This window comes from Glycomyces tenuis DSM 44171 (assembly GCF_000427885.1).
GTDB classification, from domain to species: Bacteria; Actinomycetota; Actinomycetes; order Mycobacteriales; family Micromonosporaceae; genus Glycomyces; species Glycomyces tenuis.
In genome coordinates, this window is the sequence record NZ_KE386602.1 from 1 (window position 1) to 56399 (window position 56399).

Consider the following 56399-nt stretch of genomic DNA (forward strand, 5'->3'; position numbering starts at 1 on the left):
TGAGGGGCCTTGGAGAATCCGGACACTGCTTCGTTGAATCTGTCTTACGTGTCCTGGGTTATGAGCCGGAGAGCTCGAACGCTTCCCGGACTTCGATCGGCGGGCGGTACCCGTTAGCCGAATGAAGGCGTCTTCGGTTGTACCACAACTCGATCCAAGCCATGATATCTCGCTTGAGCTCGGCTCTTGTAGCGTATGAGACCCGCGACACCAGCTCGTTCTTCAACACCCCGAAGAAGCTCTCGGCCATCGCGTTATCCCAGCAGACGCCTGTCCTGCCAACGGATCTGGCGATGTCGTGGCGGCGGCAGTAGGCGGCGAAGGCCCCGGAGAGGTAGTTCGAGCCCCGGTCGGAATGGAAGATCGCGCCGGGTGCGAAGCGCCGGTCGCGGCGGGCCATCTCCATCGCCTCGACCAGCAGCTCGGTGCGGAAGTGCTCACCGAGGGCGTACCCGACCACTTCCTTGGTGCAGCAGTCCAGCACGGTCGCCAGGTAGGACCAGCCCTGGTCGGTCCAGAGGTAGGTGACGTCGCCGACGAATTTGATCCCCGGTGCTTCGGCGGTGAAGTCGCGGCCGACCAGGTCCGGCAGATCGCTGTCGATGCCGTCGGTGAGGTTGCGGCGCTTCGCCTTCGGCTGGCATGGGACCAGGCCGGCCTGGCGCATCAGGAACCGGACCAGCTCCAGGCTCGCTTCGACGCCGTTGCGCTCCAGCTGGGCCCGGATGCGCCGGTACCCGTAGGTGGCGTCCGACAGCTCGAAGACGTCGATGATCTGGGCGGTCAGTTCCTTGCGTCGACGCGCCGCAGCCGACTCAGGCCGGGTACGCCACTCGTAGAAACCGCTGGTAGAGACCCCCAGTTGGCGGCACATGAAGGTCACCGGGAACGCGTACTCCGGTGCAGGATCGGATCGCATGAGCTCGATGAACTCATACTTGGAGGCTACTGTGGATCCTTCGCGAAGTACGCTGCTGCTTTTTTTAGGAAGGCGACTTCCCGCTCCAGCTCCGCGATGCGTTTCTCCTGCTCACGCACCTTCTTCCGAGCGTCGTCATCGGCTGGTGCAAGCGCTGGCGGCTCGATGCCGCGCTCAGCGCGGGCCTTCTTGACCCAGTTGTGCAGGGTGTACGCCGATATTTCGAGTTCCCGCGCGGTCGAGGCGACGGTCTTGCCCTGGTCGAGGACCATCGCGACGGCCATCTGCTTGAACTCGGGCTTGTAGGTCCGCGGAGTGGGCCTGGTCATGGAAACGGATCATCCTTCCTACCAGCCATTCTAGGCTGTCAGTCCGGCATCCCCAGGGCACCTCAGCCCCGCAGCAGCGAGGCCGCCGCCTGAACCTGGCGGTCAGACCAGACCCCGAATCGGACGGGGACCGTCCCTGGGATGAACGACAGCACATCGGCCCCGCCGTCTTGTCCCAGGTACCTGGGCGCACCGGTGAAACCTCGGCGTTCGAGCAGCTCGAGCAGCGCAGCCATGAAATCGGAGGAGGCGCACACGGGCCTGCGCACCGTATCGCCGAGGCGGACGACGCCGGTCGCGATCCGCCCTCCGGTCAGCGGCACCGCATCAGCGGGGGTGTCGGTCACGAAGGCGCCTCCTACTGACTGAGTACATGGACGAGCCGGCGCCAGCATAGTAGCGAGGAGACGGGGGTGACAAGGCTTCATGCAGATGGGGCCGACGCTTCCGGCAAATGGCGACTTTCCCCTCATTCTGCTGCGGTATCAGTTTCGATGCTCTCGAGTGCCTCCTGACGATCTCTCCTTCGAGCGGTCTGGCGTATCTCATAGGCAAGCACGGCGACTACTGCGGCGGCCATGCCGAGCGTCACCATCGGAGCAGGGCGACAGGCGCGGCGAGGAACAGGGCGGAGGTGGCGATGGGGATAGCACGCCATCCCCAAGGGCGACCGTCGGTCAGCGACAATGGCAGCGAGACGAAGAACCAGTAGAGGAAGAGAGAGCAGCTGCAGCCGTAGACGGCAAGTGGTCCTGGTGCTCCTTCGAACCCGGTTGCCTCGGCACCGATGACGTAAGCCAGGAAGGTGGCGGCGTCGAAGACGCCGGGCCAGAGCAGGAGGCTTCGGGCCCAGGCTGCATTGCTGGCCCGATAGGGCGAGTGGTTGGTCAACGGACGTACTTGCTGTAGAAGAGGTCGTCCTCGACACCGGTGTCGATGTTGTACGCGTAGAGCTTGAGCTCCTCGTCGCCGGTGAAGATCAGCCTCCAGGGGAAGTCGATGGTGCGGGTCTCAGGATGATGGAACTGGATCCACTCGCCGGCCTCAGCCTCAACGCAGTCGATCACAATGATTCCTTCCTCTCCGAACTCCTCGTACGGGTAGTCCTCGCAGAGGGTCCAGGTGCCTTCGTCTCGTAGCGGGGCGAACTCGCTGGCATCGCTGGTCAAGGCGAAGGTGCCGTCCTCGTGGAACTCGATCGTGTAGCTACCGCCTTGCCAGGTGCCGACTACCGACTCGAATGGGACCTTCTCCGTCGGTGGAGCTTCATGTGCGGCTGAGTATCCGCAGGCGAGGGTGATGGTAGCGGCAACCCCGGCCGCCACGAACAGATGAGCGCGGCGGGGTTTGGAGTGAGGAGCCATGTGAATTCCAAGGGGGACGAGATCATGATTTGAACAGGTTCACTTGTGGCAAGTATAGATCAAATCTGAACATGTTCAATTCTGTGTGTCGATCCTGCTGTCAGCATCACATCGACGTCAGGGCACCTCGGTACCCGTCTTGGGCCGGCAGGGGGAGTGTCTGATTCCTGGCTCTGTCGCACTGTCGGGGGTTGCTGAGCGTGATCTGGGATGATGGGTTTGGTGTAGTTGCAACGAGGTCAGGAGAGTTGTCTTTTCTGGACTGTCATCGCTGGATATTGAAGAAGTTCGTGTCCTGGGAGATCGTGTTCGAGTTCTCGCGAAGACGGCCGATGAGGCAGTGGCGTGTCCTGACTGCGGTATCGCCTCGCGTCGGGTCCACGAGTGCTGCGAGCGGACGGTCGCCGATGTACCCGTGGACGCCCGCGAGGTGACCCTGACGGTGCGGGTTCGACGCCTGCGCTGCGAGAACCGCGCGTGTCCGCGCCGGACATGCCGCGAGCAGATCCACGAAGTGCTGGAACGCTATCAGCGGCGAACCGGCCGGTTGGCCCTCCAGGTCGGCGCGGTCGTCCGCGAGCTGGCCGGACGCGCGAGCCAGCGGACGCTTCGAGCGCTGTCGATGGCGGTCTCGCGACATACCGCGATCCGGATGCTTCTGCGCCTGCCCTTGCCACCGCAGCGGACACCGGCGGTGCTGGGCGTCGATGACTTTGCCGTACTGCTCCGTCCCGAGCCGGGCAACGCCGAACGACTCGAAGCGTGGATCACCGCGGTCCGCGCCGAAGACTTGCCCCACCTGCACTCCTTCATCCGCGGCCTCGATCAGGACCGGGCCGCCGTCATCGCCGGTCTCACCCTCCCGTTCCACAACGGCCGAACCGAAGGCGTGAACACGAAAACGAAGCTGACCAAAAGACAAATGTATGGCCGAGCCGGCTTCGAGCTCCTCCGCCACCGCGCCCTGCTCGGATCCAGTCACTGACCGCTATCCCCGAAAGTGCGACAGAGCCAAGGAACTGACACTCCCGGACCCGGCTTTCGTGAAGTCATTGGTTGCTGAGGCCAATGACTCGGTGTCTGAGCTGACGGGTAAATGGGGCTGGGGTGCCGGTCATGGTGCCGGGGTCATGGTCTGTCCACATAGACAGGGGTTGGTTTTCCACCTGGGTGTGTCCACGGAATCTGGCAACCAGGGGCATTCGGTGGCACCCAGTCGCACAGGTGTCGGGCAAATAAAACGCCCCCGGTTCGATCGGGTGATCGGAACCGAGGGCGTTTTTGCTGGTCATGGGCTTGAGCGGGCGACGAGAATCGAACTCGCGTCATTGGTTTGGAAGACCAAGGCTTTACCATTAAGCTACGCCCGCGCTGGTCGCCTGCGGCGAACCGGGAACGAGTGTAGCGTGCGGTCGTTTCCCGCTGCAAGCAGACCTGGGTCAGCCGGTGTGGTCCAGGACGCTGCCCAGGGCGTCGACGCCGGCGAAGGTGTGGACCTGCCAGCCCCGTTCGGCCGCCGCGGCGGTGTTCGCGCGGTTGTCGTCGATGAACAGGAGCTGGTGCGGGGCCGCGGCCAAGGTCGCACGCAGGTGCTCCTCCACCCGTTCGTAGGCCGCCGGGTCCGGTTTGCGGGCCCGCAGGCGGCAGGCGAAGTAGCGGTGGCGGAACCATTCGGCGGCCTCGGGGAAGCGCTCGTCGAAGTACTCGGCGAACAGCGGCCCGTTGTTGGAGAAGATCGCCAGCGGCAGCCCGGCGGAGGTCATCGTGTCCAGGACCTCGTGGTCGAGGGTGAAGGCCGAGGTCCACAGCCGGCTCAGGTCCTCGGTGGTCCCGTCGAAGCCGGTCATGTCCGCCACCTGCTCGCGGATCTGCTCGGGCGTGAACTCGCCGGCCTCGCATCTCGTCTCGAAGCCCGAGTCGAACAGGCGCTGCTCCAGCTCGCCGCGCAGCAGACCGGTCCGCTTGGCCAGGAGCGTGAAGCGGTGCTCGGGGTCGAACTCGAACAGGACGGAGCCGATGTCCGTCACGATGACGCGGATGCCGTCGGCCAAGAGAACCACCTCGTCGCAGCTCGGATTGGCCACACAGCATAACCCGGATCGTCTCACTGTTTGGGAAGGACACTTTCCAGTCCGCCCCTGAGATGGCCGAGGAAGAGGGGGTCGGCGTAGGCCGCCTCGTCGTGGCCCAGCGCCGTGTAGAAGCACCGGCCGGCCTCGAGCCTGCGGTGCCACGCCAGGGGGTGCGGGCGGCCCATCGCGAGCTCGGCGGTGTCGTAGGAGTCCTCGTCGACCTCGAGGAGGACCTCGACGTCGGCGGGTCGTTCGTCGAAGCTGTACCACTCGTCCGTCCAGTTCCACGTCTCGGGGAGATGAGCCGTGGAGGGGTGGGAACCGTCGACGACCTCGATCCTGCCGGGGGAGCGGCCCGGCGGGTGGCCGATGAAGCGGGCGCCGACCAGCTCGCGGTAATAAGGCCACGAGGCCTCCGCGTTGGAGGCGTTGTGGACGCCCATCCAGCCGCCCCCGCCGGTCACGTAGTCGGCCAGCGCGGCCCGTCCCAGCTCGTCGAGCACGTCGCCCGAGGTCGACAGCCACACGACCGCGTCGAACTCGGCGAGCCGGGTCGGGTCGTGGACGGCGGCGTCCTCGGTGTGCTCGGCCCGGTAGCCCAGCTCGTCGGCGAGGGCCTCGAACGCCTCGACCCCCGCGGGGATGGAGTCGTGTCGGAAACCGGTGGTCTTGGTGAACAGCAGGATCGCGGGGGGTGACATCGTCGTCTCCGAGTCTTGACAGCGGTTGCTCAGCGTAGTCTAGGCGGTCTCGGCCTGCCTCGTCGTTCCCAGTGTGCACGGTGGCCTCCGGCGATATCTGCCACACCCGCCGGGATGCGCTGCTCACGACGACCTAGACTCGGTCCGAGCGGGGGTGGATGCCGTCTGTCCGGTCGGACCGGGAACCCTCGCCGTGACGCAATTGATCCATGAAGCGAACTTGATCTAGGAGTACGCCTGTGAAGAGCACTGTCGAGACCCTGAGCCCGACCAGGGTGCGGCTGTCGGTCGAGGTGCCGTTCGAGGAGCTGGCCCCGTACATCAACGAGGCGTACAAGACGGTCGGGCAGCAGATCCGCGTCCCCGGGTTCCGTCCCGGCAAGGCGCCCCGCCCGGTCATCGACCAGCGCGTCGGCCGCGAGTCGGTCTACGCCCAGGCGATGGACCCGGCGGTGCAGGCCAACCTGAACAAGGCCGTCACCGAGAACGACGTGAACGCGCTGGGCCGCCCCGAGCTGACCGAGGTCAAGCCGATCGAGCAGGGCAAACCCTTCGAGTTCGTCGTCGAGACCGACGTGACGCCCGACTACGAGCTTCCCGACTTCTCGACGCTGAACGTCACCGTCGAGGCCGACGACGTCTCCGAGGAGGACGTCGACGCCGACCTGGAGTCCCAGCGCCTGCGCTTCTCCTCGCTCAAGACCGTCGAGCGCGCCGCCGCCGACGGCGACTTCGTCGTCATCGACCTCAAGGCCACCCAGAACGGCGAAGAGGTCGAGGGCGGCTCGGTCAGCGGCATGAGCCACGAGGTCGGATCGGGCAACCTGCTCGACGGCCTGGACGAGGCCCTCATCGGCATGAGCGCCGGCGACGAGAAGACCATCGAGTCGACCCTGGCCGGCGAGCAGGAGGGCGAGACCGCCGAGGTGGAGATCCGCGTCCAGCAGGTCAAGGAGCGCGAGCTGCCCGAGCTCGACGACGAGTTCGCCGAGATGTCGAGCCCGTACGACACGCTCGAGGAGCTGCGCGAGGCCACCCGCGAGCGCCTGGAGCAGCAGGCCGTCACCGGCAAGGCCACCGAGGCGCGCTCCAAGACCCTCGACGCGCTCATCGAGGCCGTCGAGCTGCCGCTGCCGGAGAAGACCGTCGACGACGAGATCGAGCACACCCGCGGCCACCTCGAAGAGCAGGTCACGCAGATGGCCGGCAGCTTCGAGGAGTACCTGGCGGCGATCGAGAAGACCGCCGAGGAGTTCGAGGCGGACCTCCGGGGCGACGTCGAGTCGAACCTGCGCCAGTCGATCATCCTGGGCCGCATCGCCCGCGAGAGGGAGGTCGAGGTCTCCGGCGAGCTCATGACCGCCGAGGTTGTGCGCCAGGCGCAGCAGCGCGGCGTCCCGCAGGAGCAGTTCCAGGACTTCATCGAGCAGCTTCGCGGCAACGGCGGCCTCCAGCAGATCGCCACGCAGCTGCGCCAGCAGCTGGCGCTCGAGGAGGTCGTCAAGGAGGCGACGATCGTCGACGCCAAGGGCAAGGAGCTGACCGAGGACGAGCTGTTCCCCGGCCGAGACCAGGCCGACGCGTCCGAGGAGCCGACCGAGGAGTAGACCCCCGAACGGATGCTTCTGGGGCCCACCGCTTCGCGGTGGGCCCCATTTCGTTGCGCCCGTTTCGGGGACATTCGGCGGAAATTTTCACTACTGGCGGGTAGAGATGCAATTCACCATCATCTAAGGTAAGCATCTAAGTCTTTCAATGAAGCAGACGACCGCACACGGGAGTGCCCCCATGATCCCCCGTTTCCGTCCCACGGGTTCGCAGTCCGGTCCATCGAAGGCGCAATCGGCGGCCGGTTACCTTTTCGCCGCGGTGCTCGCGTTGTCGGTCCTGTCATGGCCGAGCGCCTCGGCCGCCCAAGAGGACGCGGCGGGAGAGGAAATACAGTTCGAATACGGCATCGACGGCGTCTCCTGGTATTGGAGCCGCCAGATCGACGAGACCCTCGAACTGGGCCAGGTCGTGCAGCCGATCGAACTGCCCAACCCGCAGTCCGCGACGACCATGCCGGTCGCCGTCGAGTTCGGCGAGGCCTCGAAAGTCGCTGCGCTGCAGTTCAACCTGATGGAGCGCGGCGTCCCCGAGGGCGCCGGCATCACCGACTTCACCCTGACCGTCGCCGAAGGCGACGACGCGGGCGATGCGCCCACCTTCAACCCCGCGCAGCACCTCATCCAGGCCTGCCCGATCACCGAGGCGTGGAGTCCCGGAGAGGCCGAGATGTGGGACGTCCAACCCCCTGTCGGCGACAATTGCGTCAAGGGGGAGAGGGCCGAACCGGACCCCGAGGAGGTGGCCGAGGCGGAAGGCCTCGAAGACTTCCAGGTGCCGCTTCCGACATGGACGTTCGACCTCTCCGAATTGGCCGAGGACTGGGCCGTCGACCATTTCGCCAATTACGGCGTCATGTTCATGCCCGTCCTGGACGATGCCACGCCGATCGACCTGTGGCAGGTCAATCTGAAGCTGCCGCTGCGCGACGACGCCGAAACCGAGACCGATGAGTACGAGGCCACCGTCGACCGGCTCGGCGCCACCCTCGCCTACGAGCCGCCCGCCGAGACCGTGCCCACCGAAGACTCCGGCGGCGCCACCTCCGGCGGCGTGACCGGCGGCGGAGGCGGCGGCAGCGGTGGCGGCGGTTCGGCGGGCGGATCCGACGCCGAGGCCCCCGCCGAGGAGGCCGCGGCCACCGAGGAGATCGCCCCGGCCGCCTACGAACCGATCGAGCCCCGGATGCCCTGGTACGTCTGGACGCTGATCCCCGCCGGCCTCGTCGGCGCCTACATCCTCCACACCCTCATGGGCGGCACCGCGGCGCCCGTCGCCGCCAGAGGCGCGATCGACCGCATCAGATCCCACAACCTCGCGCGGCGCGGCTGGTCCCTGCCCGTCCCGGCCGGGCTCTTCGAGCGCCTGACCGGACGCGGCGGCAGGGAGGCGGGATGATGCGCGCCTTCGCCCGGCGGCACCGCGGCCGCATGATCGTCGCCCTGCTGGCCGCGACCGCTCTCATCGCCACCGCCTGCGGCCAGTACGAAGGCGTCCACGACCGGTTCGTCGCCGAAGGCGGCTCCAATCCCGGCGTCGACTCCGGCGGCGACGGCTCGGACGGCGGCACCGGTGGGGACACCGGCGGCACCGACGGCGGCGGCACCGACGGCTCGGGCGGCGGGGGAGGAGGCGGCACCGACGGCTCGGGCGCCGACACCGGCGGCGACGGCACCGTCGGCAACGGCGACACCACCGGCGTCACCGACGACTCCATCACCATCGGCATCCACGCGCCCCTGACCGGCGCGGCCCCGCTCCGGCAGGACTCCTTCGAGACCGGCAAGGACCTGTACTGGCAGTACGGGAACGACGGCGGCCCCGTCGAGATCTTCGGACGAGGCGTCGAGACCGTCTTCGCCGACGACCAGTACCGGCCCTCCACGGCCCGCCAGGTCTGCCAGACCATGGCCGAGGAGCAGGAGGCCTTCGCCATCCTCGGCGCCGGCGGCACCGACCAGATCCAGGCCTGCGCCCAGTACGCCGCCAGCGAAGGCGTCCCGTACCTGTCCACCGGCGTCACCGAGACCGGCATGGGCTCCCTCGACACCTACTTCGCCGCCTCGATGACCTACCGGCAGCAGGCGCCCATGCTGGCCGACTACATCAGGAACGACCTGGGCGTCACCGACGCCTCCAACGTCGCCGCCGTGGTCACCAACACTCCGAACTTCGACGACGCCGTCTCCGGCTTCACCGACGCCTTCCCCGGCGTCGAGGTCTTCCGCCCCGACAAGAACGAGCGCGGCTCGTCCTCGGCGGGGAACCTGTGCACCGGCACCGCCAAGAACTACGACGTGGTGTTCGTGCTGACCTCTCCGACCTTCTACCTGGAGATGGCCGCCGCCGCGGCCTGCCGGCCCACCTATGTGGGCGTCGGCGTCAGCATGGGCCTGGACCAGGTGGCCTCCACCGGGTGCAGCACCGGCGGCACCGAGGACGCCCGGTTCTTCAACCCCACGCCCGCCTTCACCGACGCCGGGGAGTACGACCCGGAGTTCCTGGCGGCGGCGAGCGCGGCCGGGATCGAAGTGGACGACGTGGTCTGGATGATGTGGGGCCAGTCCAAGGTGCTCCATCAGATGCTCGAACAGGCGGGGGAGAACCTCGATCGCGGCGCGTTCATGAACGCCGTCTCCGGCTCGACGTTCAGCACCGGCGTCTTCCCCGACCTCGACTACGGGGACAGCCGATTCGGCGCCACCCAGGTCAGCGTCCTGCGCAACGTCTGCGACGGCGGCGGCCACTACGTGACCGACCACGCCTTCGTGAGCGGCTTCTGAAAGGGCACAGTTGAGATGGGCGCCTTCTTCGCACTGGGCCTGTTCCAAGGCGCGGTCTACGGCCTCCTGGCCGTCGGCATCGTCCTGGTCTACAAGGCCAAACGCGTGTTCAACTTCGCCCAGGGCGAGTTCGGCGGCGTCGCCGCGTTCTGCGCCTTCGGCCTCACCGTCGCCCTCGGCCTGCCCTACTGGGTCGGCGTCGTGGGCGGCCTGGCCGCCGCCGTCGCCATGGGCCTGGTGGTCGAACGGGTCGTCGTGCGGCCCCTGGAGTCCTCCTCGCGGACCATCATGCTCGTCGCGCTCGTCGGCGTCGCCCTGTTCGCCGTCGCGGTCACCGTCCTCGCGGCCGAGCCGGTCCCGCGCGTCATGCCGCCGATCGTCGAAGGCGGGACGGTCGACATCCTCGGCGCCGGCATCCTGCCCCAGCAGCTGATCCTCCTCGCCGTCCTCGCGGTCCTGGCCGCGGCCATGGCCTGGTTCTTCAAGACCGACCTCGGCCTCGCCGTCCTCGCCTCCTCACAGGACCTCCGCGCGGCGCAGGTGGTGGGCATCAGCCCGACCGCGGTCTCGCGCCTCGTGTGGGGCCTGGCGGCGCTGCTCGGCGGCATCGCCGGACTCCTGTACGCGCCCGTCGGGATCTTCACCCCCGGCTTCATGACCTTCACGATGCTCGTGCCCGCCTTCGCCGCGGCCGTCCTCGGCGGCATGACGAGCCTGCCCGGCGCGTTCATCGGCGGGCTGGCCATCGGCGTGGTCCAGAACCTCGGCATCTACCTGCTCGGGCAGCAGCTGGCGGTGCCGGGCGCGGCCGAGCTCGGCGTCTTCGCCCTGCTCATGCTCGTCCTCCTCATCCGCCCGCAAGGCCTGTTCGGGAAGGCTGTCTAGCATGACCACGGCGACCCTCGTCCTCACCCGAGTCCGCATCCGCGGCCGCCTCGGCCTGGTCCTGCGCGTCGTGCTCGTCCTCGCCGCGCTCGCCCTGGTGGCCTATCCGCTGTTCTACGGCGGCGACGTCTGGGCCCAGCGCATCAGCCGCGCGGCCATCTACGCCGTCATCGGCCTGTCGATCAACACCCTCACCGGCCACGCCGGCCAGATCTCCCTGGGCCACCAGGCCTTCGTCGGCATCGGCGCGTTCTCGGCGGCCTTCATGGCCTCACAGCTCGCCGCGCCCCTCGGCTTCGGCCTGGCCGCCGCCGCGCTCGCCGGAACCGTGACGGCCCTGCTGGTCGGCATGGTCGCCCTCCGCGTCACCGGCCTGTACCTCACACTCGTGACCCTCGCGTTCGGTCTGACCGCCGAGACCACGATCTTCAACTGGCGCGAGTTCACCGGCGGCGGCGCCGGGGCCTTCGCCCCCAGACCCGCCCTGGTCGAGACCGACTTCGCCTACGCCGTGCTGTGCCTGGGCGTGCTCGCGCTCGTCCTCTACGTCGACTGGCGCCTGGTCTCGACCAAGACCGGCCGCGCACTGGCCGCGGTCCGCAACAACGAGGACATCGCCGCCACCCTCGGCGTCAACGTCACCGGCTACAAGCTCGGCGCGTTCTGCTTCTCGGGGCTGGTCGCCGGGCTCGCGGGCGGCCTGTTCGCGTACTGGAACCAGGTCGTCCAGGCCCTCGACTTCGAGTTCCAGGTGGCGCTCGTGTGGGTCCTCATGACCGTCGTCGGCGGCCTGCGCTCGCGCCTGGGCGTCATCATCGCCTCCTCGTTCTTCGCGCTGCTGCCGCTGACGCTGCCGAACTTCCTCTCCGGCCTGCCCTGGCAGCCGCCGTTCCTCAACGAGGCGGTCTACCACGTCCTGCCGCCGTTCATCGTCGTCGTCATGCTCCTGCTCGTCCTCCGCTTCTTCCCCGGCGGCATCGGGCAGCTCCTGGCGCCGGTGACCAGACGGGGCGGCCCCAAAGGAGCCAAGCGATGAAGCGCACCGGACGCCACCTGCTCAAGGCCGACGGCCTGGGACTCCGCTTCGGCGGTCTCCAAGTCCTCGACGAGCTGTCGCTGACCGTCCCCGAAGGCCGGATCGTCGGCCTCATCGGCCCCAACGGCGCCGGCAAGACCTCCTGCTTCAACTGCCTGACCGGCATCTACCGGCCCCAGCGCGGCCGCGTCTCCTTCGACGGCCGCGACGTCTCCCGACTGCCCACCCACCGCCGCGCGCGCCTCGGCATGACCCGCACCTGGCAGAACCTCGGCGTCATCGACTCCCTGACCGTCACCGAGAACGTCATGCTCGCCCAGCACCAGCGCGCCGGCTACGGCGCGCTCGCCGGGATCCTCGGCATGGCCGGCACCTGGCACCGCGAACGCGAACTGCGCCGCGACGCCGCCGAGATCCTCGACTACTTCGGCCTCGCCGACGTCGCCGGCGAACGGGTCGCCGAGCTGCCCTACGGCACCCGCAAGACCTGCGACATGGCCATGGCCCTGGCCTCGGACCCGAAGCTGCTCCTGCTCGACGAGCCCGCCTCCGGCCTGAGCCCCGAGGAGGCGCTCGGCCTGGCCGACACGCTGCGCGAGCTGCGCGACCGGCTGCGGCTGACCATCCTCATGATCGAGCACCACGTGCCGCTGGTGGCCGAGGTGTGCGACTACGTCTACGTCCTCAACTTCGGGCGGCTGCTCACCGAGGGCGGCCCAGAGGAGATCCAGCGGCATCCCGATGTGATCGCCGCCTACCTGGGAGACGGCCATGCCACTGCTTGAAGTCTCGAACCTGCGCGCCGGCTACGGCTCGGTCCCGGTGCTCCACGGCGTCGACATGAGCGTCGAGGAGGGCTCGAACGCGGTCCTGCTCGGCCTCAACGGCGCCGGGAAGTCGACCACGCTCATGACGCTCGCCGGGCTGCTGCCGGCCACCGGCGGCGAGATCCTCTACCGCGGCCGGCCCCTGACCGGCCCGCCGTCCGCCCGCGTGCGGGCCGGGATCGTGCTGGTCCCCGAAGGGCGCCACGTCTTCCCGGCGCTGACGGTGAGGCAGAACCTGCGCCTGGGCGCGTGGACGGTCCGCCGCGACGCGCGGCGGGTGCGCCAGAACCTCAACGACGTCCACTCGATCTTCCCGCGCCTCGCCGAGCGCGCCGACCAGCAGGCCGGGACGCTCTCCGGAGGCGAGCAGCAGATGCTGGCGATCGGCCGCGGCCTCATGTCCAGCCCGCGCCTGCTGCTCATCGACGAGGCCTCGCTCGGACTCTCGCCCAAGCTCACCGAGCAGGTCTTCGCCGCCGTGCAGCTGATCAACCAGCGGGGCGTGACGGTCCTGATGGTCGAGCAGAACGCCGGGGTGCTCGCGCAGGCCGACACCGCGTTCGTGATGCAGCAGGGCCGCATCACGGCCACCGGCTCGGGCTCCCGGACACTCGAGGACGAGGCGGTCCGGGCGGCCTACTTCGGCTCCTGAGCGGCCTCGGCCGGCTCCCGCGCCTCCTCCTGCGCGCGCACCTCGTCCTCGGACTCCTCGGCGACGGCCTTGAGCAGCTCGGCGGCGCGCCGGGCGGTGCGCTCGGCGGCGTCGAGGACGACCGAGGCCAGCACGAGGGTCGAGCCGACGACGATCAGGCCGAGGCCGGCGGCGCCGCCGGAGACGAGATAGGGCATCTGGCAGTCGACGCAGCCGACCTCGGCCATGCCCATCCAGCCGAAGGTGATGACCGCTCCTCCGGCGAGCCAGAAGAGGATGCCGACGAGGCGCAGGCGCGCCGTGGGGGAACCGGACACAATTCACTCCATTGTGATGCATACGAGGGTGCTTCGGCTCGCGTTGCCGCGAGGCAATTAAACCTATCAATATCCTGGCGAAAGCGGCAGGCCCCATGGCGACATACCGCCCGCCACGGTCCTCGGCGGGCCGCCGGAACCGCGCCGTCGCACACCGAGTGCGAGGCTCCCGCCCGGGTACACCCGAGGATGGACCCGGCCCGCCGGCGGGGCTCCGCTGGAAGCGAACACGGAGCCCAGCCGCGTCCGATCGTCGCCCCGACGGGCTAAGGTCTGGGAGGTAACCGCAAAGCCGAGTGCATATCGCCGAGACAGAATGAAGGTGCAAGACATGGAGCATTCGATTCCATTCTCCTCGGAGCTGGAGAGGAACGTCTTCCTCCCCGCCGCCCGTCGTGGTGGCAACGGCGCGAGTTCGCCGGGGCTGGACGACATGGTGTTCGACCGCCTGCTGAAGGAACGGGTGATCTTCCTCGGCTCCGAGGTGAACTCCGAGATCGCCAACCGGCTGTGCGCGCAGCTCATCCTGCTCGAAGCCGAGGACGACGAGCGCGACATCAAGCTCTACATCAACTCGCCCGGCGGCTCGGTGTACGACGGCATGGCCATCTACGACACCATGCAGTACATCAAGAACGACGTCGCCACCGTCGCGATGGGCATGGCCGCCTCCATGGGCCAGCTGCTCCTGTGCGCCGGCACCTCCGGGAAGCGCTATGCCCTGCCCCACGCCCGCATCATGATGCACCAGCCCTCGGGCGGCATCGGCGGCACCGCCTCCGACGTGGCGATCCTGGCCGAGCAGATGCTCTACACCAAGCAGATGTTCCAAGAGCGCGTCGCCCACCACACCGGGCGCTCGGTCGAGGAGATCGAGACCGACTCCGACCGCGACCGCTGGTTCACCGCCGCCGAGGCGAAGGACTACGGCTTCATCGACCACGTGGTCCAGCGGGTGACCGAGCTCCCCGCCGAGGCCCAGTAGAGAACGAGGGGAAGCATCAGAACCATGGACTACCACATGCCGTCCGGCCAGGCCCCGCACCAGCCGCAGGCCCGCTACATCGTCCCGTCGTTCACCGAGAAGACCTCGTACGGGGTCAAGGAGATGAACCCGTACAACAAGATGTTCGAAGACCGGATCATCTTCCTCGGGTCCCCGGTCGACGACACCTCGGCCAACGACATCATGAGCCAGCTGATCGTCCTCGAGGGCAACGACCCCGAGCGCGACATCATCATGTACATCAACTCGCCCGGCGGCTCGCTGACGGCCCTCATGGCCATCTACGACACGATGCAGTACGTGCGTCCCGACATCCAGACCGTGTGCATGGGCCAGGCCGCCTCGGCCGCCGCCGTGCTCCTGGCCGCCGGGACGCCCGGGAAGCGCACCGCGCTGCCGAACTCGCGCGTGATCATCCACCAGCCCGCCACCGAGGGCACCTTCGGGCAGGCGTCCGACATGGAGATCCAGGCCCGCGAGATCATGCGCATGCGCGATCAGCTGGAGAAGGTCCTCGCCCGGCACACCGGCCAGGACCTGACCCAGGTCCGCAAGGACATCGAGCGCGACAAGATCTTCACCGCCGAGGAGGCCGTGGCCTACGGCCTGGTCGACAACGTGCTGAACTACCGCAAGAAGAACGCGCTGCCCGCCGAGGCGGCGGCCTGAATCGGGCTCCGCGGTGACGAGAGCGCGACGGGCCGACGGACCGCCCGCGGAGCCGTCGGCCCGCCGCCCCTCGCGCCACGGGAAGCGCTCGCGCCGCGTTCGCGGGCTCGTCGCCGGGCACCTGGAACGGCCCGTGAGCTCGCCACTGAGCGCATGCCACGGCTCGTGGGCTCGCCGCGACGGAGCCTCGCCTCCAGGCGATCGCTTCACTTTGTCGCCCGCTCGCGGTACCGTGGCGCTGGCGCCAAGCGGACCGCTCGCCGCGTCCGCCCAGGTGCCGCCCGCCCGCTCGGGATCCTCGCCGCGGGTGGCGTACAGACCACAAATGCGAAATAATCGATTGAGACACCGGTTCGTCCAGAATCAACCGAGCGCACAAGACAACTCATCGCTCGCGAGCGGCGTCTGACCGCCTTGCGGGCCGTACATGGGACTCGCCAACGAAGGGAGCTACTGCGATGGCGCCACGCCTCGGAGACAGCGAGATCTTGAAGTGCTCGTTCTGCTCGAAGTCGCAGCGGCAGGTCGTGAAACTGATCGCTGGACCGAACAACGTCTACATCTGCAACGAGTGCATCGACCTCTGCAACGAGATCATCGAAGAGGAGTTCGCCGAGGCGGCCGAGGTGGCCTGGGAGGACCTTCCCAAGCCCAAGGAGATCGTCGAGTTCCTCGACCAGTGGGTCATCGGACAGGACGACGCCAAGCGCTCCCTGGCGGTCGCGGTCTACAACCACTACAAGCGCGTCCAGCTCGATGAGCTGGGCTCCACGAAGGCCGGCGTCGAGCACGTCGAGCTCCAGAAGTCGAACATCCTCCTCGTCGGCCCCACCGGCTCGGGCAAGACCCACCTGGCCCAGACCCTCGCCAGAATGCTCGACGTGCCGTTCGCGATCGCCGACGCCACCGCCCTGACCGAGGCCGGCTATGTCGGCGAGGACGTCGAGAACATCCTCCTCAAACTCATCCAGGCGGCCGACTTCGACGTCAAACGCGCCGAGACCGGCATCATCTACATCGACGAGATCGACAAGGCCGGCAGGAAGGCCGACAACCCCTCGATCACGCGCGACGTCTCCGGCGAGGGCGTGCAGCAGGCGCTGCTGAAGATCCTGGAGGGCACCGTCGCATCGGTGCCGCCGCAGGGCGGGCGCAAGCACCCCCACCAGGAGCACATCCAGATCGACACCACGAACATCCTGTTCATCTGCGGCGGGGCCTTCGCCGGGATCGAGGAGATCATCAAGAACCGGATCGGCAAGCGCACGGTGGGCTTCACCGCGCCGCTGCGGTCGGTCGAGGACGAGGCCGCGGACGCGCTCGTCTCCCAGGTCATGCCCGACGACCTGCTGAAATACGGGCTCATCCCGGAGATGGTCGGGCGCCTGCCGGTGCTGACCACTGTGAACCACCTCGACAAGGCGGCGCTGCTGCGGATCCTGACCGAGCCGAAGAACGCGCTGGTGAAGCAGTACCAGCGGCTGCTGGAGCTGGACGGCGTGGAACTGGAGTTCGCCGAGGACGCGCTGGAGCCGATCGTGGAGTCGGCGATGCTGCGAGGCACCGGCGCGCGCGGGCTGCGCGCGATCCTCGAAGAGGTGCTGCAACCGGTGATGTTCGAGATCCCGTCGCGCGCCGACGAGGTGGCGAAGGTCCGGATCACCGCCGACGTGGTGCGCCGCAACGTGAACCCCACCCTGGTGCCGAGAACGAAGTCCACCCCGCGCCGCCCCTCCCGCACCCGCCGAGAGAAGTCGGCCTGACGGCGCCCGGGCGGAGGACGGCACGCACGCCGCACCGCTCACCGCCGACCCGGCGAAGCGCCGCCCGACGAGCCGACCACCGCGAGGGCCCGGACCATCCGACCGTGCCTTCCGTGGTCCCCACGCACGGCGGGCGCACCGCGCGCCGCCGCGAAGCGGGCCGCTTCGGGAGGCCCGGCCGTCTGGTCCGTGTCCGACGTGCTCACCGCCGACCCGGCAGCACGGGGCCTGTCCGAGGAACGGGGAGCGCCGCCGCGAAGCGGGCCGCTTCGGGAGGTCGGGGCGTCTGGTCCGCCTCCCGCGTGCTCACCGCCGACCCGGCGGCCCGGCCTGTCCGAAAACCGGGGGAGCGGCGCCTTCACGGCGCGGTTCGAGCCTCGGGCGCGCACGGGAAAAGGGCCGGGCTCCGCCCGGCCCTCTCCGTCGGTCGCTCAGTCTTCCTTCCGCTCGTCGTCGCGCAGCTGGCGGTCGAGGTCGCGCAGGAAGTCCGGGTCGTCGTCCGGCGCGACCGGGCCGCGGGGCCGGCGCGGGCCGCCGCCGGCGCCTCCGCCGGGCCGCCCCGGCCCCCGTTGCCCGCCTTCGGGTCTGGCCCGCCCCATCAGGAACCACAGCACCGCGCCCGCGACCGGCAGGAGCACGATGATCAGCACCCACCAGCCCCGCGAGAGCCGCCGGGGGGCTCGCTCGCCGCCCAGGCAGTCGGCCACCGCGGCGATCAGCAGCGCCAGGTGGATGAGGAACAGGAAGACCGCAACCCGGATCATGTCCCAATCATGCCTTGTCCGACTCGGCCGGGACAACAACGGCTCGGGGTGTTACTCAGCAGTAACTTCATAGGATATAGTTCAGGTCAGTACGCACCTACCCTGCGGAGGTTGTCGATGAACATCGTGGTTCTGGTCAAGCAAGTCCCCGACTCGGGGCTCGCGAGACAGCTGGACGCCCAGTTGCGGGTCGACCGCAACGGCCCCAACAACGTCATGGGGGAGCTCGACGAATACGCCGTCGAGGCCGCCCTCCAGCTCAAGGAGGCCCACGGCGGCGAGGTCACCGTCCTCACGCTCGGCCCCGACCAGGCGACCGAAACCGTCCGCAAGACGCTCGCCATGGGCGCCGACAAGGCCGTGCACATCAGCGACGAGGCCGCGGCGGGTTCCGACGCCCTCGCCACCTCCAAGCTCCTGGCCGCCGCTCTCGGCCGCCTCGAATGGGACCTCGTCATCGCCGGCGCCGAGTCCACCGACTCCGGCATGGGCGTCATGCCGCACCTGCTCGCCGCCCGCACCGGCGCCGCGGCGGCCACCGGCGCCCGCAAGATCGACGTCGACGGCGACACGATCACCGTCGAGCACCAGCGGGACAACGGCTACGACGTCCTCACCGCGTCCCTGCCGGCGATCGTCTCCGTATGGGACACGATCAACACGCCGCGCTACCCCTCGCTCAAGGGCATCATGGCCGCCAAGCGCAAGAGCGTCGAGACGCTCACCGCTGCCGACCTCGGCGTCGACCCGAGCGAGATCGGCGGCGACGCCGCCGCCACCGAGGTGCTCAGCGCCACCGACCGGCCCGAGCGCACCGCCGGCCAGATCGTCACCGATGAGGGCGACGGCGGACGACAGCTCGCCGCCTTCCTCGCCGCCGAGAAGTTCATCTAGGAGACCGCCATGGCCGACATCCTCGTCTACGTACCCGAATCCGGCAAGCACGCCGCCGAGGTCCTCACGCTCGCGCGGTCCCTCGGCGACGTCACCGCGATCGCCTTCGACGACCAGTCCACCGCCCTGGCGAGCGAATACGGCGCCGCCAAGGTCTACCGCGTCACCGCCGACGGCGTCGACGACTACTTCGTCGAGCCCAAGGCGACGATCCTGACCGATCTGGCCCGCCAGGCCGGACCGGACGCGTTCCTGCTGCCGAGCACCGACGAGGGCAAGGCGCTGGCCGCCCGGCTCGCCGTCGCCCTCGACAACGGGCTCCTGACCGACGTCACCGGTCTGGACGCCGAAGGCGCCAGGCAGGACATCTTCGCGGGCGCCACCGTCACGGCCTCGAAGATCACCAAGGGCTTCACGCTCGCCACGGTCAAGGCCGGCGCCACCGCCGCCGAGCCCGCTCCCGGCGAGCCGGCCGTGGAGGCCGTCGAGGTCCGAGTCGCCGACGCCGACAAGCGCGTCCGCATCGCCGAGCGGGTCGACGAGCCCGCGGGCGACCGCCCCGGCCTGTCCGAGGCCGACGTGGTCGTCTCCGGCGGCCGCGGCGTCGGCTCGGCGGAGGACTTCGCGCTCATCGAGCGCGTCGCCGACGCCCTCGGCGGCGCGGTCGGCGCCTCCAGGGCCGCCACCGACGCCGGGTACTACCCGCACAAGTTCCAGGTCGGGCAGACCGGCACCACGGTCAGCCCGCAGCTGTACGTCGCCGCGGGCATCTCCGGGGCGATCCAGCACCGGGCCGGGATGCAGACCTCCAAGGTCATCGTCGCGGTCAACAAGGACGCCGACGCCCCGATCTTCGGCATGGCCGACTTCGGCGTCGTCGGCGACCTGTTCGAGGTGCTCCCGCAGGTCCTCGAAGAGGCCGAGAAGCGCAAGTAGGGCGGGCTCCCGAGCCCGCCCACGGCCCGCGGCCGCCGTCGAGGCGTCCGCGGGCCGACGCCGTCCGCGGGGGCGTAACCGATGCGAAACAACTGTGAGTTAGGCTTCGACACAGCCTCTCGTTATGAGAAACCTACAGATGATGTTGGAGGAATCCGCAATGGCAGCCCCAGCAGCCGCGCTCGACGCGCCAAGGGTCCTTGCAGACCTGCTCCCCGCCGCCTCGCGCGCCCGCGCGATCACCCGCGACGCCGTGCTCGTCCTCGGCGGTGCCGCCCTCGTCGGTGCCTCGGCCCAGGTCGCGTTCACGATCCCCCAGATCAGCCCGGTCCCGTTCGTCCTGACGACCTTCACCGTGCTGCTCCTGGGCGCCGCCTACGGCCCGCTGCGAGCCGGGCTCACACTGGCCGTCTACCTCGCCGCGGGCGTGGCGGGCATGCCGTGGTTCACCGACGGGACCTCCGGCTGGACGCACGCCAGCTTCGGCTACATCCCGGGCTTCCTCGTGGCCGCCGTCGCGGTCGGCTGGCTCGCCGGGCGCGGCGCCGACCGCACCGTCCTCAAGACCGTCGGCCTCATGGTCGTCGGCAACGTCATCATGTACGCCTTCGGCGTCCCCTACCTGGCCTTCGCGGCGAACCTCGACGCCGCGACCGCCGTCGAGCAGGGCGTCCTGCCGTACCTGGCCGGCGACTTCGTCAAGCTGCTCGCCGCCGCGGCGCTCCTGCCGGGCGCCTGGTGGGCCGTCAACCGCTTCCGCTCGGACGAGCGGTAGCAGCGCACGCGACAGGGGCGTCTCCGGTCCTCCGGAGGCGCCCCCTGTTCCAGGTTCAAGCGTCCCAGCCGATGCCGAGCGCCCCCGGCCTCGGCACCGGCTCGGCCAGCGCCACCGTCCGGCCCGGCCCCAGCTGGAGATCGCCGGTCTCGCGCTTGTCGCGCTGGAGCGAGGACTGCGCGAAGCGGTACACGCGCCGCGGGACCGCGTCGGGGGCGAAGCGGATCTGGAGCGAATAGTGGTCCACCGGGTAGCGGAAGGCGTTGCCGTGCCCGGTCGAGACCCCGCCGTTGCCCTGCACGACGATCTCGAACAGGTGCGTCGCGCCCTGCGGCAGCGGGTGGTCGAAGACGATCTCGGCCAGCGCCACCGGCGCCTCGGCGTGGCGCAGCACGTTGGGAACCGTGCAGTCGCGCACCGGCTTGAACTCGATGTCCTCGATGTCGCAGCCCTTGTCGCCCCGGTAGAGCAGGATGTAGCGGTCGACGTCGTCCCGCCTGGCCCGCACCAGCATCGACATCTCGAACACCGACTCCTGGTACTGGGAGTCGACGTGGACGACCACCTGCTGGCTCATGATGTCGAGCGTGTGCTCGCGGGAGGCCGGCACCAGGTCGCACAGTTCGCGCACCGCGTCGCCGCCGAGGACCGCGTCGGGGCGGGGGAGCTGGCCGCGGATCGACCGCGGCCCCCTGGCACGCTTGGGGCCGAGCAGGGCCCGCAGTGAGCCGGCCGGCAGCTCGAGGAGGTCCTCCAGGGCGGTGACGGCCGCGAGCGACTCGGCGCGCTCGGGGCGGGAGCGGCCCGACTGCCAGTAGCTGAGGCTGGTCGTGGACACGGTGATGCCGCGCGTCGAGAGCCGGTGGCGGATCCGGTCGAGGCCCAGACCGCTGGACTGGATGGCGACGCGCAGGGCAGTGTGGAACGGCCCTGCGCGAAGTGCTTCGGCGAGTTCGGGCGACATCTGCACACTTCCTTCAAATGGTCCGGCCTTTGAGAGGACCGGCCTTCAGACGGTCCAGCCTTCAAGGGGGCCGGCCTTCGAGAGGCCCGGTCGGCGCGAAGGCCGGTCCTTGGAAAAGCCCGGTCTTGCACGGACCCGGCCTTCGGGGTATCCGAGCCTTCACGACCGAAAAGGTCACGAAGATTTGTCAGATTCTAGCTCGCGCGCGCTATTCCGATGTACGCCTCTACGAGCGGCGGCGCACGATCGCACGGGCCCGCGCCCGGCTCCGCCGTGGGATCCGTCACTCATCCGCGGTCTCGGCCCGGTCGAGGCGCCCGATCCGCGCCGTAGACTGGAGACGCCATGGCCTATCTCGATCACGCCGCGACCACGCCGATGCTCCCCCAGGCGCTCGACGCCTACGTGCGGACCGCACGCGAACTCGGCAACGCCTCCTCGCTCCACGCCTCGGGGCGCGCCGCCCGCCGGACCGTCGAAGAGTCCCGAGAACGCATAGGCGAGGCTCTGGGCGCCAAACCCAGCGAGGTGGTCTTCACCGGCTCCGGCACCGAGGCCGACAACCTCGCCGTCAAGGGCCTCCACTGGGCCCGCCGCGCCTCCGGCCGGAACCGCCTCGTCACCACCGCCATCGAGCACCACGCCGTCGCCGACGCCGTCGCCTGGCTCGGCGACCACGAGAAGGCCGACGTCACCGAGCTGCCCGTCGACAAGCTCGGCCGCGTCGACGTCGAGGTCCTCGCCGAGCTGCTCGACGAGCACGCCGACGCGATCACCGTCATCACCTGCATGTGGGCGAACAACGAGGTCGGCACCATCCAGCCCGTCTGCGAGATCGCCGCCCTCGCCGCGCCGCACGGCATCCCCGTCCACACCGACGCCGTCCAGGCCGTCGGCCACACCCCCGTCGACTTCGCCGCCTGCGAGGCCGACGCCCTGACCCTCTCGGGCCACAAGCTCGGCGGCCCCACCGGCACCGGCGCGCTCCTGCTGCGACGTGACACCAAGCTCACACCGCTGCTCCACGGCGGCGGCCAGGAACGCGAGATCCGCTCAGGGACCCTCGACGTCCCGGGCATCGCCGCACTCGCCGAGGCCGTCGCCCACGCCGTCCGCACCCAGGAGGCCGAGTCGCAGCGCCTGGCCGTCCTGCGCGACGAACTGGTCGCCCGCGTCCGCGAGGCCGTGCCCGAGGCCGTCTACAACGGCGATCCCGAGCACCGCCTGCCCGGCAACGCCCACTTCTCGTTCCCCGGCTGCGAAGGCGACGCCCTGCTCATGCTCCTCGACGCCGCCGGAGTCGAATGCGCCACAGGCTCGGCCTGCTCGGCCGGGATCGCCCAGCCCTCCCACGTGCTCCTCGCGATGGGCGCCGGCGAAGACGACGCCCGCTCCTCCCTGCGGTTCACCCTCGGCTGGTCCACCACCAAGGCCGACGTCGACGCCCTCGCCGCCGCCCTTCCCGAAGCAGTGGAACGCGCTCGCTCCGCCGGACTGTCCTAGCTAAGGTGGAGCACGTGAGCCTACGAGTACTGGCCGCCATGAGCGGCGGAGTCGATTCGGCGGTCGCCGCCGCGCGAGCCGTCGAGGCCGGACACGACGTCACCGGCGTCCATCTGGCGCTGTCCAAGAACCCCCAGACCTACCGGACCGGGGCGAGGGGCTGCTGCACCGTCGAGGACTCCCGCGACGCCCGCCGCGCCGCCGACGTCATCGGCATCCCCTTCTACGTGTGGGACATGGCCGAACGCTTCCACGAGGACGTCGTCGAGGATTTCTACGCCGAGTACGCCGCCGGGCGCACCCCCAACCCGTGCCTGCGCTGCAACGAGAAGATCAAGTTCGCCGCCGTCCTCGACCGGGCCGTCGCGCTCGGCTTCGACGCCGTCGTCACCGGCCACTACGCCCGCAAGGGCGAGGACGGCCTGCTGCGCCGCGCGGTCGATCCCGGCAAGGACCAGTCCTACGTCCTGGCCGTCCTCACGCCGGCCCAGCTCGCCCACTCGATGTTCCCGCTCGGCGACACCCCCAAGGACGAGGTCCGCATCGAGGCCGAGGAGCGCGGCCTGGCCGTGGCCCGCAAGCCCGACAGCCACGACATCTGCTTCATCGCCGATGGCGACACCTCCGGCTTCCTCAAGAACAGGCTCGGCTCCCGGACCGGCGACATCGTCGACGCCGCCACCGGAGAGGTCCTCGGCAGCCACGACGGCGCCCACCAGTTCACCGTCGGCCAGCGCCACGGCCTGGGACTCAAGCGGCCCGCCGCCGACGGCAGGCCCCGCTACGTCCTGTCGATCACCCCGGTCGACAACCGCGTCGAGGTCGGGCCCCGCGAATCGCTGCGCATCGACCGCATCCGCACCGCCGCGCCCGTCTGGCTCGGCCCCGAACGCGCCGGCCGCTTCGAATGCGAGGTGCAGCTGCGCGCCCACGGCGAGGTCTACCCGGCCACCGTCACCGCCGAGGACGGCGGTCTGACCGCGCGGCTCCACAAGCCCGCCTACGGCGTCGCCGCCGGACAGGCCCTCGTCGTCTACGACCCCGACCGCGAGCGCGGTGATTCGGTCCTCTGCTCCGGCACCATCGACGCCACGACCCCGGCCGAGCACAGTTACGCTTCCGCAAGCGTCATCGAGGGTGCCGCCGGTGTCTGACCAGGCCCTGCCGACCGGGGTCGCCACCGGCGTCGGCTCACTGCCCGGCATCGACATCGGCGAAGCGGTCCGCACCGTCTTCGGCGAGCTGCCCGACTGGCCCTACCTGCCCGAGCTGCCCGCGCGCGGCCTCGGCTCCGACATGATCGGGCGCGGCGCGGCCCTCCTCGAAGGACTCCCGGTGCAGTGGTGGGCCTCCGGCTGGCAGATCGCCGACCTGCCCGGGCGCGACGCCCGCCGCGCCGCCGACTTCCTCGAACGCGATCTCGACGCGCTCCACGAGGTCGCCGACACCACCGACGGGCCCGTCCGGCTCACCGCCGTCGGCCCGTGGACGCTCGCGGCGAACCTGTGGCGGCGCACCGGCGGGGCGATGATCGCCGACCACGGCGCCGCCGCCGACATCGCCGCATCCCTCACCGAAGGGCTCCGCAACCTCGCCACCGCCGCGCAGGCCAGGCTGCCGGGGGCGCGGCTGTCGATCCAGCTCGACGAGCCGACGCTGCCGGCCGCACTGGCCGGGCGCGTCAACACCGAGTCGGGCCTGGACTTCTACCGCCGCGCCCCGGTCGAGGTCGCCCGCGACCGGCTGCGACAGGTCGTCGACGGCGTCGGCGTCCCGGTCGTCGTCCACTGCTGCGCCCCGGACGTCCCGCTGCGGCTCCTCGCCGAGTCCGGCGTGCGGGCGGTCTCGCTGGACCTGACGCTGCTCGACCTCGACGACGTGCCCGCGGTGGACGCCGTCGGCGAGTACCTCGACGGTGCTTACTCCGACGGCGCCTCTTCCAACAGCGGCGGCGAGCTGATCGCCGGCGTCGTCCCGGCGACCGGTGCGCCCGGCCCCGACCTCGCCGAACCGGCCGCGGACCTGCTCACCGGCCTGTGGAACCGGCTCGGGCTCGACCCCGAGCGGCTCCCAGAGCAGGTGAGCGTCTCCACGACCTGCGGCATGGCGGGCGCGAGCCCGGACTACGCGCGGGCCGCGATGGAGGCGAGCCGCGAGGCCGCGAGGCGGCTCCACGGCTGAGGTCCGCCGCTACGAGTCGCCGAGGATCTGGGTGATCCGCGCGTTGTACTCGCTGCTGGTGTTCAGGTGCGGGAAGGGCTCGTCGGGGACCGGCAGGTCGAGCGCCTCGCACAGCGGCTCCCAGCCCGAGCCGGTGGGGAAGTCGACGAGCCGCTCGGCCGGGACGGTCGCGCGGACCCGCTCGTGGTACCGCTCGTACGCCTCCTCGACGGCCGCCTCGTCGTCCATCGGCGCGCCTTCGAAGGCGCGGGCCCACAGGCCCTGGAGCATCGCCTTCCGCTGCTCGTGGCCGGGCAGGCGGTAGTCGTCGAGCTGCTTGAGGATCGTGTTGTTCATGCTGGTCCACCAGGTGCCGAAGCCGTCGCGCCTGGACAGCACGACGACGGCGTCCGGGTAGCGCTCGGCCAGTTCGGGATAGAAGGCCGAGGCCGGCCAGTCGACGGCGGCGGCGTAGCCGTCGAAATGCGCGTCCCAGTCGGGGAAGTCACCTCCGGCGGCGGCGGTGAAGACCGGGACGTCGACCTCGGCTCGCGCGAGGACCTCCGACATGTGGTGGCAGGGCTCCTCGAGCAGGGTTTCGAGGGCGCTCTTGAGGGTGGTGGTTCCTGTGCGCGGGAGTCCCGCGCCGATGATGTGCAGCATGCGGAGAAGGTATTCGGCCGCAACGGCATCGACAAATCGATCATGGACTGTCGCCCATGATCCACCGGTCGGGAACGTTGCGGCGCGAGCCGTCACTCCAGGTTATTACGGGTGTCATATTTTTTGTATGACGTTGGACATTCGATCAGGCAAGCTCTTGATACAGGGCGCTCAACTGAGCGGTCAGGTCCTCGCAGACCTGCCGCGCCCGCTCGTCGACGGGCCCCGAGATCACGTTCGCCTCGAAGACGAGGGCGCCGTCCGCGAACGAGTACTTGAACTCCTGGTACGACGAGCTCTCGAACACGGCGGTGAAGCCGTTCCCGCCTTCGAGCCCGGCGACCTCGTAGTCGCTGCTCTCGTGGTAGGCGCGGTCCTCGCCGAGCGCGGCCTCGGCCTGCTGCGCGTCGTCCCACTGCTCCACCACCATGATCAGGTACCGCGAGCCGGGTCCGAAGTAGCCGCATTCGAGGTGGCCGTACGGCTCCTCCGCATCGGCGTCGGCGCCGAAGGTCCACGCGTTGTGCCGCGATTCGTCCGCTTGGACGCCGTAGTCGCCCCCGGCCGAGGTCCCGAACATCTCCTCGGCGCCGGTGAGCTCGAGCATGTCGCAGGTGTCCCAATGGAAATAGGCGCTTTCCGGAACCGGCGCCGGAGCGGCGGCCGAGCTCTCGTCGAGCGGCTCCAGGTCCGGCGGCTCCTCGGCCGACTCACCGGGCCGGTCCCCGCTGTACGAGTCGTAGGCGTCGCATTGGTACTCCTCGGACGCCGGACGCTCCTCGAGCAGCGCTCGGCCGTGCGCCCAGCCGTAGTTCCACGCCAGCGCCGGGCGGTCGCCGCCGTACCGCCGGTCGGTGTTGCCGATGACGCAGTCGTACTCGTCGTCCGGCAGCTCGGCCAGCGCGTCGGCGGCGTCGGCCGACAGCCCCGCCGCGTAGGACCAGTCGAACTTCCCCGTCTCCTCGAAGCGGTCCACGTTGTACTGCGCGATGACCCCGTCCGGGTTGACCGCCGCCAGACCCAGCAGCACCGCCGCCCCCGAGCCCAGGACCGCCCGCGGCAGCCACGTCGCGCGCAGCTTCCAGCAGCACACCAGGACCAGCGCGAACAGGATCGCCAGCCAGATCTCCACGGTGAACACCCACAGCCGCAGCCGCGTCAGCCCGAACGACTCGAAGTACCGGCTCATGCGGAGCATCGCCGAGGCCACGATCGCCAAGGACATCACGCACAGCCCGCCCAGGAGGATCCTGGTGACCCAGCGATCGGCCCTGGTCCGCCGCGGCGCCTTCCACGCCGCCACCCCGATGACCGCCAGCGCCAGCACCGCGACGACGCTCAACTGCCAGAATCCGCTCCTGGCGTACTCGGCCATCGTCAGGCCGGCGGTCTCCATGACGTATTCGTCGCCGCCGTACAGCACCCTCGCCTGCAAGGCGATGAATGCCGCGAACAGCAGGTTCAGCGCCCCCAGCGGCACCGCGAGCTCGAAGCGCGAGGCGGGCCTCGGCTCGGTCGGGTACTCGGGATCGAAGCGCGGCCTCGCGACCGCCGTGTACGTCCACAGCAGGACCAGCCCGAACAGCAGGCACGTCAGCACCGTGCGCCAGAACAGCGAGGGCAGGTTGGTCTCGGGGATCAGGTTCGCCGCGATCGCGGCGAAGTTCGAGTCGGCCGCGGCGAACAGGCCGCCGAAGACCACCAGCAGGCCCACCGTGATCGTGATGACCCGCAGGTTCCGCATCGCGTTGCCCTCCTGGTCCGGATGCCGGTAGCCCCGGTTCGCCCAGCGGAACGCGCCGGCCAGCCCGCCGAGGTACCCGAAGGCCGCCAAGGCGATCCCCGAGAAGCGGGACGGCGGCGCGAGGACCAGCGGGGTCAGCAGCAGCGCGGTGATCGCGCACAGCCCCACGATCCAGCCCGCGTCGCGGACCGCCGCGACCGCCCACAGGCCCGCGACCAGGACCGCGCCGGGGACGCGGACGGCCAGCGCCTCCCGGCCGCTCGCCACCATCGGCAGCGCCACCGTCGCGACGCCGGTGAGCGCCAAGCCGATTCCGACGCCCGCGCCGTGGAACGCCGCAACGCCGCCGAACAGCGCCACCAGCGCGCACGCGAAGGTGATGTACTGCGGCGCTCCGACATCGGGGATCCGCCACCTGCTGCGCGGGGGCGGGTACTGCGGAGGGTACGGGCCGACCTGGACCGGCCCGGTGTACGGGTGGTCCGCGAACTTCGCGGGGACCGGCGCCCATTCCATCTGCGCCGGTGGGGGAGCGGTGGCCGGAGGAGCGTCCTGCTCCGGTGCGGCGTCCGCAGCCTCGGGAGCCGGTGCGGCCTCCTCGGCCTCGGGAGCCGCGCTCTGCTCGGTGCCGCCGGGTTCGTCTGCCGCAGTCGGTTCAGCGACCGGACGCCCTTCGGCGTCCTCCGGCGTCTGCGGCGTGGGGGGTTCTTCGTCGGTGCTCATGCGAAGCCTTCTCGTCGGAGGACCCGAAGAATAGCGCACCCGCGCTGCTCAGCTGCGGCCTCGCATCGTGAACGAGCACCTCACCACTGGGGATACCGCCCACAATGGTGCAATTCGAGCCGTGGATGCGATCCGGTGCGCCGGATCCGACCCTGTGGTTCACTGGAATCGTGGTGGCAGGCGACGACACGGGCCCGGGGTCCCTCGGCAATCGCCTCAACTGGCTGCGCGCCGGCGTGCTCGGCGCGAACGACGGCATCGTGTCCACCGCGGGCATCGTCCTCGGCGTCGCCGGCGCGACCACCGACCGCGCCACGATCATGGTCTCCGGGCTCGCCGGGCTCGTCGCGGGCGCCCTGTCCATGGCCGGCGGCGAGTACACCTCCGTCTCGACCCAGCGCGACACCGAGGCGACACTGGTCGACGCCACCGAGAGGGAACTGGCCGAGGATCCGGAGGCGGCCGAGGACGACCTGGCCGAGAGCCTCGAAGCCAGGGGCCTGTCGGCCTCGACGTCGCGGCTGGTCGCCCGCGAGCTGGCGGAGCTCGACCCGCTCGGGGCCCGCTCCCAGCTCGAGTTCGGGCTCGACCCCGAGGAGCTCACCAGTCCGTGGCAGGCGGCGCTCTCGTCGTTCGTCAGCTTCACCTGCGGGGCGCTGCTGCCGCTGGTGGCGATCGGCGTGCTGCCGCCGGGCGTCCGCGTCCTCGGCTGCGCGCTCGCGGTGGTCGTGGCGCTGGCGCTGACCGGCTACACCTCGGCGAGGCTCGGCGGGGCGCCGCCGGTCCGGGCGATGCTGCGGGTCATGGCCGTCGGCGCGGCCACGATGGTCATCACCTACTCGGTCGGCTCCCTGTTCGGGGTCGCCACCGCCTAGCGGGTGAGGTGCTCGACCGGCATCGTCAGGTACCGGTCGATGGTCGGTCCGATGGTCTCGGCGAGCTCCTCGACGCCCAATGAGGCGAGCGGTTCGAGCTTGAGGATGTAGCGGGCCACGACGAGCCCGAAGATCTGCGTGGCGACGAAGTTCGCGCGGACGTCGACATGGTCGACCTCGGCGCCGAGGACGTCCTCGACGGTCTTCACGATGCGGTGCTCGAACATCTGCTTGAGGACGAATGACATCGCCGGTTTGGACAGGCTGGTGCGAACGACGGCGAGGAGCTTGTCCGAGTGCGGCCCGTCCCAGATGGCCACGAACGCGCGCATGAGCCGCCCGCCCGCGCCCTCGACGCCTCCCTCTTTGAGCACGGCCGCGACCTCGGGAGCGGGGTCCAGCGGCAGTTCGACGGCGGCGAGGAACAGGTCGTCCTTGGAACCGAAGTAGTGGTGGATCAGCGAGGGGTCGACACCGGCCTGGGCGGCGATGCGCCGCATGCTGACCGACTCGTACCCCTCGTCCGCGAACATGGCGCGGGCGGCGGCCAGGATCTCGGTCCTGGTGTCGGGCTTGCCTGACCGCCGTCCGCTTCGCTTGGCTCTGACCACAGGCGGAGCCTAACCGGTCCGCCGTCTGAGCGTGGCGGCACCGAGGACGGTTGCGACGACGACCGCACCGGCGACGATGCCGAGGTCGCCCCACATCTCGGCGGTGAGGTCCGAGGAGGCCTGCACCTGCTGGAGGGCCTTGACCGCATAGGTGAGCGGCAGCGCGTCGGAGACGCCCTGGAGCCATCCGGCCATCTCCTCCCGCGGCCAGATGAGCCCGCACAGGAAGATCTGCGGGACGATGAGCACCGGCATGAACTGGACGGCCTGGAACTCGGTGGCGGCGAACGCGGAGACGAGCAGGCCGAGGACCATGCCGAACACGGAGGTGACGATCGCGATGAGGGCCACCATCCACGCTGAGCCGACGGTGTCGAGGTCGAGCCACAGGTAGGCCACGGCGGCGGCGACGCCGGTCTGCGCGGCGGCGCACACGCCGAAGGCGATGGCGTAGCCGCCGACGAGGTCCATTTTGGCCGTCGGAGTGGTCATCAGCCGCTCCAGCGTCCCGGCTGTGCGTTCGCGCTGCATCGTGATCGAGGTCAGCAGGAACATGATCACGAACGGGAAGACCGCCAGCAGGATGAGCCCCACGCGGTCGAACATCTGCGGCGAGTCCTCCATGATGGCGCTGATGAGCGCGATGATGAGCGCCGGGACGGCGAGGATGAGGACGACGGTGCGGCGGTCGTTGAGCAGCTGGCGCAGGATGCGCCCGGCGGTGATGAACGTGATGCGGAGCGACATGTCAGCTGGTCCTCTCCAGTTCGCGGATGAGGTGGAGGAACGCGGATTCGAGGTTGGCGGAGCCGGTGGAGGCGCGCAGGTCGGCGGGGGTGTCGTCGGCGATGAACCGGCCCTCGCGCACCAGCAGGAGCCGGTCGCAGCGGTCGGCCTCGTCCATGACGTGGCTGGAGACGAGGAGGGTGCGCCCGGCGGCGGCGAGATCGCGGAACTGATTCCACAGCTCTTCGCGGATGACCGGGTCGAGCCCGACGGTCGGCTCGTCGAGGACCAGGACCTCGGGGTCGCATACCAGGGCGCACGCCAGCGAGGTGCGGGTCTTCTGGCCGCCGGAGAGGTTCGCGGCCAGTTGGCCCGCGTGGTCGTGCATGCCGACGGCGTCGATGGCGGACATCGCCTCCTTCCGGCTGCGCCCGTACAGGGAGGCGAAGTAGGCCACATTGGATTTGACGCTGAGGTCGGGGTAGATCGCCGCGTCCTGGGTGACGTAGGCGACGCGGCCCCGCAGGCCCTTGGAGCCGGCGGGCTCGCCGAGGACGGTGACGGTGCCGGATTTGATCTTCTGCGTGCCGACGATGGAGCGGATGAGGGTGGTCTTGCCCGAGCCCGAGGGGCCGAGCAGGCCGGTGACGGACCCGGCGGGGATGGCGGTGGAGACGTCGAGCAGCACGGTCCGGCCGCCGCGTTCGACGACCAGGCGGTCCACGGCGATGGCGGGCGGTGCGGGGTTGTCGGGTGGCATGGGAGCCTCCAATAATTCAACGACTAATGAATTAAAGGTACCACGGAAATTCATCATGCAATGAATTATTGTAGTTCCGGCTCGGCCCGCCCTCACCCGAATCGCGATGCTCCGGCCCGGGCGAGGCCGCCGGGCGCTGCCCGGAGGCCGACACGACCGCTCAGGACCTTGCCGGCGTCTCGTACGGTCGTGACGGAACACCTGACAAAGGCGGCCGGGCGCGGCCCACGAGGGCCGTTCAGGCGAGGGCGTGACGGCGCGGCCGACCGGGCGGCGGAAGGAGGCGATCGCGATGCGGCTGCTGCGGAGTTTCAGATGGCCCGAGATCGAGCTCTACGGCGCTCGCACCCGCGGGGACGTGAAGCGGCTGTCCGTGGCGGAACTGGAACGGCTGACGGCGATCGCCACGGAGAATCCGGAGTGGAGCGCCAACGGCCGCCCCCAGTGGCTCGAGCGCCACCGGGGCGACATCGAGAGCGTGATGCTCACGGTGTTCGGGACCGAAGGCCCGGCCGTCTACCGCTGCATGGTGGCGGCCAGGCTCGCCGATGACTCGAAGCGCGGTTTCACCCTGGACGTCTCCGCATCCGACTTCGACCGCCTGCCCGATGTGCCGCTGAGCGAGGTCGTCTCGCTCGCGCACATGCACCTGCTCGGCTACCCGCCCCAGGAGCTCGACCGGGATCAAGAGGAGAGCTGGCGCGGGACCGAACGGCCCGCCGACGGCGAGGGGTGAGGAAGGGCGGTCCGCCGCGAGACCGGTCAGAGCCGCGGCTGGCCGGCGGTGAAAGCGAGAGATCCGGCCGCATGACTGGGCGGGCTCGCGTCTCGCGAGCCAGCCGCGGGGGACGTGCGTCATGCGGCCGGATCTTCTGGCCGCCGGTCTGGAGGTCCGGCGGCGGGGAGCGTGCTCTGGCTCGAGTGTGGGCTCAGCGCCTTACAGCACGCCCTTGTCCCAGGGGCCCCAGATGGCGATGGTGCGGCCGGGCTCCAGGCTCGGGTCGGTCGGGTCGCCGTTGGTGGCGCCCTGGATGTTGACGAACAGGACCTTGCCGTCGGGGGAGAAGGTCGCCCCGCACCACTCCCGGCTTCCCTCGTGGTAGACGAACGGGAAGATCTCGCCGTCGCGGGTCAGCCCGCGCACGGCCGGGAGGTCGCGGCTGGTGTCCTCGCACAGCACCAGGTTCCCGCTCGGGGAGACGGTGATGTTGTCCGGGTAGGACAGCAGTTCGGCATCAGGGGACTCGAAGACGAGCCGCAGGTGACCGCCGCTGCGGCCGTGGGGGATGTACTCCCAGATCTGCCCCTCGCCCTCGTCGCCGCCGGAGGTCGAGGCGATGTAGACCGCCCCGTTGCCCCACCAGCAGCCCTCCAGGCGCCCGAAGACGGCCGCCCCGCGGGCCCAGCCCTGGTTGAACACCGCGAGCGGCACCTCTTCGGCGTCGGCGGGGTCCGGATCGTCGATGTCGACCCACTCGACCGGGATGGACCGCTTGGCCCGCTGGCCCGTGCGAGTGTCGTAGTTCCACTCGTCCTTGACCTTCAGCATCTGGAGCTGCCCGCCGTCGGCGAGCTCGCCGGGCGTGTTCGGCAGGAAGCGGTAGAACCCGGCGGTGCCCTGGTCCTCGGTCTCGTAGACGATCCCGGTGCCCGGGTCGACCGCGACGGCCTCGTGCACGAACCGGCCCATCGCCTTCAGCGGCACCGGAGCGACCTCCTGCGGCGCGTCGGCGGACACCTCGAAGACGTAGCCGTGCTCGGCGTCCCATCCCGCGCCGGTCCCGGCCGTGGTCTCCTCGCACGACAGCCAGGTGCGCCACGGCGTCGGCCCGCCCGCGCAGTTCACGATCGTGCCCGACAGCGACTGCCAGGCCTTCTCGAACACCGGCGCGTCCTGTTCCCAGCGGATCCACATCGTGGTGGTCCCGCCACCGCCGAGCGGGTCGTACCGGTTGTCCTTGCGCCCGGAGGGGGCCGCCTCGCCCGCGTCGGATCGCTCCTCGTGGTTGCGGACTATGCGCCAGACGTTGGGGTCATCGGTGGCGAAGCAGGCCATCGCGTCGTGGCCGAGCGGCACGGTGTTGCCGTCGGGCATGAGGCTCCCGGCCGTCGAGAACACGCGGAAGTCGAACTCCTCGGGCAGCCACAGGCTCTGCTCGAAACCCGACTCGGGGTCGGTGCGGGTCAACTTGCGCAGCTCGCCGTAGCCGCCGTTGTTCTCGGCGACCTTGTCCTTGTGGCCCTCCTCGGCGGAGGCGGCCCGGATGGTCATGCCCTCCATGGCCGCGACGGCGAACAGCCCGCCGCCCGCGGCGGTCGCGCCGCGGCGCAGGAACGTGCGGCGGTTCGAGCCCTCAGTGGGGGCCACCCCGGAAGTCTGTGTGCTCAAGATCTGCTCCTTCTGCGGGTCTCATTGCGTCACTGTCAGCACAGATGTTTCCGACCGCAGGGGAGAAGCAGGGAATCGGAACATGAACAGCAGTTGACCACCTGCATAAGCCTTCACCGCCCCCGGAATGTCTGACCCGGCTGCCACAATAGGTCCCGTGAGCACTGAAGACACCGATTTCGACAAAGCCCGCACGCGCCACGAGTCCTTGGCCGCCGAGATCACCGAGCACCGACGCCGCTATTACGTGGACAACGAGCCGACGGTCTCCGACGCCCAGTTCGACGAGCTCATGCACGAGCTGGTCGACATCGAGACGCGCCACCCCGAGCTGAAGGGCTCCGACTCGCCCACCGAGCAGGTCGGCGCGTTCTCCGAGGCGTTCACCCCGGTGCGGCACCTGGAGAAGATGCTCAGCCTCCAGGACGTCTTCAGCGAGGAGGAGGTCCGGCTCTGGGCCGAGCGGGTGTCCGAGGAGGCCGCCGGCGCCCAGTACCTCTGCGAGCTCAAGATCGACGGCCTCGCCGTCGACCTCGTCTACGAGCACGGCCGCCTCGCCCGTGCCGCCACGCGAGGCGACGGCACCACCGGCGAGGACGTCTCCGCGAACGTCGCCACCATCGCCGCCGTCCCCCAGCAGCTGCGGGCCGCGGACGGCTTCGACGTGCCCGAGCTGCTCGAAGTCCGCGGCGAGGTCTACTTCCCCTCCGCCGCCTTCGAGCAGCTCAACGAGGCGCAGGTCGCCGCGGGCAAGGCCCCCTACGCCAATCCGCGCAACGCCGCCGCCGGATCCCTGCGCCAGAAGGACCCGGCCAAGACCGCCGAGCGGCCGCTCAGCTTCACCTCACACGGCCTGGGCGCCCTGCGCGGCTTCAAGCCGCTGTCCCAGTCCCACTCCTACGCCGCCCTCGCCGCCTGGGGCCTGCCCACGAGTCCGTACTGGCGCGTGGTCGACACGATGGACGAGGTCTTCGACTACATCCACGAGTTCGGCGGCAAACGCCACGAACTGGTCCACGAGATCGACGGCGTCGTCGTCAAGCTCGACGACATCGCCTCCCAGCGGCGCCTCGGCGCCACCTCCCGCACCCCCCGCTGGGCCGTGGCCTACAAGTTCGCGCCCGAGGAGGTCAACACGAAACTCCTCGACATCAAGGTCTCGATCGGCCGCACCGGCCGCGCCACGCCCTACGCGGTGCTCGATCCCGTCCGCGTGGCCGGCTCCGAGGTCGAGTTCGCCACCCTCCACAACGCCGACCAGGTCGAGGCCAAGGGCGTCAAGATCGGCGACACCGTCGTCGTGCGCAAGGCCGGCGACGTCATCCCCGAGATCGTCGCGCCCGTCGACGCCGCCCGCGACGGCTCCGAGCGCGACTTCACCATGCCCGAGGCCTGCCCCGAGTGCGGTTCGACCCTCGCCCCGGCCGCCGAAGGCGACATCGACCTGCGCTGCCCGAACGCCCGCTCCTGCCCCGCGCAGCTGCGCGAGCGCCTGTTCTACCTCGTCGGCCGCTCGTGCTTCGACGTCGACCGCATGGGCTACATCGCCTGCACCGCCCTGGTCCAGCCGCTCGAGCCGGCCGAGCCGGTCCTGAAGGACGAGGGCGGCGTCTTCGACCTGAGCATGGACGAGCTCCTGCCGATCAAGGTCGTCGTCCGCGACCCGGACTCCGGGCTCCCCAAGATCGACCCCAAGACCGAGCGGGACAAGACGGCCACGCCCTTCGCCAGGCAGCCCGACAAGAAGACCGGCGAGGTCCTCCCGCGCAAGAACGCCGAGGAGATGCTCCAGAACCTCCAGAAGGCCAAGTCGCAGCCGCTGTGGCGGGTGATCAACGCCCTGTCCATCCGCCATGTCGGCCCCGTCGCCGCCCAGGCCCTCGCCGAGCACTTCGGCGACCTCGACCGCATCGTCGAGGCCGACGAGGCCGAACTGGCCGACATCGACGGCGTCGGCCCCACCATCGCCGCGGCCCTCAAGGACTGGTTCGCCGTCGACTGGCACCGCGAGATCGTCGAGCGCTGGCGGGCCGCGGGCGTGCGCATGAGGGACGAGGCGCCTTCGGGGGCCGATGCGGTCCCCAAGACCCTCGCGGGCGCCACCGTCGTCATCACCGGCGCGATCCCCGACCACACGCGCGAGAGCGCCGCGGCCGCGGTCAAGGCCCGCGGCGGAAAGGTCACCGCCTCGGTCTCGAAGAAGACCAGCGCGGTGATCGCGGGCGACAAACCAGGCTCAAAATATGAAAAAGCAGTCAAACTCGGTGTTACCGTCGTATCCGGCGAGGATTTCGAGCAGATGCTCGCCGACGGCCTGCCGGAAGGTGACGAGTCCGACCCCGAATGATCACAATCCGATAACGATCCGTATTCCCATACGGGGGCGGCCTCGTTACAACAAGGCAGAGTCAATGCGTGGAACCGCGCCGCGCCGCCACACCGGGTCGTCTCGTCCCGCCCCAGGCGGCCGGCAGGCGTGTGCCCGCGCGGGCCGAGGCCGTCGCCGATGAGTGGACAACGGTTTCTGTCACGAGCATGTCGCACCTGGTCACATCTGTGCCGCATGCGCTGCCGGCGTTGTCTGGGAGCGAAATTCGCGATATGACAGAGGAGTCGGTCACGGTCGATCAACGGTGATTCTGGCGCGTCACCCATTGACGGCCGTGGCAGTGGGAGGAGCGATATGGCCACGACGCTCATGCGCAACACTGCGCCTCGAGAGCATCCGGGCCGGTATTACGGCTTCATCGCCGCGGTTACGACGATCGCGGTGATGGGCGCTCTCGGCGTGGCCGTCTTCGGGGACGCCACCTACGTCGGCCCCTTCGACGCGCCCTTCGCCTTCTGGCTCACCGCCGGGCTCGCACTCGTCGCCGAACTGCGCCCCACCCGCTGGGGCGGGCTGTGGATGTCGCCGATCGCCTCCATCTTCGTCGTCTACGTCCTGACCACCATGATCACCTGGGGGTTCGTGCCCGCTCTGATCGCCCAGTCCGGGGCCATCGCCCTCCTCGGCCTCCAGGTCGGCTACGCGGTCTGGCGCGCGGTCTACAACATCGCCCAGACCGCCCTGGCCCTCACCGCCGCCTGGCTGACCTGGACCGTCATCACCGGCGGCCAGATGTGGACCGGCACCCTCACCCAGCTCTTCGGCGTCTTCGCCGCCGGAGCCGCCTGGACCCTCACCAGCACCGCCATGGTCGCCCTGCTCATGCGCATGCGAACCGGCGACGCCTGGCACACCCACGCCTGGCAATGGCTCAAGAGCGAATGGCCGCTGCGCGCCACCCAGACCGCGATCGCCCCGATCCTGGCCGCGGCGGCCGTGCAGTCGTGGTGGCTGGTGGCCGCCTCGGCGATCCCCATCTTCAGCGTCTACCGCATCCTCCAGACCGCCGCCGAACGCGAGAAGCAGGCCGACCGCGACCCGCTGACGGGCCTGCTCAACCGCAAGGGCTTCCAGCAGGCCGCCGAGGCCAAACTCGTCGACGCCGAGGAGACCGGCACCACCGTCGCCGTCATGATCCTCGACCTCGACCGCTTCGCCGACGTGAACTCGGCGCTCGGCCACGACGTCGGCGACAAGCTCCTGGTCGAGCTCGCCGAGCGCTTCATGGCCGACAAACCGCCCGGCAAGGCCATCGCCCGCCTCGGCGGCGACGAGTTCGCCTTCGCATGGGCGGAGCTGGACGGCATGACCGACCCGCTCGAATGCGCCCGCGAGATCCGCGCCAGGCTCGACAAGGCCATCGTGATCGGGGAGGTCTCGATCGAGGTCGACGGCTCGGTCGGCGTCGCCGTCTTCCCCGACGACGGCCGCGACTTCCAGACGCTGTTCCGCCACGCCGACATCGCCATGGACGAGTCGAAGAAGCGCGCGGGCACCTACGCCCGCTACGCCCCCGAGTTCGACCACCACTCGCCCGAGCGGCTCATGCTCCTCGGCGACCTGCGCCGCGCCCTCGACCACCCCGACGCGCCCGGCGTCAACCTCTACTACCAGCCGCAGATCTCCCTGGCGACCGGCGAGGTCATCGGTGCCGAGGCGCTGCTGCGCTACCACCACCCCGTGCGGGGCATGGTCAACCCGGCCGAGATCATCGCCACCGCCGAGCACTCCTCGGTGATGCGCATGCTCACCGAACGCGTCGTCGACATCGCGCTGCGCCGGCTCAAGCACTGGGACGGCGAGGGCTACCGGCTGCGCATGGCCGTCAACGTCAGCGTGCGCGACCTCCAGTCCCCGGAGTTCACCGACTACCTCACCGACAGGATCGCGACCTACGGCGTCGAGGCCTCCAGGCTCCAGCTGGAGATCACCGAGAGCGCCCTGATGGCCGACCCGAGGCGCGTGGTCGACAACGTCCAGCGCCTCTCGGACCTCGGCCTGGGCATCAGCCTCGACGACTTCGGCACCGGCTTCTCGTCCATGCAGCACCTGCGGCGGCTGCCGGTCACCGAGATCAAGATCGACAAGACCTTCGTGACCAACCTGATCGAGCGCGCCGACAACGCCGCGATCGTCTCCACCACCATCGACCTGGGGCGGGCGCTGGACGTCGGCGTCGTCGCCGAAGGCGTCGAGGACGAGAAGGTCCGCAAGCAGCTGGAGGACTGGGGCTGCGCCGCCGCCCAGGGCTGGCACTTCGCCAAGCCGATGAGCGCCGACGACTTCGACCGCTGGCTCGCCCACCACCGACCCGACCGCTGACCGACCCCGCTGGGCCACATAGGAACCAGTGTTCTCGCTGGGCACGGCTGTGCAAAGGACGCGGGGAGCGCTCATCTCGTCGTACCCGTGTGGAATCGTATCCCTATGAACGACGTGCTCAAGTCCTTCGAGCCGCACCGCCGCGAGCTGTGCGCCTACGCCTACCGGATGCTCGGTTCGTCCTTCGAGGCCGAGGACGCGGTCCAGGAGACCTTCACCCGCGCATGGAAGTCGTACGACTCCTTCGAGGGCCGCGCGAGCCTGCGCTCGTGGCTGTACCGCATCGCCACCAACGTGTGCCTGGACATGCTCAAAGGCCCTCAGCGCCGCGCGCGCCCCATGGACCTGGCCCCCGCCTCCGACGCCGGGACGCCGCTGCCGGCGCCCGAACCGGACTACGTGTGGATCGAGCCGATCCCCGACTCGATGGCCTTCGGCGCCGACCCCGCCGAGCACGCCGCCGCCAAGGAGTCGATGCGGCTCGCGTTCGTCGCCGCCGTGCAGCACCTTCCCGCCAAGCAGCGGGCCGTGATGCTCATGCGCGAGGTGCTGCGCTTCTCCGCGGCCGAGACCGCCGAGACCCTCGACATCAGCGCCGCCTCGGTCAACAGCGCCCTCCAGCGGGCCAAGGCCACGATGGCGAAGGTCCGGCCCACGCCCGCCGACGAGTACACGGTCGACGACGCCGAGCTCAAAAGCCTCATCGACGGCTACGTCACCGCCTTCGAGGCCTACGACATGGAGGCGTTGACCTCGCTGCTGCACCAGGACGTGGCCCTGTCCATGCCGCCGTTCCCGCTGTGGGTCCAAGGCCCGGCCGGCGTCGCCGAGTTCATGCTCGGCACCGGCAGCGCCTGCCGCGACTCGCGGCTCGTCCCGGTCGGCGCCAACGGCCTGCCCGCCTTCGGCCACTACAAGCCGAGCGGGACGCCGGGCGTGTGGGAGCCGTGGTCGGTCACCGTCCTGGAGGTCGAGGCCGGGCGCATCACCGGCCTGAACTACTTCCTCGACACCGCCCGGCTCTTCCCCCTGTTCGGCCTCCCCGCCGAACACCGCGAGGGATGACCCGGCGCCGAACCCCGATGAACGGAGAACCCCTTGGGCGCACTCAAACCCTGGCACCTCATCGTGCTCGCCGCCTGCCTGCTCGTGATCGGGGCCGTCATCGCGCTGATCGTCGTCCTGGTCGTCCGCCTTTCCTCGAATCGGCAGACGCCCCCGCCCCCGCCTCCACCGATGTACCCGCCGACCGGCGACCCCGCCCCTCCTCCGGAACACCGACCGCCCGGCGGACATCCGCCTGACGGAACGTGATCCGTCCGAGACGGCACGGACGGGTGTGGGCCGCCCCGCGCAGCGGGGCGGCCCACACCCGTCCTGGGTTTCCCGTCGTCCGTGTCAGGCGCCGGAGTAGTCCATGAAGAACGGCTCCCACTGGTGGCCGTCGAGGTCCTGGAACGCCCTGCCGTGCATGCCGACCTCGGCCTCCTGCGCGCGCTTCTGCTCGTTGACCTCCTCGGTCCCGCCGGCCTCGACCGCCGCCTCGGTCAGCGCGTCGACGGCCTCCCGGCTCTCCAGCGACAGCGCGTACAGCGCGCCGCTCGTGGTGACGGTGTCGGCGATCGGCCGCTTGGTGAACGTGGAGTAGAAGTCCTTGCTCAGCAGCATCAGGCAGATGTTGTCGTCGACGACGACGCACGCGGCGTTCTCGTCGGTGAAGTCCCCGTTGATCGACCAGCCGATCGACTCATAGAACCGCTTGGAACGGGCCAGGTCCTCCACCGGGAGGTTCAGGAAGATCATCTTGCCGCCCATGGTCGGCACCTCTCTCTCGCAGTCGCTTCACCAATACCGACGAGCGCCGCCGCGCGGATTCATCGCTCCCGCCGAAATCTCCTCCCGACCGCCCGCCGACCGCTCGCCGACCGCTCACCGCAGGCCCGGCGCAGAAACCGAACGTCCAGCGACGTGCGTCACATCGAGACTTCTCACCGGCGAGCCCTGGCCTTACCTTCTTCGTAATGCACATCACCGTGCGGTCATGCGCCAGCAGCAGAGCCGACACGGCAACCCCTTCAAGGAGGAAGGCCCGATGGCTACGACCCCGATGCGCGACGGCCCACCGCCCGCGGTCACCGACGAAGAACTCGCCGCCATGCACGACGACCCCCGCTTCATCGACCTCAAACGCCGCCTGTTCCGATTCATCGTCCCCGCCACCATCGGTTTTCTCGCCTGGTACCTGCTCTATGTGATCCTGTCCGGATACGCCCGCGACTTCATGGGCACCGTCCTGTTCGGCAACATCAACGTCGCCCTGGTGTTCGGCCTGCTCCAATTCGTCTCCACATTCGGCATCGCGTGGGCGTACTCGCGCCACACCGCCCGCGAATTCGACCCCCGGGCCGCCGAGCTCCATGACGAGCTCCACTACGGCGAAGGGGAGAAGCGATGAGCATCCTCGCCCAACAGACCGAAACCGGACGCACCCTCACCCTCGTGCTCTTCCTGCTCATGGTCGTGGCCACCGTCGTCATCACCATCTGGGCCAGGAACCACACGCGGGACGCCACCGACTTCCACTCCGGCGGCCGCGGCTTCAAGTCCTGGCAGAACGGCTTCGCGATCGCCTCGGACTACATGTCGGCGGCCTCGTTCCTCGGCATCGCCGGCATCCTCGCCCTCTCCGGTTACGACGGTTTCCTGTACTCGATCGGATTCCTCGTCGCCTGGCTCGTCGCGCTGCTCCTCGTCGCCGAGCTCCTGCGCAACTCCGGCCGGTTCACCATGGCCGACGTCCTCTCGTTCCGGATGCGCCAGCGCCCCGTCCGCACCGCCGCCGCAGTCTCGACCATGACCGTCTCGATCTTCTACCTGCTCGCGCAGATGGTCGGCGCCGGAGCGCTCATCGCGCTCCTGCTCGGCATCAGGGAGGGCGAGACCTTCCTCGGCATGAACGCCGAGGTCGCCAGCAACGTCGGCATCGTCTTCGTCGGCCTGCTCATGATCGTCTACGTCGCCCTCGGCGGCATGAAGGGCACGACCTGGGTCCAGATCTTCCAGGCCATCGTGCTGCTCGGCGGCGCGGCGCTGCTGGCCCTGCTGGTGCTCACCGAGTACGGGTTCAACATCTCGAACCTCCTCGGCGACGCCGCCGAAGCCTCCGGGATCGGCGCCGGATTCCTCGAACCGGGGCAGCGCTACGGCGTGGAAGTGCCGGGCGATCCGACCCAGACGATGTGGAACAAGCTCGACCTCATCAGCCTCGGGCTCGCGCTCGTCCTCGGCACCGCGGGCCTGCCGCACATCCTCATCCGTTTCTACACCGTTCCCGACTCCCGCTCGGCCCGCAAGTCCGTCAACTGGGGCATCGGCCTCATCGGCTCGTTCTACCTGCTCACCCTGGTGCTCGGCTTCGGCGCCGCCGCGATCGTCGGCGCCGAGGCGATCACGGCGCAGAACCCGGCCGGCAACACCGCCGCGCCCCAGCTGGCGCAGGCGGTCGGCGACAACGTCGGAGGCTCCACCGTCGGCGCCGTCATGCTCGCCATCATCGCCTCGGCCGCCTTCGCCGCGATCCTGTCGACCGTGGCCGGACTCGTCATCGCCTCGTCCTCCTCGCTGGCGCACGACCTGTACAACAGCGTCATCCGGCGCGGCGCCGCCACCGATCGCGAAGAGGTCGTCGTCGCCAAGCTCGCCGCGATCGGCGTCGGCGTCGTCTCGATCGTCTTGGCGATCTACGCCCAGAGCCTCAACGTCGCCTTCCTGGTGGCGCTGGCCTTCGCCATGGCCGCCTCGGCGAACCTGCCGACCCTGCTGCTGAGCCTGTTCTGGAAGCGGTTCAACACGGCCGGCGCGGTGGCGGGCATCTACGGCGGCCTCATCGCCGCCGTCGGCCTGGTGATCTTCTCCCCGGTCTTCTCGGGCGCGCCGAACTCGCTGCTCGGCGAAGGGGTCGACATCGCGTGGTTCCCGATGTCGAACCCCGGCTTGGTGTCCATCCCGCTGGGTCTCATCTGCGCTGTGGTCGGCACGCTGATGAGCTCCGAATCCAAACCCGAGCGGTTCGCCACTCTCCAAGTAAGGGCGCTCACCGGCGCCGGCTCGGAGCGGGCTGTCAAACACTGAGCCGACACAGGCGGGGAGGGCCAACCCTCGGCCCTCCCCGCCGTCGTATGTGCCCCACGTTACAGTTGGCTGGTGATCGCGAGATCCCCCCACCAGCAGCTGCGCCGCCGCGGCTCGAACGCGGCGACGCTCGCCGCCTTGCGACTCACACGCCAGATCGGCGAGGCCCTCGCCGACGGGCTCCCCGGCAGGCACGCCGACGACGCCGCCCGCCGCCTCGCCCGCCTCCTCGGCGCCGACGCCGTCGCCCTCGCCGACTGCGACCGCGTCCTCGCCGCCTGGGGCCGCCTCGACGCCGCCGCCGCCGCCCAGATCCTCGCCGAAGTCCTCGACGAGCTCGACACCGTCACCGACCCGCCGCTGCGGGCCGCGCCCCTCCTGGTCTCCGGCGACCTCGCCGGAGGCCTCATCGTCGCCGGCGACGTCACCGACGCCGAGGTCGCCGAGGCCGCCCGCCTCGTCGCCACCGCTCTCGACCACGCCGAACTCGACCGCTCCCGCGAACGCATCGCCGCCGCCGACCTGCGCACCCTCCGCGCCCAGATCTCGCCCCACTTCATGCACAACGCACTCGCCGCCATCAGCGCCCACACCCGCACCGACCCCGAGCGCGCCCGCGAGCTGCTCTCCGACTTCTCCGACTACCTGCGCTACTCCTTCGCCGCCACCGGCGACTACGCCACCGTCGCCGACGAGCTCCAGGCCGTCCAGACCTACCTCGAACTCCAGCGGGCCCGCTTCGACGACCGCCTCGACATCACCGTCCAGATAGCGCCCGAGGTGCTGCCCGTCGCCATCCCCTTCCTCGTCGTCCAGCCCATCGTCGAGAACGCCATCCGCCACGGCTTCGAATCGCGGCCCGGCACCGGCCACATCGCCGTCCGCGGCTTCTCCGAAGGGCCCCTGTGCGTCATCGAGGTCGAAGACGACGGCGACGGCATGGACCCCGAACACGCCAAAGCCGTCCTCACCGGCACCGGCCCGCCCGCCTCCCGCCACCCGACCTGGAGTGCGTCCTCTCCCCGCCCCGACGGCACCGCCGGCATCGGCCTCGCCAATGTCGACCGGCGCCTGCGGGCCGTCTACGGTCCCGAGTATGGCCTCCTGCTCGACACCGCCCCCGGCGCCGGCACCAAGGCCACCGTCCGCATACCCCGCTACGCCCGAGGAGTCCTCGCCCAGTGAAACGCCTCCGCGTCCTCGTCGTCGAAGACGAGCCCTCCACCCGCGCCGAACTCGCCGGCCAGCTCGCCGAGCAGCCCAGTGTCGGCGACGTCGTCTGCGCCGACGGCGGCAGCGAAGCGATCCGCCTGCTCGGCTCGGGCAGTTTCGACGCGGCCTTCCTCGACATCGCCATGCCCGGCATCAACGGCATGGACGTCGCCCGCGTCCTCACCCGCCTGACCGACGCCCCCGCCATCGTCTTCGTCACCGCCTACGACAACCACGCCGTCGACGCCTTCGGACTCGGCGCCGTCGACTACCTCCTCAAGCCATTCCGCCCCGAACGCCTCGCCGAGGCCGTCGCCCGCATCGACCACCACCGCTCCGGCTCCGCCACCACCGGGGAGAAGGCCGACGACCTCGCCGTCGTCCAGGTCGAACTCGCCGGGCGCACCGTCTTCATCCGCCGCGACGACATCGCCTACGCCGAGGCCCACGGCGACTACGTCAGACTCCACATCGGACCGGGTACCGGCCCGCCCGTCACCCACCGCCACCCGAACCGGAGTGAACACCCTCCTCACCAGCCCGTCACCCACCGCCACCCGAACCGGAGTGAACACCCTCCTCACCAGCCCGTCGCCTCCCACCGCCCCGACTCGAGCAGACGCGAATCGGTGCTGCTGCGCCAGTCCCTCACCTACCTCGAACAGGTCTGGGACGCCGCCGGATTCGTCCGAGCCCACCGCTCCTACCTCGTCAACCTCGCCGCGATCACCGAACTGCGCGTCACCTCCACCGCCGGGCTCGTCGCCGTCACCGAGGCCGGCGAGGTCCCCGTCAGCCGCCGCCACTCCCGCCTGCTGCGCGAACGCCTCCTCCAAGCCGCCCGCAGCGACGACCGGAGCCGCCCCTGACCGCCGCGCCGCACGGCGCCCGAACCCGACCGGAGTGAAGGCCGATGAACCAACGGGTCCGAGTCACCAGCCCGCAGACCCGCCTCGCGCTGCGCCGCCGCACCGACGCGATGCGGCCCCTCAACCGACGCGCCGGCCGGCCCCCCATCGCCTCCACCCCCATCGACATGGACGCCGCCGAGCGCGCCCTCAAACGCCAACGGCGCCTCGCCCTGCGCACCGTCCTCGCCCTCGGCCTCGCCCTCGCGGCCCTCCTCCTCGCCGCCGACCTCGCCAGCGGGCGCCTCGGCTGGGCCGTCCTGTTCTTCGCGCCCTATCCCGTCCTGCTCGTCCTCGCCGCCGTCCACGTGAGGCGCGCCGAACGCATCGAATCGGACTCCTGATGCTCGGCCTCGCCTCGATCAGCCTGGTCCTCGCCGCCAGCATCGTCATCGGCGTGTGGGGCGTCAAGGCCGCGCGGTCCACACCGGACTTCCTGGTCGCCTCCAGGCGCATCGTCCCCGGCTGGAACGCCCTCGCCATCGCCGGCGAGTACGTCTCGGCCGCCTCCGTCCTCGGCCTCGCCGGGCTGCTCGTCAAGAACGGCGTCGGCGCCATGTGGTACGCCGTCGGCTTCACCGCCGGCTACGTCCTCGTCGCCGCCCTCGTCGCCGGTCCCATGCGCCGCAGCGGCGCCTACACCGTCCCCGACTTCGCCGAATACCGCTTCGGCTCGCCCCGCATCAGGCGCATGTGCGGCCTCGTCGTCCTGGTCATCATGCTGCTCTACCTCATCCCGCAGTTCAAGGCCGCGGGCGTCGTCCTCGAACTGGTCAGCGGCATCCCCTACTGGATCGGCGTCGTCGGCGCCGGACTCGTCGTCGCCTCCACCATCGCCGTCGGCGGCATGCGCTCGGCCACCTACGTCCAGGCCTTCCACTACCTGCTCAAGCTCGCGTTCATCGCCGGGCCCGCCCTCGTCCTGATCTTCCTGGCCGGGCCCGAGCGCCGCGAGGCCGCGATCGACCCCCTCGAAGTCGACGACGAGTGGATGCGCCCCATGCTCGACCTGGGCGACTCCGGCCAGCCCGTCCTCGCCACCGTCTCCGTCCTCGTCGCCACCACCCTGGGCGCCATGGGGCTGCCGCACGTCGTCATGCGCTTCCACACCGTCGCCGGGGCCCGCGCCGCCCGCCGCGTCGCCGTCAGCGTCATCGTCCTGCTCAGCGCCTTCTACCTCTTCCCGGTCGTCTACGGGCTCCTCGGCCGCGTCGTCACGCCCAGCCCCTCCGAGACCGACGTCGTGCCGGTCCTCGTGCCCGGCGAGATCGCCCCCGGCGCCGTCGGCGCCGTCCTCACCGCGCTGGTCGCCGCCGGCGCCTTCGCGGCATTCCTCTCCACCTCGTCCGGGCTCCTCCTCGCCCTCGCCGGGGGCCTGTCGCACGACCTGTTCGGCGGCTCCCTGCCCCGGCTGCGACTCGGCGTGGCCGTCGGCACCGGCCTGGCCGTCGCCCTGGCGCTCCCGGCCGCCGGCGTCGACATCAACGTCCTGGTCGGCTGGGCCTTCGCGGTGGCGGCCTCCACGTTCTGCCCGCTGCTGGCCCTCGGCATCTGGTGGCGCGGCCTGACCGCCACCGGCGCCACCGTCGGCCTCCTCATCGGCGCGGGTTCCTCCACCGGCGCGGCCATGACCTCGGTGCTCATCGACATCGAACCCGGCGTCGTCTCGATCCTGCTGGCGCAGCCGGCGCTGTGGACGGTCCCGCTGGCGTTCGCCGCGATGATCCTCGCCTCGCGGCCCTCGTCCGTCCCCGAATGGGCCGACGAGGCGGTGCTGCGCCTCCACCTGCCCGGCCGCTACAGCGCTGAGATCCCGATCGCCCGCCCGCGGAAATCACTCGACGCCTCCGAGAAGACGAACTAGCCTGGTCGGCATGTTCGGAAGTCCACCGGTGAGCGCACCCTGCGTGTGCGCCGCGTTCTTCATTCGGCTGCGCGCAGAGGCCTAGGCCCTGCCGACGCACTGAACCCGCCCCCCGGCGTCTTCGACCGGGGCGTCTCATGACAGCTTCTCCGCTGCTCTCTTCGTGCCTTCGGCATGGGGTCCTAGGCGAATCAGCGTTCCCGATTCGACTACTCCACTCGGAGGACTCCCATGTCCCGCAACCGTTCCATACCGCGCGCCCGCGAAACGGCGACCCGCTCCAAGCGGAAGCGGCTCTCACAGAACTTCCTCACCGACGCCGGCACGGCCCGGATGGTCGTCCGATCCTCCGGCGTCACCCGCGACGACCTGGTGCTCGAACCCGGACCCGGCGACGGCGCGCTCACCCGCCACCTCGTCGGCACCGCCCGGCGGGTCCTCGCCTACGAGAAGGACCCCCGCTACGCCGAACGCCTGCGCCGCCGCTACGCCGGCGACGACCGGATCCGCTGCCACCACGCCGACTTCCGCGACGTCACGCCACCGCGCGAGCCGTTCGCCGTCGTCGCCAACGTGCCCTACAACGTCACCACCGACATCGTGCGCTGGTGCCTGGCCGCCCGGACCCTGAGCTCGGCCACCCTCGTGACCCAGCTCGAGTTCGCCCGCAAGCACACCGGCGACTTCGGCCGCTGGACGAAACTGGCGGTCGTCGAGTGGCCGTGGACCGCCTTCGAACTGGGCCCGCGCATCGGGCGCCGCAGCTTCCACCCGGTGCCGCGGGTCGACTCGGCGCTGCTGCACCTCAAGCGGCGCCCCGAACCGCTGCTGCCGCGATCGGCCACGGGGGAGTACCGGCGGCTGGTGGAGCTGGGCTTCACCGGCGTGGGCGGCTCCCTGGCCGCCTCACTGCGGCGGGCGCACCCGGCGAGGCGGGTCGACCGGGCCTGCGCCGCGGCGGGCGTGGCCCGGGACGCGCCGGTCGGCCTCGTGCCGCCGGACCGGTGGGCCCGCCTGTTCCTGGCCCTGCACTGAAACAGGCCCTCCGCCACCGACGCGGGTGAGGGCTGCGGCGGTGGCCGGGACGCGCTACGGTGATGGCGCCGTATCCGACACCCCTTTGGAGACTGCGATGACCGAGGCCATGTGGATCGAACTGATCCGCTTCCTGCCCACGCTCGTATGGCTCGGCTTCGGCATCGCCGCCCTCATCGTCGCCCGCCGCATCCTCACCCGCGAGGCCCACCGCATGACCAGGGTCGAGACCCCGTTCGTCTCCGTGGAGCTCGCCAGGGAGGTCATCGAGCAGGCCAGCCACACCAGGGAGGGGCACCCGGACGCCGCCCAGGCGGTGCCGGTGCCCTTCCCGCCGCTGCCGCCCCTCGGCGACCGCGCCGCCGAAGGGGCGGACGAGGAGCGCCCCGGCGGCACCGGGCTCGACGGGACGGTCTACACCCGCCCGCCCGCCGAGCTCCCGCGCGGCGGCCCCGCCTCGCCCTCGGGCACCCCGGACGGCGACCGCGCCGACGAGGACCCCGCCGAGCAGGAGGTCGCCGAAGCCGAGACCGAGGCGCAGCCGGGCGGCGAGACGCCGCCCCAACCCATGTACCCGCCGATCCCTCCGCAACGGCGCTTCCCGGTCCAGAGGACCCCGTACCCCGCCACCACCGAGCCGCCCGTGGAATCGCCCCGGACCGTCCCGATGGGCCGCCCGCCCTACCGCGCCCCGCTCCCGGACCCCGCCGCCGACACCCAGCGCGGGCTCAGGGCCGCGACCCGCCTCTCCCTCTCCACCGACCTCCTCCAGGGCGGCTCGGTCCTGTGGGTCGACGACCACCACGAGTGGAACGAGCCCCTAGTGCGGCTCTTCCGCACCGCCGGCGTCAAGGTCGACACCGTCGACTCGACCGACGAGGCCATGCACGCCATGACGATCGCGCCCTACGACCTCGTCATCTCCGACATGCGCCGCGACAACGAGCCGGCCGGCGAGTCGGCGGGCATGGCCCTGCTCGACCGCATGGTCGGCGCGGGCATCCCGACGCCCGCGATCTTCTTCAGCGGCTCGGTCAAGGCCGCCGCCTCCCTCCACCCCCGCGCCGCCACCGCCACCGGCAGCCCCGAGGAGCTGGTGAACTACGTGATCGACATCGTCGGGCAGCGCCGCCACCAGTACGGCGACGGCAAGGCGCTCCGGCTCCCCTGGGGACACCGGTGACCGCGGCCCGGAAGCCCGAGCCCACGAGCCCGCTCGCCTTCCACGAAGGACCCCCATCCGGCGGTTAAACGGTTGCCGCCGCGCCGCCGCCACGGCTACCGTGTCCGAGTGACGCTCCTGCGCGCCCCCCGGCTCCCCGTCTCCGACACCGGAACCCCGCCGCGGCTCACCCCGTGGCGCCTGTTCTGGTGGCTCGCCACCCGTCGCAAGCTCCTCGCCGCCGGCGTCTGGATCTCCGCGGTCTTCTCCCTCGGCCTCGTCCCGGTCATGCCGATCTTCCTCTCCGGCGCCGTCGACGAGGGCATCGCGCGGCACGACTGGGGCGCGCTGGCCGCCTGGGTCGGCTCGCTCGTCGCCGCCGGATCCGTCGTCGCCGTCAGCATCGTCGTCCACCACCGCATGACCGTGTGGTGGCGCCAGGACGCCTCCTACCGCGCCCAGCAGCTCACCGTCGCCAAGGTCGGCCGCCTCGGCGCCCGCCTGCGCGCCCACGCCACCACCGGCGACGTCGTCAGCGTCGGCATCACCGACATGCGCGCCATCGGCCGCTCCATCGAGGCGCTCGCCCCCACCGTCGGCTGCGCCGCCGGGATCATCGCCGTCGCCGTCCTGCTGTTCGCCACCTCCGTGTCGCTGGGCCTGACGGTCTTCATCGGCGTCACCGCCGTCGCCGTCCTCACCGGGCCGCTGCTCGGGCGCCTCCAGCGCCGCTACCGCTCCTACCGCGAACACGTCGGCGCCATCACCACCCGATCCTCCGACATCGTCGCCGGGCTCCGCGTCCTGCGCGGCGTCGGCGGCGAGGACGCCTTCAACGAGTCCTACCGCCGCGACTCCCAAGACCTCAAACGCGCCGGGCTGCGCATCGCCGCCCCCGGCGCCTGGATCGACACCCTCGCCGCCGGAGCGCCCCTCATCCTGCTCGGCGCGGTCGTGTGGCAGTCGGCCCGCCTCGCCGCCGACCACCAGATCACCGTCGGCCAGATGGTCGCCGCCTACGCCTACACCGCCGCCCTGCTCCAACCGGTCGGCTGGATCATGAGCACCGCCATGGTCCTCATGCAGGGGCACGTCGCCGCCGCGAAGATCTGCGAACTGCTCCGCCTCCCCGAACCGCCCAGGCGCACCGACACCCGCCCCGGCCCGCCCCCCGGGGCCGAGCTCGCCGACCCCGACACGGGCCTGAGCCTGCGCCCGGGCCTCACCGTCATCGCCGCCGCCGACCCCCAGTCCGCCACCGAGATGTTCGACCGGCTCGCCGGCCTCTCGCCCGCCGACGCCGTCTTCGGCGACGTGCCGGTGTCCGACATGGACCCCGTCGAGCTGCGCCGCCGCGTCCTGGTCGCCGACCACGACGCCTACCTCTACGCCGGAACCCTCGCGACCGTGCTCGCCGGAGCCACGGGGGAGCGCCGCGTCGTCGAGGCCGTCACCGCCGCCTGCGCCGACGACGTCGTCGACGCCCTTCCCGACGGCTTGAGCACCGACCTCGGCAACCAGGCGCGCACCGTCTCCGGCGGCCAGCGCCAGCGGCTGCGCCTGGCCCGCGCCCTCGCCGCGGACGCCGAGGTGCTGCTGCTTCACGAGCCGACCTCGGCGGTCGACTCCCACACCGAATCGCGCGTCGTCGAACGAGTCGCCGCCCTCCGGGCGGGCCTGACCACCGCCGTCGCCTCCACCTCCCCGCTGTGGCTCGGCCGTGCCGACACCGTCGTCTTCGTCCAGGACGGCAAGGCCAAGGCCGCCGGCGCCCACGCCGAGCTCATGGCCGCCGAACCCGACTACCGCGCCCTCGTCGCCAGGGAGCTCACATGACCACCGAACTGCCCGTCGCGGGCACCCGCGAAGTCCGCGCCGCCTACGTGTCCCTGCTCGGTGCCGAACGCCGCCGCGTCGCCCTCAGCGTCGTCCTCCACGTCGCCGCCGCGGGCGCGGGCGCCGCCGCCCCGCTGCTCATGGGCCGCATGATCGACGGCATCGCCGCCGGGGCCACCGTCGACGACATGGACCGGCTCGCCCTCGGCATGGCCGCCGCCATCGCCGCCGCGCTCATCCTCACCTGGGCGGCCGGCTACACCGTCGCCCAGGTCGGCGAGCTGCTGTCGGCGCGGCTGCGCGAGCGCTTCATCGCCCGCTGCCTCGACCTGCCGCCGCACCTGGCCGAGCAGGCCGGCTCGGGCGATCTGACGACCCGCTCCACCGTCGACGTCCCCGAGGCCGGGAGCCTCGTGCGCGACACCGCCCCGTGGGCGGCCACCGCCGTCCTCACCTCCCTCGTCTACGTGATCGCCATGGCCTGGGTCAGCCCGGTCCTGGCCCTGTGCATCCTGCTCGCCGCGCCCCCGATCGCCGTCGGCGCCCGCTGGTACCTCAAGCGCGCCCGCGACGGCTACCTGACCGAGCGCCGCGCCGAGTCCGGCATGGGCGACGCCCTGGCCGCGACCGCCGACGGCGCCCGCACCGCCGAGCTGCACGGGCTCGAGCCGCGGCGCCGCCGCGCCACCGACGGCGCCGTCTCCCGCCACTGGAAGGCCACCCGGTACACGCTCTACCTGCGCAGCATGTACTTCCTGACCCTCGAAAGCTCCTATGTGCTGCCCACCGCCGGGGTCCTCGTGCTCGGCGCGGCCATGTACTTCGGCGACGCGATCACCATCGGCGCGGTCTCCTCCTGCGCGGTCCTGTCCCGCCAGGCGATCGCCCCGCTCAACAACCTGCTGATGATGGTCGAACGCGTCCAGCGCGGCTTCGCCTCGCTCGCCCGCGTCGAAGGCGTCGGCCAGGGCCTCGGCGACGAGTCCCCCGGCGCCGCGGCCGAACCGCTCGGCGGCGACGTCGCCCTGCGCGACGTCCGCTTCGCCTACCCGAGCGGCGGCGACGTCCTCCACGGCGTCAGCCTCGCCGTGCCGGCCGGCGAACGCCTCGCCGTCGTCGGCCCCTCCGGCGCGGGCAAGTCCACGCTCGCGCGGCTCATCGCCGGCATCGACCCGCCCCGCGCCGGGACGGTCGAACTCGGCGGCGCCGACATCGCCGCCATGCCCCTGGACCGCCGCCGCGGCCACGTCACGCTCGTCACCCAAGAGCACCACGTGTTCACCGCGACCCTCCGCGAGAACCTCGCCCTCGCCAAGCCCGGCGCCACCGACGCCGAACTCGAATCGGCCCTCGCCGCCGTCGGCGCCCACTGGGCCCTGGCCCTGCCCGAAGGGCTCGAGACACCGCTCGGAGGCACCGCCGACGCCCTCGACGCCGCCTCGGCCCAGCAGATCGCGCTCGCCCGCATCATCCTCGCCGACCCCGAGGTCGTCATCCTCGACGAGGCCACCGCCATGCTCGACCCGCGCGCCGCCCGCGACACCGAACGCGCGCTCGCCGCCGTCCTCGACGGCCGCACTGTGATAGGCATCGCCCACCGGCTCCACACCGCGCACGACGCCGACCGCATCGCCGTCGTCGACGACGGCCGCGTCACCGAGCTCGGCAGCCACGATGAGCTGCTCGCACGCGACGGCACCTACGCCCGGCTCTGGAAGGGATGGAACGGCACCGCCGACTCCGACCGCGGCTTAATCGTTTGCCCGATGTCGGAGGGCTACTTTACGGTCGTCAAGTGAGGTTCCTCCGCGCTCCCGAACTGCCGCTGGACGACCCCGTCGCGCCCGACGGCCGGTCGGGCACCGGTGCACCCGCACCGCCCACCACGCCGTGGAAGTTCCTGCTCTGGCTGGCCACCCGCCGCAAGAGACTCGCGGCCGCCGCCCTGATCACCTCCGGCATCGCCCTCGGCGGCCTGCCGGTCCTGCCCTACTTCCTGACCGGCGCGGTCGACCACGGCCTCGCCCAACGGGACTGGAGCGCGCTCACCCTCTGGAGCCTCGGCCTGGTCCTCGCCGGCTTCGCCAGCGCCGCCATGATCGTCTGGTCCCACCGCCTGACCGTCTACTGGCGCATGGACGCCGCCTACCGGACCCTCCAGCTCTCCACCCGCAAGGTCAACCGCCTCGGCGGCGGCCTGCGCCGCCAGGTCACCACCGGCCAGGTCGTCAGCGTCGGCGCCACCGACCTGCGCCGCATCGCCGAGGCCGTCGACGGCCTCTCCCCGGCGTTCGGCTGCCTCGTCGGCCTGATCACCGTCGGCGTCCTGCTGTTCAACACCTCCGTCTCGCTGGGCCTGACCATCTTCATCGGCGTGTTCCTCGTCGGCCTGATCACCGGGCCGGTGCTCAGCCGCCTCCAGAAGCGCCAGCAGGCCTACCGCGACCGCATCGGCGACATCACCGACCGCGCCTCCGACATCGTCGCCGGGCTCCGCGTCCTGCGCGGCATCGGCGGCGAGCGCCGCTTCAGCGACTCCTACCGCCGCGATTCCGCGCGGCTGCGCGGGGCCGGCTACCGCGTCGCCCCACCCATGGCCTGGCTCAACGCCCTCGGCGAAGGCACCCCCGCGATCCTCCTCGGCGTCGTCGTGTGGCTGTCGGGCCGCCTGGTCGCCGCCGAGGAGATCACCGTCGGCCAGATGGTCGCCGCCTACGGCTACACCGGTGCGCTGCTGCTGCCCGTCCACTGGCTCATCGGCACCTCCTACCGCATCATCGAGGGCCGCGTCGCCAGCGGCAAGATCTGCGCCCTGCTCAACGTGCCCGAACGGGACGCCGTCGCCGAGCCGCGGCCCGGCCCGCACACCGGTGCCGCGCTGCGGGACCCCGAGTCCGGCCTGACCGTCGAAGGCGGCGAGCTGCTCGCCGTCGCCTCCGCCGACGCCGACCGCGTCGCCGAGGTCTTCGACCGCTTCGCCGCCTACACCGACGGCGAGGCCGACTTCGGGGCCGTGCCGGTGTCCCGGATGGACCGCGACGAGCTGCGCCGTCGCGTCCTGGTCGCCGACCACGACGCCTACCTGTTCGCCGGGACCCTCGCCGAGGTCATCGCCGGGCGCGAGGGCGCGGACCGCGTCCGGGCGGCCGTCGAGGCCGCCAGCGCCGCCGACGTCGTCGACTCCCTGCCCGAAGGGCTCGACACCGAAGTGGACAACCAGGTCCGCACCCTCTCCGGCGGCCAGCGCCAGCGGCTGCGCCTGGCCCGCGCCCTCGCCGCCGACCCCGAGGTGCTGCTGCTCCACGAGCCGACCTCGGCGGTCGACTCCCACACCGAGTCCCGCATCGTCGAGCGCGTCGCCGCCGCCCGCGCAGGGAAGGCCACCGCCGTGGCCACCACCTCGCCGCTGTGGCTCGGCCGCGCCGACAAGGTCGCGTTCGTCCGCGACGGCAAGGTGGTCGCCGCCGGCCCGCACCTGGAGCTGTTCGAGAACCGGCCCGACTACCGCGCCCTCGTCACCAGGGAGGCCGAATGAGCACCGAGATGAGCACTCCCGCAGCGAAGACCGGCCAACTGCCCGTCGCCGATCGCGCCGACGTCCGCCGCGCCTTCGCCGTGCTGCTGCTGTCCGAGAAGCGCCGCGTCGCCTTCGCGATCGGCCTGCACCTGGTCGCCGCGGTCGCCGCCGCCGTCGCGCCGATGCTGCTGGGGGAGATGATCGACGACCTCGCCGCGGGCGGCAGCGCCTCCGGCGTCGACCGGCTCGCCATCGGCATCGCCGCCGCCGTCGTGGCCGTCGTCGTCTTCACCTGGGCCGGCACCTTCGTGTCCCACCGGCTGGGGGAGCGGCTCTCGGCGACCATGCGCGAGCAGTTCGTCGACCGCAGCCTCAGACTGCCGATGCCCGTGGTGGAGCAGGCCGGGTCCGGCGACCTGATGACCCGCTCCTCGGCCGACGTGCCCGAGGCCGGCGGCCTGTTCCGCGACGGCGTCCCGCAGGTGACCGTCTCGGTGCTGAAGGTCCTGGTCTTCCTCGGCGCGATGCTGTGGGTCAGCCCCCTGCTGGGGCTGTGCATGCTCGTGGCCGTCCCGCCGATCACCGTCGGCACCCGCTGGTACCTCAAGCGCGCCCGCGACGGCTACCTCCGTGAACGCGAAGCCGAATCGAGCATCGGCGACACCATCGGCGCCTCGGCCGACGGCGCCCGCACCACCGAGGCGTACCGGCTCGAGGACCGGCGCCGCCGCGCCGGCGACGCGACGGTCGCCGGCCACTGGAGCGCCGTCCGCTACACCCTGTTCCTGCGCAGCGTGTTCTTCCCGTTCCTCGACGGCACCTACGCCCTGCCGACGGCCGCAGTGCTGCTCGTCGGCGGCGCGTTCTACTTCAACGGCTCGGTCAGCCTCGGCATGGTCGCCAGCTGCGCGGTGCTCACCCGCCAGATCATGTTCCCGCTCGACCACATCCTGATGTGGGTCGAGCGCGTCCAGCGCGGCTTCGCCGCCCTGGCCCGCGTCGAAGGCGTCGCCGAAGCCGAGAGCACCGACGCGGGCGCGACCGCCGAACGGCCCGTCGACGGGACGGTCGAGCTGCGGGAGGTGCGCTTCGCGTACCCGACCGGCGGCGACGTCCTCCACGGTGTGAGCCTGACGGTTCCGGCCGGGCAGCGGCTCGCGGTCGTCGGCCCCTCCGGCGCCGGGAAGTCCACGCTCGCCCGGCTCGTCTCGGGTGCCGACGTGCCCCGCGGCGGCTCCGTGACCATCGGCGGGGTCGAGGTGGCGGCCCTGCCGCTCGACGAGCGCCGCAAGCGCGTCACCCTGGTCACGCAGGAGCACCACGTGTTCAACGCGACCCTGCGCGACAACCTGATCCTCGCCAAGGCCGAGGCGGGCGACGAGGAGCTCGAGGCCGCGCTGGCCGCCGTCGGCGCCGACTGGGTCTTCGACCTGCCCGACGGGCTCGACACCGGCCTGGGCGGCACCGCCAGAGAGCTCGACGCGGCTTCGGCCCAGCAGATCGCCCTGGCCAGGATCATCCTGGCCGACCCCGACGTGGTGATCCTCGACGAGGCCACCGCGATGCTCGACCCGCGGGCGGCCCGCGACACCGAGCGCGCCCTGGGGGCGGTCCTGGAGGGCCGCACCGTCATCGCGATCGCGCACCGGCTCCACACCGCGCACGACGCCGACCGCATCGCCGTCGTCGAGGACGGCCTGGTGGCCGAGCTGGGCGACCACGACGAGCTCATCGCCCGCGACGGCCACTACGCCGACCTCTGGAGGGCCTGGCACGGCGAGCTTGCGAGCCGTAAGTGAGCGCAGCACGGTGGGCTTGTGAGCCGTAAGTGAGCGCAGCACGGTGGGCTCGCGAGCGTAAGTCAGCTCAGCACGGTGGGCTTGCGAGCGTAAGTCAGCTCGGCACGGCGAGTTCACGAGCCGCAGATGAACCGGCCCCGAAACGAAATCGGGCCCCGGGCTTTCGCCCGGGGCCCGTCACTGGCTCGAGAACACCACCACAAGTCGGAACACCCACCGACTCGTTATTAGCAAGGAAACAGAAAGGAAACCAGGAAACCCGTTCCGAACCAGTGATAGCAATCATAGACCACGATCGGCTCATTTTGAAGGGGCCTCTGGTCTCCGTTTCACCATGCGGTCTCCGCGCTGGTCGCGGGCCTGAAGCGATCGAGCCCGGCGCTGGCGCGCGGCAGCGCTCCGACCGTTGCACCCCAACGGGACCCGTGCCCTTCACGCGGACGTTCCCCATGCCGTACCAAGCGGTAACAATTTCACAACGCGAGTTGCGCACGCCACATTTCCACGGCCCCATCCGGTGAGCGCGACACCACATAGTGTGCGAATCGCAACGAAACGCCCGCGCCGAGAAGGCCTCTCGCAGCCCACCCGCCCCACCGATCCCAGAAGGCGCCGCGACACGACCTCCTCCCCGGCCGCGCCCGCCCCGCCGCCGCCCGCCGGCCGAGGCGCCGCACGACGCACCGGATTCGCCGCAGGGCCGCCGACCGCACCCGCGGCGCACGACCTAGACTCGATAGGTCTTCCCGCAGCTAGAAACCGTTAGGAAACATCTGTCGTGAGTACGATTTCACGCGAGGAAGTCG

At 70.7% G+C, this 56399-nt stretch carries 52 protein-coding genes and 1 tRNA gene (1 of these 53 running past the window's edge); 35 read left to right on the forward strand and 18 right to left on the reverse strand.

Annotation, left to right across the window (positions count from 1 at the left end):
* Window positions 1–58 precede the first annotated feature (58 nt).
* The 5 genes from YWW_RS0126125 to YWW_RS0126140 form a co-directional block, all read right to left on the reverse strand.
* Window positions 59–928 carry an IS3 family transposase gene (locus YWW_RS0126125; protein ID WP_026932017.1) on the reverse strand — a complete coding sequence of 290 codons (870 nt, stop codon included), beginning with the start codon at window positions 926–928 and terminating at the stop codon, window positions 59–61.
* A gap of 17 nt (window positions 929–945) precedes the next feature.
* On the reverse strand, window positions 946–1248 hold the full coding sequence (locus YWW_RS0126130; RefSeq protein WP_026932016.1) for a transposase: 303 nt from the start codon (window positions 1246–1248) through the stop codon (window positions 946–948).
* Window positions 1249–1310: 62 nt separating this feature from the next.
* Window positions 1311–1595, reverse strand: coding sequence for a hypothetical protein (locus YWW_RS0126135; protein ID WP_026932381.1), 285 nt, complete (start codon window positions 1593–1595; stop codon window positions 1311–1313).
* Between the two features lie 241 nt (window positions 1596–1836).
* Window positions 1837–2139: a hypothetical protein gene (locus tag YWW_RS36370; RefSeq protein WP_155830420.1), complete on the reverse strand. Its 303-nt coding sequence runs from the start codon at window positions 2137–2139 to the stop codon at window positions 1837–1839.
* Window positions 2136–2612, reverse strand: a complete 477-nt coding sequence (locus YWW_RS0126140; RefSeq protein ID WP_026932382.1) for a hypothetical protein — start codon at window positions 2610–2612, stop codon at window positions 2136–2138. The genes YWW_RS36370 and YWW_RS0126140 overlap by 4 nt, the downstream gene beginning before the upstream one ends.
* A gap of 262 nt (window positions 2613–2874) precedes the next feature.
* Between YWW_RS0126140 and YWW_RS35555 the strand changes: the two genes are divergently transcribed.
* Entirely contained in the window at window positions 2875–3597 is a 723-nt protein-coding gene (locus YWW_RS35555; protein WP_081687798.1) for a transposase, read from the forward strand.
* A 314-nt stretch (window positions 3598–3911) separates the two neighbouring features.
* Here YWW_RS35555 and YWW_RS0126150 read toward each other — a convergent pair.
* From YWW_RS0126150 to YWW_RS0126160, 3 genes are all read right to left on the reverse strand, one after another.
* Window positions 3912–3982, reverse strand: a tRNA-Gly gene (locus YWW_RS0126150).
* Between the two features lie 69 nt (window positions 3983–4051).
* Entirely contained in the window at window positions 4052–4663 is a 612-nt protein-coding gene (locus YWW_RS34605) for an HAD family hydrolase (protein WP_155830421.1), read from the reverse strand.
* A 53-nt stretch (window positions 4664–4716) separates the two neighbouring features.
* Entirely contained in the window at window positions 4717–5385 is a 669-nt protein-coding gene (locus tag YWW_RS0126160; protein WP_026932385.1) for a ThuA domain-containing protein, read from the reverse strand.
* A 239-nt stretch (window positions 5386–5624) separates the two neighbouring features.
* Between YWW_RS0126160 and tig the strand changes: the two genes are divergently transcribed.
* The 7 genes from tig (at window position 5625) to YWW_RS0126195 (ending at window position 13176) form a co-directional block, all read left to right on the forward strand.
* Window positions 5625–6992, forward strand: coding sequence for a trigger factor (gene tig / locus YWW_RS0126165; RefSeq protein WP_026932386.1), 1368 nt, complete (start codon window positions 5625–5627; stop codon window positions 6990–6992).
* A 262-nt stretch (window positions 6993–7254) separates the two neighbouring features.
* Window positions 7255–8391, forward strand: a complete 1137-nt coding sequence (locus tag YWW_RS0126170; RefSeq protein WP_026932387.1) for a hypothetical protein — start codon at window positions 7255–7257, stop codon at window positions 8389–8391.
* Window positions 8388–9776 carry an ABC transporter substrate-binding protein gene (locus tag YWW_RS0126175; RefSeq protein ID WP_026932388.1) on the forward strand — a complete coding sequence of 463 codons (1389 nt, stop codon included), beginning with the start codon at window positions 8388–8390 and terminating at the stop codon, window positions 9774–9776. The genes YWW_RS0126170 and YWW_RS0126175 overlap by 4 nt, the downstream gene beginning before the upstream one ends.
* Before the next feature lie 15 nt (window positions 9777–9791).
* A complete protein-coding gene (locus YWW_RS0126180) occupies window positions 9792–10661 on the forward strand; it encodes a branched-chain amino acid ABC transporter permease (RefSeq protein WP_026932389.1) in 870 nt (289 codons plus the stop codon).
* Window position 10662: 1 nt separating this feature from the next.
* A complete protein-coding gene (locus tag YWW_RS0126185) occupies window positions 10663–11697 on the forward strand; it encodes a branched-chain amino acid ABC transporter permease (protein ID WP_026932390.1) in 1035 nt (344 codons plus the stop codon).
* Entirely contained in the window at window positions 11694–12482 is a 789-nt protein-coding gene (locus tag YWW_RS0126190) for an ABC transporter ATP-binding protein (RefSeq protein WP_026932391.1), read from the forward strand. Before YWW_RS0126185 ends, YWW_RS0126190 begins: the two co-directional genes overlap by 4 nt.
* Window positions 12469–13176 carry an ABC transporter ATP-binding protein gene (locus tag YWW_RS0126195; RefSeq protein ID WP_026932392.1) on the forward strand — a complete coding sequence of 236 codons (708 nt, stop codon included), beginning with the start codon at window positions 12469–12471 and terminating at the stop codon, window positions 13174–13176. Before YWW_RS0126190 ends, YWW_RS0126195 begins: the two co-directional genes overlap by 14 nt.
* On the opposite strand, the gene YWW_RS33260 is transcribed toward YWW_RS0126195, so the two are convergent.
* Window positions 13161–13493: a hypothetical protein gene (locus YWW_RS33260; RefSeq protein ID WP_035700549.1), complete on the reverse strand. Its 333-nt coding sequence runs from the start codon at window positions 13491–13493 to the stop codon at window positions 13161–13163. The two genes, YWW_RS0126195 and YWW_RS33260, sit on opposite strands and share 16 nt — an antisense overlap.
* Before the next feature lie 331 nt (window positions 13494–13824).
* Between YWW_RS33260 and YWW_RS0126205 the strand changes: the two genes are divergently transcribed.
* The 3 genes from YWW_RS0126205 to clpX all read left to right on the forward strand — a co-directional run bounded on the left by YWW_RS0126205 (window position 13825) and on the right by clpX (window position 16931).
* Window positions 13825–14478 carry a ClpP family protease gene (locus YWW_RS0126205; RefSeq protein ID WP_081687799.1) on the forward strand — a complete coding sequence of 218 codons (654 nt, stop codon included), beginning with the start codon at window positions 13825–13827 and terminating at the stop codon, window positions 14476–14478.
* A gap of 36 nt (window positions 14479–14514) precedes the next feature.
* Window positions 14515–15168 carry an ATP-dependent Clp protease proteolytic subunit gene (locus YWW_RS0126210; RefSeq protein ID WP_026932394.1) on the forward strand — a complete coding sequence of 218 codons (654 nt, stop codon included), beginning with the start codon at window positions 14515–14517 and terminating at the stop codon, window positions 15166–15168.
* 458 nt (window positions 15169–15626) lie between these two features.
* Entirely contained in the window at window positions 15627–16931 is a 1305-nt protein-coding gene (clpX, locus tag YWW_RS0126215; RefSeq protein ID WP_026932395.1) for an ATP-dependent Clp protease ATP-binding subunit ClpX, read from the forward strand.
* Window positions 16932–17362: 431 nt separating this feature from the next.
* Here the strand turns inward: clpX and YWW_RS33265 are convergent, their stop codons facing one another.
* Window positions 17363–17695 carry a PLD nuclease N-terminal domain-containing protein gene (locus YWW_RS33265; RefSeq protein ID WP_051326346.1) on the reverse strand — a complete coding sequence of 111 codons (333 nt, stop codon included), beginning with the start codon at window positions 17693–17695 and terminating at the stop codon, window positions 17363–17365.
* 117 nt (window positions 17696–17812) lie between these two features.
* Here YWW_RS33265 and YWW_RS0126225 point away from each other — a divergent pair, with 117 nt between their 5' ends.
* From YWW_RS0126225 to YWW_RS0126235, 3 genes are all read left to right on the forward strand, one after another.
* The gene (locus tag YWW_RS0126225; RefSeq protein ID WP_026932396.1) at window positions 17813–18589 is read left to right on the forward strand and encodes an electron transfer flavoprotein subunit beta/FixA family protein; all 777 of its coding nucleotides are present in this window, start codon (window positions 17813–17815) and stop codon (window positions 18587–18589) included.
* Between the two features lie 9 nt (window positions 18590–18598).
* The gene (locus tag YWW_RS0126230) at window positions 18599–19525 is read left to right on the forward strand and encodes an electron transfer flavoprotein subunit alpha/FixB family protein (protein WP_026932397.1); all 927 of its coding nucleotides are present in this window, start codon (window positions 18599–18601) and stop codon (window positions 19523–19525) included.
* 160 nt (window positions 19526–19685) lie between these two features.
* Window positions 19686–20300 (forward strand): biotin transporter BioY, encoded by a 615-nt coding sequence (locus YWW_RS0126235; RefSeq protein ID WP_026932398.1) that lies wholly within the window; start codon window positions 19686–19688, stop codon window positions 20298–20300.
* Between the two features lie 55 nt (window positions 20301–20355).
* On the opposite strand, the gene YWW_RS0126240 is transcribed toward YWW_RS0126235, so the two are convergent.
* Window positions 20356–21264 (reverse strand): hypothetical protein, encoded by a 909-nt coding sequence (locus tag YWW_RS0126240; protein WP_035700562.1) that lies wholly within the window; start codon window positions 21262–21264, stop codon window positions 20356–20358.
* A gap of 345 nt (window positions 21265–21609) precedes the next feature.
* Here YWW_RS0126240 and YWW_RS0126245 point away from each other — a divergent pair, with 345 nt between their 5' ends.
* The 3 genes from YWW_RS0126245 to YWW_RS0126255 are packed head-to-tail and all read left to right on the forward strand — an operon-like array spanning window position 21610 to window position 24948.
* Window positions 21610–22767, forward strand: a complete 1158-nt coding sequence (locus YWW_RS0126245) for a cysteine desulfurase family protein (RefSeq protein ID WP_026932400.1) — start codon at window positions 21610–21612, stop codon at window positions 22765–22767.
* A 38-nt stretch (window positions 22768–22805) separates the two neighbouring features.
* Window positions 22806–23921: a tRNA 2-thiouridine(34) synthase MnmA gene (mnmA, locus tag YWW_RS33270; protein ID WP_051326347.1), complete on the forward strand. Its 1116-nt coding sequence runs from the start codon at window positions 22806–22808 to the stop codon at window positions 23919–23921.
* A complete protein-coding gene (locus YWW_RS0126255) occupies window positions 23914–24948 on the forward strand; it encodes a uroporphyrinogen decarboxylase/cobalamine-independent methonine synthase family protein (protein WP_026932401.1) in 1035 nt (344 codons plus the stop codon). Before mnmA ends, YWW_RS0126255 begins: the two co-directional genes overlap by 8 nt.
* Window positions 24949–24957: 9 nt before the next feature.
* Here the strand turns inward: YWW_RS0126255 and YWW_RS0126260 are convergent, their stop codons facing one another.
* Window positions 24958–25590: a sulfotransferase family protein gene (locus YWW_RS0126260; protein ID WP_026932402.1), complete on the reverse strand. Its 633-nt coding sequence runs from the start codon at window positions 25588–25590 to the stop codon at window positions 24958–24960.
* Between the two features lie 145 nt (window positions 25591–25735).
* A complete protein-coding gene (locus YWW_RS34610; protein WP_051326348.1) occupies window positions 25736–28057 on the reverse strand; it encodes a DUF4153 domain-containing protein in 2322 nt (773 codons plus the stop codon).
* Window positions 28058–28161: 104 nt separating this feature from the next.
* Here YWW_RS34610 and YWW_RS0126270 point away from each other — a divergent pair, with 104 nt between their 5' ends.
* Window positions 28162–28932: a VIT1/CCC1 transporter family protein gene (locus YWW_RS0126270; RefSeq protein ID WP_245595508.1), complete on the forward strand. Its 771-nt coding sequence runs from the start codon at window positions 28162–28164 to the stop codon at window positions 28930–28932.
* On the opposite strand, the gene YWW_RS0126275 is transcribed toward YWW_RS0126270, so the two are convergent.
* From YWW_RS0126275 to YWW_RS0126285, 3 genes are read right to left on the reverse strand one after another with little or no spacing between them, the layout of a single operon-like run.
* Window positions 28929–29543, reverse strand: coding sequence for a TetR/AcrR family transcriptional regulator (locus YWW_RS0126275; protein WP_026932404.1), 615 nt, complete (start codon window positions 29541–29543; stop codon window positions 28929–28931). The two genes, YWW_RS0126270 and YWW_RS0126275, sit on opposite strands and share 4 nt — an antisense overlap.
* Window positions 29544–29552: 9 nt before the next feature.
* Entirely contained in the window at window positions 29553–30290 is a 738-nt protein-coding gene (locus tag YWW_RS0126280) for an ABC transporter permease (RefSeq protein WP_026932405.1), read from the reverse strand.
* 1 nt (window position 30291) lies between these two features.
* A complete protein-coding gene (locus tag YWW_RS0126285) occupies window positions 30292–31029 on the reverse strand; it encodes an ABC transporter ATP-binding protein (protein ID WP_026932406.1) in 738 nt (245 codons plus the stop codon).
* Between the two features lie 250 nt (window positions 31030–31279).
* Between YWW_RS0126285 and YWW_RS0126290 the strand changes: the two genes are divergently transcribed.
* Window positions 31280–31765 (forward strand): hypothetical protein, encoded by a 486-nt coding sequence (locus YWW_RS0126290; RefSeq protein ID WP_026932407.1) that lies wholly within the window; start codon window positions 31280–31282, stop codon window positions 31763–31765.
* 201 nt (window positions 31766–31966) lie between these two features.
* On the opposite strand, the gene YWW_RS0126295 is transcribed toward YWW_RS0126290, so the two are convergent.
* A complete protein-coding gene (locus YWW_RS0126295) occupies window positions 31967–33418 on the reverse strand; it encodes an alkaline phosphatase PhoX (RefSeq protein ID WP_051326349.1) in 1452 nt (483 codons plus the stop codon).
* Window positions 33419–33545: 127 nt separating this feature from the next.
* Between YWW_RS0126295 and ligA the strand changes: the two genes are divergently transcribed.
* The 3 genes from ligA (at window position 33546) to YWW_RS0126310 (ending at window position 39194) form a co-directional block, all read left to right on the forward strand.
* The gene (gene ligA, locus YWW_RS33280) at window positions 33546–35765 is read left to right on the forward strand and encodes an NAD-dependent DNA ligase LigA (protein WP_051326350.1); all 2220 of its coding nucleotides are present in this window, start codon (window positions 33546–33548) and stop codon (window positions 35763–35765) included.
* A gap of 336 nt (window positions 35766–36101) precedes the next feature.
* A complete protein-coding gene (locus tag YWW_RS33285; protein ID WP_051326351.1) occupies window positions 36102–38129 on the forward strand; it encodes a putative bifunctional diguanylate cyclase/phosphodiesterase in 2028 nt (675 codons plus the stop codon).
* A gap of 105 nt (window positions 38130–38234) precedes the next feature.
* Window positions 38235–39194: a sigma-70 family RNA polymerase sigma factor gene (locus YWW_RS0126310; RefSeq protein WP_026932409.1), complete on the forward strand. Its 960-nt coding sequence runs from the start codon at window positions 38235–38237 to the stop codon at window positions 39192–39194.
* A gap of 333 nt (window positions 39195–39527) precedes the next feature.
* Here YWW_RS0126310 and YWW_RS0126320 read toward each other — a convergent pair whose 3' ends face one another.
* The gene (locus YWW_RS0126320) at window positions 39528–39944 is read right to left on the reverse strand and encodes a VOC family protein (protein WP_026932411.1); all 417 of its coding nucleotides are present in this window, start codon (window positions 39942–39944) and stop codon (window positions 39528–39530) included.
* A gap of 277 nt (window positions 39945–40221) precedes the next feature.
* Here YWW_RS0126320 and YWW_RS0126325 point away from each other — a divergent pair, with 277 nt between their 5' ends.
* The 13 genes from YWW_RS0126325 to gatC all read left to right on the forward strand — a co-directional run.
* Window positions 40222–40584 (forward strand): DUF485 domain-containing protein, encoded by a 363-nt coding sequence (locus tag YWW_RS0126325; RefSeq protein ID WP_026932412.1) that lies wholly within the window; start codon window positions 40222–40224, stop codon window positions 40582–40584.
* The gene (locus YWW_RS0126330; protein ID WP_026932413.1) at window positions 40581–42260 is read left to right on the forward strand and encodes a solute symporter family protein; all 1680 of its coding nucleotides are present in this window, start codon (window positions 40581–40583) and stop codon (window positions 42258–42260) included. Before YWW_RS0126325 ends, YWW_RS0126330 begins: the two co-directional genes overlap by 4 nt.
* 138 nt (window positions 42261–42398) lie before the next feature.
* Entirely contained in the window at window positions 42399–43445 is a 1047-nt protein-coding gene (locus YWW_RS0126335) for a histidine kinase (protein WP_026932414.1), read from the forward strand.
* On the forward strand, window positions 43442–44341 hold the full coding sequence (locus YWW_RS37110; protein WP_026932415.1) for a LytR/AlgR family response regulator transcription factor: 900 nt from the start codon (window positions 43442–43444) through the stop codon (window positions 44339–44341). Before YWW_RS0126335 ends, YWW_RS37110 begins: the two co-directional genes overlap by 4 nt.
* 44 nt (window positions 44342–44385) lie before the next feature.
* Window positions 44386–44724, forward strand: a complete 339-nt coding sequence (locus tag YWW_RS33290) for a hypothetical protein (protein ID WP_051326352.1) — start codon at window positions 44386–44388, stop codon at window positions 44722–44724.
* Window positions 44724–46244 carry a sodium/solute symporter gene (locus tag YWW_RS33295; RefSeq protein ID WP_035700579.1) on the forward strand — a complete coding sequence of 507 codons (1521 nt, stop codon included), beginning with the start codon at window positions 44724–44726 and terminating at the stop codon, window positions 46242–46244. Before YWW_RS33290 ends, YWW_RS33295 begins: the two co-directional genes overlap by 1 nt.
* A gap of 231 nt (window positions 46245–46475) precedes the next feature.
* Window positions 46476–47279 carry a 23S ribosomal RNA methyltransferase Erm gene (gene erm / locus YWW_RS0126355; protein ID WP_026932416.1) on the forward strand — a complete coding sequence of 268 codons (804 nt, stop codon included), beginning with the start codon at window positions 46476–46478 and terminating at the stop codon, window positions 47277–47279.
* 97 nt (window positions 47280–47376) lie between these two features.
* Entirely contained in the window at window positions 47377–48462 is a 1086-nt protein-coding gene (locus YWW_RS34615) for a response regulator (protein WP_051326353.1), read from the forward strand.
* A gap of 108 nt (window positions 48463–48570) precedes the next feature.
* On the forward strand, window positions 48571–50277 hold the full coding sequence (locus YWW_RS37905) for an ABC transporter transmembrane domain-containing protein (protein ID WP_081687800.1): 1707 nt from the start codon (window positions 48571–48573) through the stop codon (window positions 50275–50277).
* Window positions 50274–52076, forward strand: a complete 1803-nt coding sequence (locus tag YWW_RS33305; protein ID WP_051326355.1) for an ABC transporter ATP-binding protein — start codon at window positions 50274–50276, stop codon at window positions 52074–52076. Before YWW_RS37905 ends, YWW_RS33305 begins: the two co-directional genes overlap by 4 nt.
* Window positions 52073–53812: an ABC transporter transmembrane domain-containing protein gene (locus YWW_RS33310; RefSeq protein ID WP_162146011.1), complete on the forward strand. Its 1740-nt coding sequence runs from the start codon at window positions 52073–52075 to the stop codon at window positions 53810–53812. The genes YWW_RS33305 and YWW_RS33310 overlap by 4 nt, the downstream gene beginning before the upstream one ends.
* A gap of 8 nt (window positions 53813–53820) precedes the next feature.
* Window positions 53821–55593, forward strand: coding sequence for an ABC transporter ATP-binding protein (locus tag YWW_RS0126380; protein ID WP_026932418.1), 1773 nt, complete (start codon window positions 53821–53823; stop codon window positions 55591–55593).
* Window positions 55594–56371: 778 nt separating this feature from the next.
* On the forward strand, window positions 56372–56399 hold the start of the coding sequence (gene gatC / locus YWW_RS0126385) for an Asp-tRNA(Asn)/Glu-tRNA(Gln) amidotransferase subunit GatC (RefSeq protein ID WP_026932419.1). Its footprint extends 272 nt past the window's final position; the window shows 28 of its 300 coding nt (coding positions 1–28); its start codon is at window positions 56372–56374; its stop codon lies off the right edge, out of view.

What these genes read in the sequence shown, in the direction of transcription:
- YWW_RS0126130 (WP_026932016.1), bottom strand. Translation starts at nt 1,248, where the DNA reads ATGACCAGGCCCACTCCGCGGACCTACAAGCCCGAGTTCAAGCAGATG.
- YWW_RS0126140 (WP_026932382.1), bottom strand. Translation starts at nt 2,612, where the DNA reads ATGGCTCCTCACTCCAAACCCCGCCGCGCTCATCTGTTCGTGGCGGCC.
- YWW_RS0126160 (WP_026932385.1), bottom strand. Translation starts at nt 5,385, where the DNA reads ATGTCACCCCCCGCGATCCTGCTGTTCACCAAGACCACCGGTTTCCGA.
- YWW_RS0126175 (WP_026932388.1), top strand. Translation starts at nt 8,388, where the DNA reads ATGATGCGCGCCTTCGCCCGGCGGCACCGCGGCCGCATGATCGTCGCC.
- YWW_RS0126180 (WP_026932389.1), top strand. Translation starts at nt 9,792, where the DNA reads ATGGGCGCCTTCTTCGCACTGGGCCTGTTCCAAGGCGCGGTCTACGGC.
- YWW_RS0126185 (WP_026932390.1), top strand. Translation starts at nt 10,663, where the DNA reads ATGACCACGGCGACCCTCGTCCTCACCCGAGTCCGCATCCGCGGCCGC.
- YWW_RS0126190 (WP_026932391.1), top strand. Translation starts at nt 11,694, where the DNA reads ATGAAGCGCACCGGACGCCACCTGCTCAAGGCCGACGGCCTGGGACTC.
- YWW_RS0126195 (WP_026932392.1), top strand. Translation starts at nt 12,469, where the DNA reads ATGCCACTGCTTGAAGTCTCGAACCTGCGCGCCGGCTACGGCTCGGTC.
- YWW_RS0126205 (WP_081687799.1), top strand. Translation starts at nt 13,825, where the DNA reads ATGGAGCATTCGATTCCATTCTCCTCGGAGCTGGAGAGGAACGTCTTC.
- YWW_RS0126210 (WP_026932394.1), top strand. Translation starts at nt 14,515, where the DNA reads ATGCCGTCCGGCCAGGCCCCGCACCAGCCGCAGGCCCGCTACATCGTC.
- clpX (WP_026932395.1), top strand. Translation starts at nt 15,627, where the DNA reads ATGGCGCCACGCCTCGGAGACAGCGAGATCTTGAAGTGCTCGTTCTGC.
- YWW_RS33265 (WP_051326346.1), bottom strand. Translation starts at nt 17,695, where the DNA reads ATGATCCGGGTTGCGGTCTTCCTGTTCCTCATCCACCTGGCGCTGCTG.
- YWW_RS0126225 (WP_026932396.1), top strand. Translation starts at nt 17,813, where the DNA reads ATGAACATCGTGGTTCTGGTCAAGCAAGTCCCCGACTCGGGGCTCGCG.
- YWW_RS0126230 (WP_026932397.1), top strand. Translation starts at nt 18,599, where the DNA reads ATGGCCGACATCCTCGTCTACGTACCCGAATCCGGCAAGCACGCCGCC.
- YWW_RS0126235 (WP_026932398.1), top strand. Translation starts at nt 19,686, where the DNA reads ATGGCAGCCCCAGCAGCCGCGCTCGACGCGCCAAGGGTCCTTGCAGAC.
- YWW_RS0126240 (WP_035700562.1), bottom strand. Translation starts at nt 21,264, where the DNA reads ATGTCGCCCGAACTCGCCGAAGCACTTCGCGCAGGGCCGTTCCACACT.
- YWW_RS0126245 (WP_026932400.1), top strand. Translation starts at nt 21,610, where the DNA reads ATGGCCTATCTCGATCACGCCGCGACCACGCCGATGCTCCCCCAGGCG.
- mnmA (WP_051326347.1), top strand. Translation starts at nt 22,806, where the DNA reads ATGAGCGGCGGAGTCGATTCGGCGGTCGCCGCCGCGCGAGCCGTCGAG.
- YWW_RS0126260 (WP_026932402.1), bottom strand. Translation starts at nt 25,590, where the DNA reads ATGCTGCACATCATCGGCGCGGGACTCCCGCGCACAGGAACCACCACC.
- YWW_RS34610 (WP_051326348.1), bottom strand. Translation starts at nt 28,057, where the DNA reads ATGAGCACCGACGAAGAACCCCCCACGCCGCAGACGCCGGAGGACGCC.
- YWW_RS0126270 (WP_245595508.1), top strand. Translation starts at nt 28,162, where the DNA reads ATGGTGCAATTCGAGCCGTGGATGCGATCCGGTGCGCCGGATCCGACC.
- YWW_RS0126280 (WP_026932405.1), bottom strand. Translation starts at nt 30,290, where the DNA reads ATGTCGCTCCGCATCACGTTCATCACCGCCGGGCGCATCCTGCGCCAG.
- YWW_RS0126285 (WP_026932406.1), bottom strand. Translation starts at nt 31,029, where the DNA reads ATGCCACCCGACAACCCCGCACCGCCCGCCATCGCCGTGGACCGCCTG.
- ligA (WP_051326350.1), top strand. Translation starts at nt 33,546, where the DNA reads ATGTCTGACCCGGCTGCCACAATAGGTCCCGTGAGCACTGAAGACACC.
- YWW_RS33285 (WP_051326351.1), top strand. Translation starts at nt 36,102, where the DNA reads ATGGCCACGACGCTCATGCGCAACACTGCGCCTCGAGAGCATCCGGGC.
- YWW_RS0126310 (WP_026932409.1), top strand. Translation starts at nt 38,235, where the DNA reads ATGAACGACGTGCTCAAGTCCTTCGAGCCGCACCGCCGCGAGCTGTGC.
- YWW_RS0126320 (WP_026932411.1), bottom strand. Translation starts at nt 39,944, where the DNA reads ATGGGCGGCAAGATGATCTTCCTGAACCTCCCGGTGGAGGACCTGGCC.
- YWW_RS0126325 (WP_026932412.1), top strand. Translation starts at nt 40,222, where the DNA reads ATGGCTACGACCCCGATGCGCGACGGCCCACCGCCCGCGGTCACCGAC.
- YWW_RS0126330 (WP_026932413.1), top strand. Translation starts at nt 40,581, where the DNA reads ATGAGCATCCTCGCCCAACAGACCGAAACCGGACGCACCCTCACCCTC.
- YWW_RS33290 (WP_051326352.1), top strand. Translation starts at nt 44,386, where the DNA reads ATGAACCAACGGGTCCGAGTCACCAGCCCGCAGACCCGCCTCGCGCTG.
- YWW_RS33295 (WP_035700579.1), top strand. Translation starts at nt 44,724, where the DNA reads ATGCTCGGCCTCGCCTCGATCAGCCTGGTCCTCGCCGCCAGCATCGTC.
- erm (WP_026932416.1), top strand. Translation starts at nt 46,476, where the DNA reads ATGTCCCGCAACCGTTCCATACCGCGCGCCCGCGAAACGGCGACCCGC.
- YWW_RS34615 (WP_051326353.1), top strand. Translation starts at nt 47,377, where the DNA reads ATGACCGAGGCCATGTGGATCGAACTGATCCGCTTCCTGCCCACGCTC.
- YWW_RS33305 (WP_051326355.1), top strand. Translation starts at nt 50,274, where the DNA reads ATGACCACCGAACTGCCCGTCGCGGGCACCCGCGAAGTCCGCGCCGCC.
- YWW_RS0126380 (WP_026932418.1), top strand. Translation starts at nt 53,821, where the DNA reads ATGAGCACTCCCGCAGCGAAGACCGGCCAACTGCCCGTCGCCGATCGC.